Origin of the sequence: Dickeya sp. ws52, from assembly GCF_007210685.1 — a bacterium.
Lineage (GTDB): Bacteria > Pseudomonadota > Gammaproteobacteria > Enterobacterales > Enterobacteriaceae > Dickeya > Dickeya chrysanthemi.
Map to the genome: position 1 here is coordinate 57,672 of NZ_SZVX01000013.1, position 57,671 is coordinate 115,342.

The following is a 57,671-nucleotide window of genomic DNA, read 5'->3' on the forward strand; positions in this document are numbered from 1 at the left end:
ACTCATGCGGTTTCCTGATAGCGGTTGTCATCTGCCTGGCCCGAGTCAGCCGCCCTCTCCTGCGGTTTCTCTCGCCCGAACGGAATACACAATGGCGTGTGGAAAAACGGGTCGGGGATGATGCGGCAGTCCAGATTGAACACCGTTTTCACCAGCGCCTCATCCAGAATCTCGGCCGGTGCGCCCTGCGCGAACGCGGTGCGGTTATGCACCGCCACCATATGGTCGGCGTAACGGCAGGCCAGATTGAGGTCGTGCAACACCATGATGATGGTTTTGCCATGCTGACGATTGAGATCACGCAGTAAATCCAGCACCTCTATCTGGTGCGCCAGATCGAGGAAGGTGGTGGGTTCGTCCAGCAACACCACCTCGGTATCCTGCGCCAGCGTCATCGCTATCCACACCCGCTGGCGCTGACCGCCGGATAACGCATCCACCGGTCGTTCCGCCAGCATGTCGGTGCCGGTCTGTATCAGCGCAAGATTCACCATTCGCTCATCTTCTTGCGACCACTGCTGTAGCCAGTTCTGGTAAGGATAGCGGCCCAGACTGACCAGTTGCTTCACGGTAATGCCTTCCGGCGCGTCCGGCATCTGCGGCAAAATCGCCAGTGCACGCGCCACTTCGGCGGTGGACTGGCGGTGGATGTCCTCGCCATTGAGGATGACCGTACCGCTCAGCGGCTTGAGCAACCGGGCGAAAGACTTGAGCAAGGTGCTTTTGCCGCAGCCGTTGCTGCCGATCAGTACCGATACCTTGCCCTTCGGCAGTTGGATATCCAGATTGTCGATAATGGTCTGATGGGCATAGCCAAGGGTCAGTTCCCGGCTGGTAATCGCGGTCATTATCCGTTTCCTTAATGACGTTGTTTTATCAATAAATACAGAAAGAACGGCGCGCCCAGCGCCGAAACGAAAATCCCGGCGGGCAGATCCAGCGGCAAAAAGAGCGTTCGTCCGCACAGATCCGCCACCATCACCAACCCGGCGCCGCAGAGAAACGCCATCGCCGCCTGCCCGGCAAAGGCCGGTGCGACCAGCCGTTTGGCAATGTGCGGCGCGATTAGCCCGACGAACGCCATCGCGCCGCCCCAGGCAATCGCCGCGCCCGCCAGCGCCACGCTGAGCAGCAGCAGCGCCAGACGCAACCATTGCACCCGCACGCCAATGCCCTGCGCCAGCCCATCGTCCAACTGCTGTACCCGTACCTGACGCGCCAGCAGCACCAGCCAGGGCACAATCAGCAACAGCCAGCCTCCCAGCTCGCGGGTTTCGCGCCAGCTGGCACCGTAGACGCTACCGGTCAGCCAGACATAAGCCGACAACGTGGTGGTCAGTGGACTAAACACCAGCATGAAAGTGGTCGCCGCAGTCAATAGCGCCGACACGCCGACGCCGGTCAGCACCAGCCGTTGCGGCGAGACGCCCGACTGCCACGCCAGCCAGTACACCGCCAGCACCGCCACCGCCGCACCCACCATCGCCGCCAGCGGCAGATAGTGAGCCCCCAGCGTAGTGGCGAGAAACGACAGGTAAAATACCGCCGCCGCGCTGGCACCGCTGGTGATCCCCAGAATATCCGGCGAGGCCAGCGGATTGCGGATCATCGCTTGCAGAATCAGCCCGGATACCGCCAGCGCGCCCCCGACCAAAACGGCCAGCACGACTCGCGGCAGCCGTAACTGCTGGACGATTAACGTCGCCCCTTCCGGCTGCGACGACCACAGCGCCTGCAACACCTCCCACGGCGACAACATCAGTTTGCCGACGCCAAGCGACGCCACCATCACCGCCAGCGCCAGCAGCAGCGCCAGCAATACCCGGCCAACGGTGGTCAGATTAATTTGACGGGAAAAACGCCCTTGCCGCCACACCAGCACAGGATCCATTCTTTCGCGCTTATCCATGACGGCCTCCGCGACGCAGCAGGAACAGGAAGAACGGCGCGCCGAACAGCGCGGTCATCACGCCGACCGGCACTTCCTGCGGCACAATCACTACCCGCGCCAGAATATCCGCCAACAACAGCAGACAGGCCCCCAGCAGTGCGCAACCGGGCAGCAACCAGCGGTGGTCGGCGGGCAACAGTTTTCGGGCCATGTGCGGCACAATCAGCCCGACAAAACCAATGCTGCCCGCCATCGCCACCGCGCCGCCGGCCAACGCGACGACAAGCAGGCTCATCAACAACCGGATGCGCCCGGTGCGCTGCCCCAGCCCGCGGGCAATGGCCTCACCGGCGTTCAGCACGTTGACCTGCCCCGACAGCAGCAACGCACCGATCAGCGCCGTCAGGCAGTAGCCCATCAGCGGCAGCACCGTCGCCAGCTCACGGTCGGCCACCGAGCCCGCCAGCCAGAACAGCACCGTATCCAGCCCTTCCTGATTCACCACCAACATTGCCTGACTAAAAGCCGCGAACATGGCGGTGATGGCCGCGCCCGCCAGCACCATACGCAACGGGTTAAGGCTGCCCTTGCCCATAGTGCCGATCAGCCACACCAGACACCCGGCCACCGCCGCACCGGCAAATGCCGACCACAGCCACACCGACATCGCCACGTTGGGAAACAGCGACACACAGACGATCAAAAAAAACATCGCGCCGGCGTTGATGCCGAACAACCCCGGCGACGCCAGCGGGTTACGGGTCAACACCTGCATCAAGGCACCCGCCACCGCCAGACTCCCACCCACCACGACGGCTACCAACGTGCGCGACAGGCGGGTCGAGGTGACCAGAATATGGTTAACGTTAAGCGGGTCCGGGTGCCATAGCGCGCCCAGCACCTGCGACGGCGCAATCCCTATCGGCCCGACCATCAGGCTAAGAAAAGCCAGCGCCAGCAGACAGACGCCGCCGCCCGCCAGCACCTGGCCGGGCGCTATCCGCTTCCCAACCGGTATCACGGCGTGACTCATGACGCGCCTCCGGCGATGCCGGTGACCCGGGCGATATCGTCCAGCATCATGTTGGCGCCCAGAATACCGCCGGACAGACTCCAGGTGACGCCATTGACCACCCATACCTGATTGCGCTGCGGGGCGCGGAGTTGCTGCCACAACGGGTGACGAATCAGGGATTCATAGTTGCGTTGCACAGAAGGACTCTCGGATCGCAGAAAAATGAAAAAGATGTCGGCATCCACCACCGGGATGCTCTCTTTGTTGGTCAGTTTGAGAGACACGCCCGGCTGAGCGCGGCTGGCGTCGCTCCAGCCAAACCCCAGCTCGCTCAGCACCGAGCCGGGAAAGCTGCCGGGCAAATAGCTACGGATATGGTCTTCGCGGATATCCAGTATTGATACGCTGGGCGGCCAGCCGCCGCCAAAGCGGCGTTGCAGTTGCTCACGCAGCCCAGCCACCCGTTGCTGCCAGTGTTGCAGCAACGTGTCGGCCACCGCCTGACGCCCAAGCGCCTGCCCCATCACCTGCACCGTTTTTTTGAACTGGTAGATTTCATCCAGCATTACCACCGGCGCAATCTGCGACAACAGCGGCTCCAGCCGCTGGTGACGAAAACGTGAAGCGACGATGGTATCCGGTTTTAACAATACGATGTCTTCCAGACTAGGCTGGGTCTCCAGCCCCACATGCGGCACGCCGGCCAGCGCCGGGCGCAGGTAGCGGTACATCGGCTTCTCGCTCCACGAATCCACCACCCCGGCGGGGGTGACGCCCAGCGCTACCGCGGTATCCGTGGCGCCCTGAAACAGGGTAATAACCCGTTGCGGCATCAACAACGACTGGGCCAGCGCAGGCCGGCCCAGTCCCAGTGGCAACAGGCTTAGCGACCACCGCAGCAATCGGCGGCGCGAAAGTAAATACTCATTCACGATTCTATGTGATCTACCCTACAGGTTGTACTGTTGACAGACAGTTAGAGGCTGTTAATAAACAGCCGTGTTATTTTTGTTACCGGTAAACTTGCCGGGACCGTGCGAAATTTCGTGCTTGATAAACTGAGAGAGTTCTTTGCAACTTCATCGCACGCACGACAAGGAGAGGCTCAAACGCCGCCTCTCCTTGACCACTGGCTAAGGGCTAAACTGTGCCGCTGTCGCGGTTCCTTCGGCGTTCGCCTTCGCTGTTCGGGCCGCCCGTGACGTGCTCCCAGCACGGCACGGGCTTTCGCGGCGTCCATGCCGCTCACCCGGCGAAGTCGCCCACCTCAGCACAGTTTTTGACGCCAAAAAACCAGCGTATAGCCTGCAGGCTCGTCACTAAAAAGTTAATGACAACCTATTTATCAGTAATTGCCCGGAATGGATTAATCACTTCCCCCTTGCCGAACGGCATACTCCCCGGTCCGCCGGCGCGGGCGATCATCGGGGTGATCAGCAGTTTCTGCGGCCAGTTCGGCACGTCGAACAAGCGGGTTTTCAGCATCGTTTGCGTGTCGGCGGCGAAACCGGCGCGGTCAATCGCGTCGTTGATTTCACGGCGCATCGCGCCCCATAGCGTCGCGGCTTCCACCTCATAGGTCAACGACAGCGTTTCGATAATCGCCCGCATGTTGACCTGAATCCCCAACGTTTGCAGCCAGAACAGCAGATCGTCCAGACGCTCGTGGTAAAGCGTGTTGGCATGGCCCTGCTTGATGCGGTACACCGGGTCCTGCATCCCGTTCTGTTCCAGCGTCGGCACATGGATGCGCAGCGAATCGTGGTCACGCAGCAACACGCCGTGAGCCTGACCGGCTTTCCACACCAGCACCGCATTCTGACCGTGGATCTCGCCCAGCATCCCTAAGCGGAACATGCGGAAATTAATGTCGAAGAAACAATGACAAAGCTCAGCGAACAATGTCAAGACCGAATCGGCGTTCGTCGGCAAGCCGCGATATGCCAGCCAGTCGTCAAAGAAGTGACGACGGCTGCCCGGCAGCGGCGTGCCCAATGCGGCCATCGGCAACAGGCGGTAGTCCGGATCGTCGAACAACTCGCCCGGATAGCTGCGTACCATCGCCGACAGGTGGCGCGGCGCTTCGTCAAACAAGGTAGCCTGCGGCGGCATAAACGCCCACCATTTGCCTTCATCGCACAGATACAGCCGTTGCTGTAATACCGCGTCTTTGTCGCGCGCCTGGCGCAGCAGCGTTTCGCTCAGCCCGCCATTGATCATTTTGACCGCCGGCAAATAGCGTGACGCGCCCAGCGAATAGACCGCCATCGGCAGCTTGAGGTAGTCCGCACTGGCGAAACACGGCGTCATCGAGCGCAGTGACGAGGTCGGCAGATAACGGGCGGCGCTGAAATCCAACCGATGACAGTCGCCGTTACCAAAAGCATCGCCCAGTTGGGTTGCCAGAATATGGTCGAACTGCCACGGATGTACCGGCAACGCGATATGGGTGTCGGCGATACCGCGCGCGGCCAATTCTTGTTGCAATGTATCCTGTTCGGCCTGCGGCAGCAGATAGTGCGCCGGGTACTGAACAGTGGTATCACTGATACCGTCGCCGCATTGCAGGCGGTTTTTCGCTACCGCTACCCAGTTCAGCGCTACCGGCTCGGCGAACTCGGCCACGTAACGGCGGTATTCTTCAACATTCAGCCCCTGTTTGGCTTTCGCCGTCGGATGATACGGACGGTCGCGCAACGATGCCCACTGCTCCATCACATGGAAGAAATCGGCGTTGTCGCGCCCAAGCAGGTTATCGGTATTGATGCGGTGCTCACGCGACAGCGCGGTCTGCTCGACACTGGTGTTTAGCACATCCAGAAACATCGCCTGCCCTTTGGCATTATTTTCCTCAGCATTGTCTTCGTCACTGTGCTGCCCGGCGAACACCAGGTTCATGAAGCTTTCCGGCTCCAGTTCACGCCAGTCATTGCCGCCCTGCTGCCAGGCGTATACCACTGTGTTCGGCACTTTTTCCCAACGCTGGGTAATACCGGGGCGCAACGCCGCCACCAGATAGCGCTGTTCGCGTTCGTCGCAGCACCAGCGCCACAGGCGGGCCGCGCTCTCCAGCGCACCGAACGGCGCCGGTTGGCCGTATTGCTGCCGCCACTCATCGGGGGTATACAACGCCAACGGCTGGGCACCAAAAAACTCCTCGGCCAACAGGCAATCCACCAGATCCTGCATCACGCTGTGACCGGCATCCTTGTAGTGAGACGTCGTTTTCATCGCATTACTGTCCATCACATTACCTTCCATCGGATCACTTTCCTTCTGCTGAAATCGTTGCGGCCAGTCTGGCCTGTAAAGCACGAAACGCGATGCCGCGCTCGTCGCCCAATACAAATGCGCGCACGCCCTGTTCACGCCAGCGTGCATGATCATCGTGCTGGCGGGGGATGGCGCAATAGGTCACGCCATGCGTCTCGGCGGCTCGCCGCACCTCGGCCAGCGCCGCCTGCACCGGTGCCGCCGCGGTCTGCCAGGGCATACCCAGCGACTGAGAGAGATCGGCTGCGCCCTCCAGTATCATGTCCAACCCCGGCACGGTGGCGATCGCGTCGGCCTGACGCACGCCCTCGGCGCTTTCGATCATCGCCACCAGCATGATTTCCCGGTTCGCCAGCGCGACGTACTCCGCCAGACTGTGCTTGCCGAAAGCGCCGGGGCGACCGCTGTTGAGGCTGCGCTCGCCCTGCGGGTGGTAATGGCAGGCGCGCACCGCCGCACGCACCTGCTCAGCCTGTTCCACCATCGGCAGTACAATGCCTTGCGCGCCGCCGTCCAGCAGGCGCAGCATGGTTTTGGGGTTGCCATCCGCCACCCGCACCAGCGGCGTCAGCGCATAGCTTTCCGCCACCCGGATCATGTTCTCCACCGTTTCCGGGTTTATCAGCACATGTTCGGTGTCGATAATCACGAAATCGAACCCGGCTTCGGCAATCAACTCCACCGATACCGGCGAGGGAATCGAGGCAATCAAGCCGTAAACCGGCGCGCCTGCCGCCAGCTTGCGCTTGAGTTGGTTGTTTCTTAGCATGACGACGGCCTGAACGGATGCAGCGGGTTCGGCACCGATTTAAAACGGCGCTCGCCGTCGCCCAGCAACCGGCGCTTGGTCAGTTCCTCCACCTCATAAGTCGGTGCAAACACATCAAACAGCGCATAACGCGAGCGGTGTTGCGGGTGTTCGGCCTGATAACGCAGCACCACCTCCGCCGTCATTTCCCAGAACCGCGCTTCCGGCAGTGGGTAATGCCGGCGCAGGAAGATCGCCATTTCCGCCAGGCAGATGAAGAAGAACGAGTCGCAGGTGAAATCGCGCACCGCATCAACATCATCGGTGAGGATGAACGAGTTACGGTTGATTTTGGCGTGGCTGGCAGGCAGCGGCACCAGATCCGGACGCATGGCGGGGCGTGCCAGATGGTCCGGCGAATAGCGCACACCGTCGTGGAAATCTTTGAGTGCAATACGTTGCGGCCAGCCGTCGCGCACTATCAGTACGATATTCTGACCGTGTGATTCCATGCCGATGCCTTCGGCGTACAGCATGTGGATGATGGGTGAAACCGTGACGTCGAGCAGTTGACGGGTCCAGGCTTCCAGCCCGTACTGGCGAATCCAGGCATCGATAAACGGCGCCTGCTCGCCGCCGTCGTAACGGTGCTCGACATGGCTCAGCCCGTTAAACGGCACCGCCTGTTCGTCCGGTTGCAGGTACTGATGGATGCTTTCGCGCCAGATAGCCCCCATCACGCCGTAAGCCTGCGCCATACGGGTAGTGGGCAGCGGCCGGGTGTCGAAACTCACCCCGGCGACTTCGCCGAGAATCACGAATTTCAGGTTGCGGGCGGTCTGATCGGTGTCGATCAATTGTTGCAGCCAGTCGGTAATAATCGGTCCGTTCATTACCGTGTGCCGCGCCAGAATGCGGGTGCTGGAGGTGTTGGTCATGCTCATCGCCAGCTTGACGTAAGGGCGCGTTTTCTCCGTGACGTTCGCCAGTGTGCGAATCGACTGCTGCGCCTGCCAGCGGTCGTCGGAATCCCCGAGGTAAATCAACTCGCCGCTGGCCAGTTCCGCAAAAAACACCGGCGCAATCACGTTTTTCCACTGCCACGGGTGCACCGGTATCAGTTGATAGTCTTGCGCTTTGCGCCCCTGACGCGCCAGCTGTTCGCTAAACGCCTGCCAGCGCGCCGCGCCGAATTCGGTTTGCAGGAAGTCATCCAGATCCAGTTTGGTCGAGTGGTTGGCCGACGCCAAAGGCTTCGCCAGCGCCAGCCAGACGATGGCGAAAGGTTGGCCGAACTCCGGCCCCCACTGGGCGTTATCCTGCAGGCTGAAACCAATGCGCGACTTGTAACACGGGTGGTAGCTGTGCGCATCCATAAAGTGGCGCTCCAGCTCGTCGAAACCGAGTTGATGCGCCGGCTTGCCGGGTTGGTAATCCTGCGCCCGCGACTGCAAGTCTTTCAGTTGCGTCTGCTCCAGTTCCTGCACAAACCGCGTCAGGAACGGATTGTTCTCCTGCTCGCCCAGCAGTTCCTCCAGCAGTTGGTGCAGATTGGGCGACTGCGCGTCGCCATCCGGGCCGATGCGCTGCACACTGGCGTAATCGAGACGGATAAGACTGAAGCTGTCGCTAAACAGCCCGCTGCACCGGTACTCCACCGGAACTTGCTGCGCATCGCGGCCGGTTATCACAAACTGACTGTTGCCGTCGCCGACGGGTAGGCGACGATAAGGCAGCACATCCTCATACAGTAGCGTTTGCAACAGTTGCCCGACTACGCGCTGTTCCACCAGTTGATAACGCCGGGCATCCATGCGCAGCAACCAGTCGCAGGCGCTGTCCTGAAGTACGACGGGGGATAATGTTTCCATACGATCTCTTAACCTTGTCAGTAAAAATAACCTTGGGGGTAATCAACTCCGCGTCAACGCGGTTCCCGCGCACCAGCCTGCGACGCCGACGCGCCGGCCAACAGGGCGTTCGCCGCGATGTCATCGCTCTGCGTGGGAAAACGCAGGGCGCACGGCAGCGCCAGCATGATCAACACACCGGTGGCGATAAAGGTTTCGCTGATGGCGGCGGCACGCACGGCTTCATGCGCCAGCCCGCTGCCCGCCAACCGGAATTCGAGGTATAACGACGCCACCACAATCGCCAGCGACGACACCAGGCGGCGTGAAATGTTGTTCATGGCGGCGCCCTGTGTAACCAACGCTTCCGGCAGCACATTCAGCCCGGCGGTGGTGACCGGCATGTAGGACAAACCCAGCCCGACGCCGCGCAGTATCATCCAGCCGAACACGGCGACAATCGACGTCTGCGCGCCCGTCATACCTAATCCGATGGTCGCCAGCGCGGTCAGCGACACCCCGACGCCCACCACCCGTGCCGCGCCGTGCCGGTCAAGCAGGCTGCCGCCTACCTTGCCGAACAGGCTGGCGAACAGTGCGGTACACAACAGCGCCAGCCCGGTCCAAATCGCGCTGTAGCCCATCACCATCTGCACCAGCATCGGCAACAGCACCAGGCACTCAAACATCCCGACCGATTGCACCACCGCGATCACCACGCTCAGGCGATAGCCGTGCAGTTGGAAAATTCGCAGATTGAGCAGTGGTTCGCGCTTACGCAGTTCGATGCGGACAAACGCGGCCAGGCACACCGCGGCTGCCAGCAGCATCAGCAGATTGAACGGGTTTGCCAGCGCGGCGGCATGGTGTAATCGCCCGGCGCCGACCATCAGCAACCCGATACCGGCGGACACCAGCAGATAGCCGGTCATATCGAACGGTTTACGCTCGCCCGGCACGGTTTTCGGCAATACCGCCAGCCCCATCAACAGCGCCAGCGCGCCGATGGGAATGTTCATGGCGAACAACGCTCGCCAACTGAACCACTCCAGCAGCAACCCGCCGCACAACGGGCCTAGCGCCGGAGCCAGCATCACGATGGCGCCCCAGATGCCGGTAATACCGCCACGTTCCTGTTTGGGGTACACCGAGAAAATCAGCGTCAGCGACAGCGGGATCATCAATCCGCTGGCGATGCCCTGCACCGTGCGGGCGGCGATCACCAGCGAGATGGAATCCGCCAGCATCCCCAGCAGCGAACCGGTGATAAACAGCGCCACACCCAGCAGGTAAAGCGGTTTGTTACCCAGCCGGTGCCCGAGATAACCGGTCAACGGCATGGTCATGCCCATGCTGACCATGAACGCCGCCACGATCCAGGTGGCGAGCAACGGCCCGATGTGAAACACCTCGATAAACGCCGGCAGTGCCGGATTGAGCGAACTGTTATTCAGGCTGACCGTCGTGGTGCCGAGCAGTACATTGACCACCACCAGCCAGCGGGGAACGGCGCTACTCGACACGGCACACCGCTCCGGTTACGTCTACGTTCGTACCGTCCGCCGTGATAACCCCGTCGTCGATGAGGAAATACTGCTCAGGGCGAGGATGACACAGGAAATCGGCATGAGAAATGTTGTAGCCATAAGCGCCCGCCAGCGGTAACACCAGCAGATCGCCGATATTGACGTCGGTCAGGCGCTGGTCGCGGCTAAGCACGTCTTTCGGCGTGCAAAGCTGGCCGACTACCGTCCAGTCACGCGTCTCGCCGACCGTCGGTGCCGACGTCAGCGGCAGGTGGATCACCGGATGGTCGTGCCCTTGCGCCACCGGCAGGCGGAACTGATGGGTACCGCCGCGGCAGACCAGAAAATGCTTACCGTGGCTGCGTTTTTTATCCAGCACCTCGATGGCGTAATACCCACAGTAAGCGCTGATGAAACGCCCCGGTTCAAAACGGACAACCGGCACGTCCGGCTGTTGCGCCAGCCGCGTGCGCAGGTAATCGCACAGCGCCGGCCAGTCGAAACGCTCGGGCGTCAGATACGGCACGCCGATGCCGCCGCCCACGTTGAGGTGGGTGATAAGCTGCGGCTGCGCGGACAGCGCTTTCCATTGCGGCCAGCGCGTCAGGTACAAATCCAGCAGTTGTTGATGCCGCTCCACCACCATCTGGTGCGACATGGCATGTACGTGAAACCCTTTCAGTTGCAGATGACTGGCGTTATCCACGTCGCGCACCGCGTCCGGCAGGTCGGCTTCATCCATGCCGAACGGCGTCGGCGTGCCGGCCATCGCCAGCTTGCTGGTCAGCGACGACGCCAGTTCCGGGTTGATGCGGATGAACACCGGCTGGACCACACCATGCTGCTTCGCCCGCTGTTGCAGGCGGGCGATTTCATGGCGGCTCTCCACATGAATCGCTTCTACGCCTTGCTCCAGCGCCAGATCAAAGTCCGAATCCAGTTTGCCGGGCCCGGAGAACACAAATGGTTTCCGTGTCGCGCAACCGGCGACGCGGGCGATTTCGCCGCCCGACGAGATTTCAAACCCATGCACCAGCGGCGCGATCGCGTCCAGAATCGGTTTTTCACTGTTGGCTTTGATGGCGTAATAGAGTTCAACACCCTGCGGCAGCGCCGCCATCACCTCGCCGACATGCCGGCGCAGCGCGGTCAGGTCGTATACAAACGCCGCCAGCGGATCGACATGCTGCTGTTGCAGGCGAACAATGACGTCATGAACGGACTGGGGCAGCGTATTAGCCATGCTGCACCTCGCTGTGCCGTACTTCGACACGCTGAGCCTCACCGTGCGCTATCCCGTTGCCGTGTACTATTCCGCTGCCTATTATTCCGCTGCCGTGCTGTGCCTGCGCGGCATGGCTCCAGGGCGACGGCAGTTGGACATAGCTGGCCTGACGATCAGCCTCGGCCGCCAGTCGTACCTTGAGGTTGGTTTTGCACGCCACCGGCTGGCCGGCGATCAACGCGTCCAGCTCTGGTGCCGGTTGGCCCAGTTCCGCCCGAATAGCGCACAGTTGCTGGTGCACCCGCTGCCACATCAACGGCGCCAGGTGCGCCCGCCCGTGAGTCAGAGCTAAAATAGCTTCAGACAAGTGGTTAATAAACAGGCAATACATGATGCGATTCCAGCCCTGCTCACGCGAGTACAGCAGTGACTGGCGCACACGCGGATGGATATCATCGGGAATAGCACGGATGCCGAGATCGTCGGTCAGTTTCACCCCTTCGAAATCGCGCAGCAGCACCTGCTGCGGCCGCCCTTGTTGATGTACCAGCACACTGTTTTGCAGATGCGGCTCCATCACCACGCCGTGGTTGAAGAACAGCGACAACACCGGGCGCAGCAACTGCGTTTGGTAGTCGTCAAACCAGTACAGCAGCGCGTTGTCATCCAGCGCCTCGCCATACTGCGTGCGCAGGAAGGTTTGAATCATCGGCTGTAAATCCACGCCGCGGGCAAACAACGTACCGGCCATAATGCTGCGATCCGCACCGGTGCGGCGGCAGAAATTCTCACGCAGAATGCCGCCGGTCTGTTCGCGGAACCAGTGTTGGTCCGCCTCGCCGGCGGTAACCGGGCTCCAGCTCACCACGCCGGGTTCAGCGGCCGCCGCCAACCCGCCCAGCGTATCGGCGTGGTGCGCCAGCAACCGGCGGAACAGCCGGTCGATCAGCACCGTGCTTTCCAGCTCATACCAGGCGTTTTTGCGCACACAGTTAGTAATGCGCACGTTGAGCGAACCTTTGATGAAATAATCGTGATCGTCGATAAACCAGGTGCGAATGGACGCGGTAGGGCTGGCGACGCGTCCGCTTTGGCCCAGATCGCGGATGACGTTGTCACGCAGTAATTGCTGCACGCGCGCATCCTGCATAAACAGCTGCGCCTGCACCGGATGCATACAGATGATGGCGTGCCCCGGCGACGCGGGTTGCTGGTCGGCGAAGCCTTGCAGCACTTGCTGCGGCGTCAGGCCGTTGGCGCCGATGTGCAACCCGTCGATCGGCACTTCGAACTGGTGCAACGCCGCACGGGCCTGAAACTCAGGCGCCCACTGTTCCTGGCCGAGATGAGCCGGCCACAGGCGCGCCTTGGGCGCAGGATGGCTGGGGTGGCCGAACCACAATCCCTGCTCACTCTGCAAATAATGTTGCAACGGTGCGTCCGCACGCTGGCGGCTATTGTGACTGACGATGGCGCTGACCAGCCGCTGGCTCTGGAGAATCTGTTCGTACAGCTCCGGGTTTTTTCTCCCGGCGATATGCTCGCACGCCGCCAGCAGGCACGCGACCAGGCGCTCGAAACCGGGGCAATGCCAGTCGCCCTGCGCCTGACGCAAATAGACATCAGACAGGTAATGCTGGCTGCCGAAGGTGTCGCGGCGGTCCACCATAACAAACAGTTGCAGTGAATCGGGCAAACCGATCATCATCGGTATGCCCTTCCAGTCCGCGCCATCAAAATAGGCCCCCGGCGGGATCCCGTTCATTTCGTCTGGCCAGTCATATCGCACATACCCTTCCGGTATCGCGAACTCTTTGATAAGACAATTCAGTAACCCATGCAGGGCGGCTTTTTCGCTTATCATGGTGGACAAAACATCATGATTTCGGTTGTTCATCTCTACTCCGTAAGAATAACAATCGGCCGGCGGTTTATTTCGTGGCGAAGGTTAACTATCCTAATTAAATAACTGAAAGCAGCCCCGCCCTGCGGCGGGACTATTATCAAAAGTCAACGCTATAACCTAACGTCACGGTTCTTCCTCGACCGGTAAAGTAACGGTCATTATCTTCCACTGCACTTTGTGAATAATAAGTGACGTAATCCTTATTAAATAAATTCGCTACCGCCAGACTAACTTTTCCTTTATCTTGCGGCAATTTATACGCGACGGCAGCATCAAATAAGACATACCCATTAAAGTTTTTATCAGAATCATCCATTAGACGGTCAAATGCATAATTAGCCTGAATAAAGGAGGACCAATCCGGTGTCCAGTTAGCCGACCAACTGGCGGTCAGACGATCAGGAGGAATATTCAAACCATTCAGTTTCGTTTCCAGACTACCATCGCCATCCTCATCCGTCAGGCCGCGAATATGGGAATATCCAGTTTTAACACTATGGTGATCATTGACTTTATATTCCAGCGACGCTTCTATACCATCGATTCTGGTTTTCTGGCGTTTACTAATATAAACACCATTCACTCGATCAACAGACTCACCCAGTTTTGATGCAGAGCGATAATAACTGACTTCCAAATCAAATGGATCTTGCTGTAGGCGGAAACCGACTTCAACATTATTCGTGACAATCGGCTCCAGCAGCAGCATACCCACTGACTGATTTGCCCTGGTAATAGTTCGTAATGTCCGACCGAAGTCAGGCATACCAAATCCCTGAGAATAGCTGGTAAATAAACTTAACGGTTGGTATGGCGTCGTCCAGACTACACCTGCGTTATATAGCGTTTCATCAAAATCAACGACTCCACCTTGTACTGGGAAGCTCGTGTTATTCCTCGTTGCGACCGAACGATAACTATCGACATTTAATCTCGAGTATTCGTACCGAATACCGGTAGTAAATTTCAACGATTCAACCGGGTTGATATCCCACTGCATAAAAGGTGAAATATTGGTGTAATCAATCGATGGAACATAAGTCCGCCCGGTTCCCCAGAGATCTTGTTTACTACGATCTCGCATGGTATCGAAACCAACAGTGACTTTTAAATAGTCATCCCAAATATCGTCTTTAGTCAACGATACTTTGGTGCCATAACGATTGGAGAGTGAACGCGACTGGTCATATAACTGACCTAACGGTGCAATCGTTCTATCCTGAAACGTATCGGAATTCGTCGCCCCAAACAGGGCTTCATATTTCTGTACATAAGCCAGTGCATTCAGCTTCATGCCGGCAAGATTGTAATTATCGTACGTAAACGCTGTATTCCAGACACTATTAAATGGTGCATCACCATGAGGTCGGCCCGAAACAGACGCCGTGGGAATGCCCTGATTACGATTACCAGTCACGCTCAGGTAATCCATTTTCCCTTTGATATTATAACGATTAAGACTGAACTGAATGCGTTGGTCATTATCCAGCCAGTATCCCACCTTAGCTAATAAATCATAAGCGCGAGAATTCATCAGGTCGCCCTGAGTATTATCAACCCCAATCAGTCGGTTGTTACCATCCAGAAACATTCCCTGATCTTCATAGCTTAACGAAAACAGGTAATCCAGATAGTCCTCACGTCCACTAAAGCCATATGTCGTTTTATAGCTCAGAGTATCACTGTCCAGTTTGGATGTCGGCGAGGTAGTTTCCACGCTAAAATGCTGGTTGAACGAACCCGGTTCCGGTCGGCGGGTAATGATATTGATGACCCCGCCGGTCGCCCCCATACCATTACTGGCACTGGCGCCGTGGATCACTTCAATGCGTTCCACCATCGCGAAATCGATAGTCCTCATTTCACGCCCGGTGGGGCGCAACGGGTTAGACTGCGGAATACCATCCACTAAAACCAGTGGAGCACGGCCACGGAAGGTTTCACCGCTGCCGCTCATTTTCTGGCGCCCTGGCGCCATTGCCGGCAATAAGTTACTTAATATCTGGGAAGAGTCGCTGGTAATTTGGCGCTGTTGTTCGATCTGCTCTTTAGTAATGATCGTCACAACCTGGGGTGAATCTTTTTTCTCGGTATCCGTTCGGGATGCCGTCACCACCATTTCATTGTCATTCTTGTTTGTGCTATCTGCTGCGTTAGCCTGTGCAAATAAAAATAATGGCGTCAACGCATATAATGCCCGAACCTTCATTCCTGCAACCTCATTATTATTTTCCCAGTAAATAAATGCCGATGTTTCCACCAGCACATTGTGTTATTCATGTTTTCAGCCCTAAGCCGCACCGGAAATAAATCCGATAGCCTTTTATCGTTATTATTTCGCTATCAACATCACGGTGGGCGATATATCGCCTGATTACTGATGACGGATTTGCGCCACCGCTTCAATCAACGCCCGCTCGAATCGCGCCACGACACTGCGGCATTGATCTTCGGTAATAATCAGCGGCGGCAGCAACCTGACCACGTTGCCTTGTCGGCCGCCGCGCTCCAGCAATAGCCCCTGACGGAAACAGTGCTGTTGGATTGCCGCCGCCAGCTCAGCATCCAGCGGGTAGCCACCGCCGGCTTGTGCAGGCTGACGCTCATCAACGATTTCGATACCCAGCATCAGGCCGCGGCCGCGCACCTGCCCCAGGCAGGGGAAGCGCGTCTGCATCCGGGTAAATTGCTGTTTCAGCCACTCGCCGCGGGCGCTAGCCTGCGCCGCCAGCTTGTCGCGCAGCAAGATATCGATGGTGGCTTTCCCGGTCGCCATCGCCATCTGGTTGCCGCGGAACGTGCCGGTGTGAGTGCCCGGTTTCCAGACATCGAATTCGCGGCGAATACCCAGCACCGCCATCGGCAACCCGCCGCCTACCGCTTTCGACATCACGATGATGTCCGGCTCGATGCCGGCATGTTCGAAGGCAAACATGCTGCCGGTACGGGCAAATCCGGCTTGCACTTCATCCACAATCAACAGAATACCGTGACGACGCGTCACCTCGCGCAGCGTTCGCAGCCAACTGACCGGCGCCGGGTTGACGCCGCCCTCGCCCTGTACCGCTTCGACAATCACTGCGGCCGGCAGCGACATACCGCGCTCGACGTCTTCGATAAATGCGGTGAAATAGCGGCTGAGCGCCTCTACGCCGGCGTCGCCGCCAATCCCCAGCGGGCAGCGGTATTCATGGGGATAAGGCAGGAATTGAACGCCGGGCATCAGATTCTGCACCGCGTCTTTGGGGCCGACATTCCCGGTCACGGCCAGTGCGCCGTGCGTCATGCCGTGGTAACCGCCGGAGAAGCTGATGATACCGCCGCGGCCGGTATAGGTTTTCGCCAGTTTCAGCGCCGCTTCCACCGCATCCGCACCCGACGGGCCGCAAAATTGCAGGCAGTACTGGTTTTCACCACCGGGGAGCTGCGCCAGCAGCGTTTCACAGAAGGCGTCTTTTAACGGCGTGGTGAGATCCAGCGTATGCATCGGTAATCCGGATGCCAAAAACGCCTGAATACCGGCGACGATTTCAGGATGATTATGTCCCAGCGCCAGCGTACCCGCCCCGGCCAGGCAGTCCAGATATTGATTGCCATCCACATCCGTTACCCATACGCCTTGCGCTTGCTGGATGACCAGCGGCAGTTTGCGCGGATAACTGCGAACATTGGACTCAAACCATCCCTGTCGCTCCAGATAATCTGCATTGGTTCTGCCCTGCACACGCTCTGTCACCGCCAACTGTGTCTCTGACATCGTCCTCACCCCCTGTGATATTGATAATAACAACAATTATCATTAACAATAATGACGCTCAAGTGTTATTTAAATGACGATTTTAATAACCAAATCCTTACAAACATTGACAGAATGCTAACTAAACGCATATAGCCAGAGAACTTTTACTACGGAGTGACGTCAAAAAGCGGGAAAAAATCCGGCAGGATGAGAAATCATTTTTGTGATTAATCTCACAAAAAACCACTAAACAAAATTCATTTTTTGCCGCAGGGAGTTATCGCGCGAGAAAATAACGTGATTTGATGCGATAATGCGTTAAAAGTTGAGTATTTTGCGCCTTTTATCATAAAAGCATTACGTTATTCTGATGATAAAAAAGCCGATTTCCCCACAGGAAAACCGGCTTAACGGCAAACTGACCGACGTTCTTTCAACGCGACGGTGGTTCCGGTTCGAACAGCGGCAACGGTTTGCCGATGATATAACGGCGGCGTAAATGGGCGGATAACGCGTCCATCAGCATGACCACCACCACCAGAATCAGGGTAATGAACATCACCACATCCCAGTTCCATAACCGCATGTTCTCGGCATACACCAGCCCGATGCCGCCCGCGCCGACAAACCCCAGCACCGCGGCGGAACGCACGTTCGACTCCATTTGATACAGGCTGAGCGCCAGAAAGGTCGGGAATGATTGGGTGAAGATACCGAAACGGTGTTTTTGCAGGCTGTTGGCGCCGACGGCACTCAGCCCCCGGCTGGGGGAACGTTCCACCGCTTCGTGCCCTTCGGCGTATAGCTTGCCGAGCAGGCCGGCATCCTGCATTAGAATAGCCAGCGCGCCGGACAACGGCCCCATACCCACCGCCCGCACGAAGATTAACCCCCATATCGCCATGTCGATGCCGCGTAAAACATCCAACAACCGGCGTATCAGCAACGCCACCGGCCGCAGCACCGGCGCGTGCATCACGTTGCGGGCCGCCAGAAACGACAACGGCAGTGCAATCAGCGTTGCCGTTAACGTGCCGGCAAACACAATCGCGATGGTGATAAATACCTGCGACAGGTAATAACCGAATGGCCAATGGATAAAATCGTGCCACACGAACATGCGCAGGAAATAGCGTCCTAATTCACTGAAGCCGCGCAGCCACTGTTCGGTACTGATGCCGAAAAACACCAGAAACAGCAGATAGTAAAGCAGTGTGGCGGCGGCTATCAGCCCAATGCGCCAGAGATAGCGGCGTTGCTGGCTGAACAGCGCCGGGTGTTGTTGCTTGATGGCGGCGACAATGGCCGGCGCCGGTGGGGTCAGGTTCATTTGTCGCCCTCCACGACCTGCTGGCGTAACCATCCGGACAGCGCATCCAACATCGATACCACCACGATGATCAGCAACATGGTGATGCTGACCTGGTCGTAACGGTCCAGTTTAATATTGGTCATCAGTTCCTGACCGATGCCGCCGGCCCCCACCAGCCCAAGAATGGTGGACTGACGAAAGTTGATTTCCAGCCGCATAAAACTGTAGGACAACACTATCGGTTTGACCTGCGGCCACAACCCGAAGCGCATACGCTGTAATACGCCGGCACCGCAGGCGGCCAGCCCGCGTACCGGCCGTTCCGAGGCGGTTTCGATAGCCTCATAAAACAGTTTGGTCAGGCTGCCGATGGTGTGCAGCGCCAGCGCCAAAAAGCCCGGGATCACGCCGATGCCGAATGCCATCACAAACATCACCGCCCACGCCAGCTCCGGCATCGTGCGCAAGAACGCGACCAGCGCGCGAATGGTGAAACGCACGCCCGGCGGGCTGTGGGTATTGCCGGCGGCCAGAAAGCCCAAGACGACCGATGCCGCCACCGACAACACCGTAGCCGCCAGCGCCAGATTGAGCGTTTCCCAAATCAACGGTAATTGGATGGGCAGGCGGTATCCCCAATACGCCAGCGATCCTTCGGTATGGCCGTCGGCAAACAGCAGTCGCCAGTGCAATACCGGCAGCGTTTCGGCCAGGTAGTCGAAAAAGTGCGGGAATGAATCCCACAGGGTGTACAGGCTAAATTCAGACAGTTTGCCCGCACCGATATACAGCACCGCAAGCACCAACGCCCATATCAGCGATTCGCGCTTTTGCTGCGCTCGTACGCGCTGGTAATAGCGTTCAAAATCAGGGTTCAACATGCGTTTAGTCTGGATGAAGGAAAAGGATGATCGGTTGGCGTTTAGCGGGGCGAAAATTAGCAGGGCGAAAAAGAGGCATCCTGCCTGTGTTGCCGTCCGTCAAGATTGCGCCATTGTCACCGCCGGTTCAGCACGTCCGCCGCTGCGCCGTTAACCGTGCTTAAACCGTACTTAGCGGTTGCCTTTGGTCAGCTCACGCTTCATGGCGATAATGGTTTTGTAATCGTCTACCGTGGCCGGGCCTATATGCTGGTTGCCGCCGACGGCTTTCACAAAGCACGAGTGATCGTCTTTATCCAGCTTCTTCACCGCGGTAATCAGTTTGGCTTTAAATTCAGCGGGCAGCGCGTTGCTCACCAGAATCGGGCCGTTCGGGATCAACGGCGATTGCCAAATGATGCGAATTTGCTTCATCAGGTCCGGGTGGTCCATGCGGATCAGACGGCCGAACGCGCCGCTGGTATAGCCGGTGTTGTAGTCGCCAATCATCGATGCCCAGGTCACCGCGCCGTCGAACTGGCCGTTCAGCACGCCGAGGATGTCCTGCTCGTGGCCGCCGGAGAAGGTCACGCTGGAGAAAAAGTTGTTGTATTTGTTATCCGGGTTGCCGCCGAATTTTTCTTTAAACGCCTGATTCGGGATCAGGTAGCCGGAGGTGGAATCCGGATCGGCGAAACCGAACGCCTTGCCTTTCAGGTCTTCCAGCTTCTGGTAGGGGCTGTCGGCTTTGACGATCACCACCGAGTGATAGCCACGCGACTGGTCGGCGTCATCCACCACGATGCCGACCACATCCACCGCGTTGGGATCTTTGATATAGACCGACGCATAAGACGACGGCGACATGCTCAATACCAGATCAATCTTCTTCCCCAGCAGCCCCTGAATCACGCCGGCGTAATCGGATGAGTTACGCATTTGCGTATCCACATTCAGCTCTTTATCCAGAAACTGTTTGACGCACTGGTTATCGCCGATTTGCTGGGTAGCGTTCTGCCCGCCCAAAATGCCCAGATTCAGGGTTTGCGGTGTTTGTGCGGCGAATACGCTGGCGGGCACTACCGCACCGGCCAGCAAGGTGGTCAACGTAAAGGTTTTTTTCATCAGTTTGCCTATTTTGTCGTTATGCCAAGGTGATGTGATGGTCGAAAAAACGTCAATAATCGAAAAGTCGTCAATAACCGAAAAGCCGTGCGCCGACGTTGAGGAAATTAATGCACCGTCTGCAAATCATCGCCGTACAGGGTGCGCAACAGGCCGTCGGTCAGCGCCGACGGCGGGCCGTCAAACACAATGCGCCCCTGTGCGATGCCGATCGCCCGGGTGCAGTACGCTTTCACCAGTTCGACCGAGTGCAGGTTCACCACCACGGTGATGCCGTTGTCGCTCACCTGCCGCAACACGTCCATGATGCGACCGGTGTTTTTCGGGTCGAGCGAGGCGACGGGCTCGTCGGCCAGCAGGATTTTGGGGTTTTGCATCAACGCGCGGCAAATGGCGACGCGCTGCATCTGGCCGCCGGAGAGGTTTTCCGCCCGTTGCAGCGCCTGCGGCAGCAGGTTCATCCATTGCAGCAGCCCGATGGCGTGCGCCCGATCTTCATCGGAAAACAGCTTGAAGAAGGATTTCAGGGTGGAGGTTTGGCTCAGGCGGCCCAGCAGTACGTTGGTCAGCACATCCAGCCGCGGCACCAGGCAAAAATCCTGAAAGATCATGCCGCATTCGCTGCGCCACTGGCGCAACTGGCGACGGCTGAAACGCAGCACATCCAGCGCCTCGCCCTGCTCGCTATTATTTTGATCACGGTAACGCAGGATTTGCCCGTCGCTGGCCGGCACCGTGCCGTTCATCACGTGCAACAGGGTGGATTTCCCCGCCCCGGAGCGGCCAATCACCGCCACCATTTCACCGGCGTGCAAATCAAAATTAAGGTTATCCAGCACCCGCTTTTGCTGCCCGGCATAGGTTTTACACAGTTGCCGCACCGACAAAATCGGCGATGGCGATTGCGTCTGGGGTTGATAGGCGCGCAGTCGGGTAGCGCTTTCGGATGCCAACAGTGCCTGTGCCATGAATTTTCGTCATCGATTAGTCAACACTATGGATGTTATTAAGCGCAGCACAGATGAAAACTTGATGACAGCTTTGTGATTAAAAAATGAACTTGCCGGCGAGCCGCCGGCGGTAGAACGATGAGAAGCGCGCCGCCGCGCCCGGCCCGCGCTCAGATAACCGATGCCGGGATGGGTTACCGGTCGGCAGAGGCCGACGCCGTCGAGGCTTTGATAAAATCGATAAAAGCCCTGAGCGGCGTCGGGATCAGGCGATGACCCGGATAATACAGAAATGGCCCGGGGAAAACTTGCCACCAGGGCGCGAGTACCGGTTCCAGCTCGCCGTTTGCCAGATGTGGGCGCAGCCAGTCCTCAAACAGATAGATAATCCCGCCGCCCGCCACTGCGACATCGATAAGGAGGTCCGTCCCTCCGCCAATCTGCACCACCAGCGGCCCGGCCGGGTCAACGTGTATCACCTCGCCGTCGCGTTCAAACTCCCATAACGGCATCGTTCCGCTGGGGAAACGCCCGCGCAGACAAGCATGGGCGACCAGATCTCGCGGGTGCGCGGGGTGGCCATAACGAGCCAGATAAGCAGGAGACGCCGCTATCGCCAGGCGCTGTGAGCGCGGCCCAATCGGCACGGCGATCATATCCTGCTCCAGCCGTTCACCGTAACGAATACCGGCATCGCACCCTGCGGCCAGCACATCGACGAAGCTTTCTTCTACCACCACCTCAAGTTTGATATCCGGGTAAGCGGCAAGAAATGGAGCGACCAGGCCCGGCAACACCAGTCTGGCGGCGCTGACGGGGACATTCAGCTTCAGCGTTCCCGTCGGTCTGTCGCGAAAACCGTTCACCACATCAAGCGCATTCTCGACTTCCGTCAACGCCGGCACCAACCGCGCCAATAAACTTTGCCCGGCTTCCGTCGGCGCTACGCTACGCGTCGTACGATGCAGCAATCTAATCGCCAGTTGCGCTTCAAGACGCCGAACCGCCTCACTCAACCCTGACGCGCTGACGCCATTCGCCCGGGCGGCATCACGGAAACCGCCGGCACGCGCCACCGCCACGAACGCTTCCAGATCTTTTAAATCGACATGCATTTATTGTTCGCCATATTGCACAGCCCGTACTGATTGTACCGAATTATCGTTAATATCAACAATCGCTATAGTGTGGCCTCCCCACTCTGACGGAGAGAAAACATGTCAACCATCAATACATTCAATACCGTGACCCTTGGCAACTACACCCTCAATCGCCTGGGGTACGGGACAATGCAACTGGCCGGCCCCGGCGTCTTCGGCCCGCCGAAGGACAAAAACGCCGCACTGGCGGTGCTGCGCGAAGCGGTTGCATTAGGGGTGAACCACATCGATACCGCCGATTGCTACGGCCCTCATGTGACCAACGCATTGATCCGCGAAGCGCTGGCCCCTTATTCCGAGGACCTGGTGATTGCCACCAAGGTTGGCGTCGGGCGTGGTGAAGACGGTTCATGGTTCAACGCGTCGTCTCCCAAAGAGCTGACCCAGGCGGTGCACGATAACCTGCGTGATCTCGGGTTGGATGTGCTTGATGTAGTCAACTTCCGGGTGATGATCAACGCGCACTCGCCGGTGGAAGGGTCGATCGAAGCGCCGCTGACCACCCTGGCCGAGTTACAGCAGCAGGGGCTGATCCGCCATATTGGGCTGAGTAATGTCACGGCGTCGCAGGTGGCGCAGGGGCAAACCCTCTGCAACATCGTTTGCGTGCAAAACCACTACAATCTGGCGCACCGTAGCGATGATGAACTGATTGATACGCTGGCCGCGGCAGGTATCGCCTATGTGCCGTTTTTCCCGCTTGGCGGTTTCAATCCGTTACAGTCGTCTATTCTGTCCGATGAGGCCCAACGCCTTGGCATCACCCCCATGCAGTTAGCGCTGGCCTGGTTGCTGCGCCGTTCACCGAACATAGCGTTGATTCCCGGCACCTCATCCGTGAAGCACCTTCGGGAGAACCTCGAGGCGCTGACGCTCACGCTGCCGGAAGAGGTTATGACCACACTGAACCAGATAAGCCGGGCGTCGGCCGCGGTAGCCGACGACGAAACGGCAGGCAGCCGGTAATGCCCCACTCGCCATCGGCGTGATTTTTCATCAACAGACCTGGCCGCGCTAAAGCCGAATCCACATCCCATCGGCGGCGGCCTGCACGCCCTCCGGCAAGGTGTTTTGCATCAGCCAGGCATCGGTTTCATGGCTGAGGTGGGTCAGCCAGGTGTGTGCCGGCTGCAACCACTCACGCACGTGCAACACGGTATTCAAGTCGCTGTGGTTGAGCGGCGGTTTGTCGCGCGGCGGCTGGGTGCAGTCCATCACCATGTGGTCGAGCCGTTTGCCGCGCAGAAAATCCAGCGTGTCATCCGGCAGGCCGCAGGTGTCGGTCAGGTAAGCCACCGCGTGATTGTCCGCCTCCAGCAGGTAGCCAAAGGTCGGCCTGGAGTGCGTCAGCGGCAACGCCGTTACCTGCATTGCCCCCATCGTCATCGTTTGAAACGGCGTCATCGCCGGCTGAAAATCCAGCCGCCGCGGATGCTTGTACAGATCGTCGCAGCCTTGTTCATCCGGCGGGCCGAACACCGGAATACGGTCGCCGATGCCCCAGCGCAGCGAAAACAGCCCCTGCACATGGTCAACATGGTAGTGCGTCAGCAGAATGCGCCGAATCTCGTTGGCACCGAAGCGCTGCTCCAGTTGCGTCACACCGGCATCCAGCAAGGTCACCTCACCGCCGCACTGAATCAACAGGCTGCTCGGCCCGCGCCGAAAACGCGAGTCCCGCCGCGCGCGTTCGCAGGCGATACAGTCGCAACCGGTTAACGGCACCTGCTGCGCGTCGCCGGTGCCCATAAACATGAGTTTCATAGCATCAGTTCCATAGCATCACGTCCATTTTTCAGTCTCTCGTTTTTCCGCCGCCAGCAGGGCGTGAAACGCTTGTAGCGTCTGCGCCAGCGGCCCGTCGTTATCCAGCCGGCGGTATGCCGGCGGAACGGTCATCGCGGCAGCTCGCTGTAGCCGCTGCGCGATTTGCGTTTCATCTTCCCGCCCGCGCTGGCGTAACCGTTGCGCCAGCACCGCCGGCGACACTTGCAGGCACACCGGTAATAGACGATCGCCATAGCGCTGTTGTGCCTGCGAGTGCTGAGCGCGGGAACCGTTGACCACCACATCCAACCCGGCAGACAGCCACTGATCGATTTCGATACCGACGCCGTACCGATATTGGTGCGCCTGCCAGTGCAACGCGAACAGGCCGCACTCGCGGCGGTGGGTAAACTCCGCCTCACTCAGCGCCACATGATTTTCACCGCCGGCCTGCGCCGGGCGGGTAATGTAGCGGTGCGCCACCAGCAGGCGCGCCGGTTCCGCTTGCCGCAAGGCATTCAACAGCGCGTCTTTGCCGGAACCGGAAGCGCCGGTCAGCCAGATGAGCCGCGCCATCAGAACACCTGCCGCCCCTGCGCCCAGACATGCCGAATCCGCACCTGGTCGTGAGTGTGATGCGCCAGCACCAGATCGGCGCGTCGCCCAGCGGCAATCCGCCCGCGATCGCTTAACCCGACCGCCTGCGCCGGATTATCGCTGACCATCGCCACCGTCTGCGGCAGGGTAAACTCGTTACGCTGGTCGGCGGCAAGACGAAACGCCGCATCCAGCAAACTGGCGGGATAATAATCGGACGACAGAATATCCAGCAGACCATGCTCCGCCAGATAAGACGCCGCCACGTTGCCGGAGTGGGAGCCGCCGCGCACGATATTGGGTGCGCCCATCAGCACTTTCATGCCGCTGGCGTGCGACGCCTGCGCCGCCCTCTCGGTGGTGGGAAATTCGGCGATCACGCACCCTTGCGCCAGCGATTCCTGCACATGGGCGGCGGTAGCATCGTCATGGCTGGCCAGCGCGATGCCGCGTTCACGGCAGTGAGCGGCAATCACCAGCCGGTTCGGCGTTGACCAACGTTCAGACAACATGCGCTGTTCGGTTTCAAACGCGTCCATCTCCGCATCGTTCAGGTGGTATTTGCCCTGATAATACTCGCGGTATTTTTCCGGCGTGGCGAACTGCCGCTGCCCCGGCGAGTGGTCCATCAGCGACACCAACGCCACTTCCGGAATATCCATCAACGCTTCAAATAACGGCAGGGTGCTGTCGTGCGGTAATTCGCATCGCAGGTGCAGCAGATGCTGCGCCCGGTTCACCCCTTGCTGCTGGCTATACACTACGGCGTCAATCATGCGCCGCAGGTTATCGAGCCGGTGGCCGCCGTCGCGCACATCGCCTATCGCCACCGCATCCAACACCGTGGTGATACCACTGGAGACAATCAGCGCATCGTGGCTGCTCATCGCCGAATGGGCCGGCCAGTCGACTTTCGGGCGCGGCATAAAAAACTTGTCCAGATTGTCGGTGTGCAGTTCCACCAACCCCGGCAACAGCCAGCCGCCCTCGCCGTCCAGCGCCTGCGGCAATTGGCTGGGTGTGGAAGAAAACGCCTCGATCACGCCGTCTCGCCAGGCCAGCGACCCGCTGACCACTTCATCCGCCAGCACCAGTTGCACATTATTGATGATTCGGGTCGTCGCGCTCATAACGTGAGCTCCTGTGTAACGGGTGTCATGTGATGCAGCCGGCCTGCCACGCGGGCGCGTACCTCGGCATCGTGGAAAATACCGACTATCGCCGCGCCACGGGTACGCGCTTCTTCTATCAGCCCGACTACCGCTTCGCGGTTGGCGGCATCCAGCGAGGCGGTCGGCTCGTCCAGCAGCAGCAACGGATAATCGGCGATAAACCCACGAGCGATGTTGACCCGCTGTTGCTCGCCGCCGGAAAAAGTGGCGGGCGCCAGCGCCCATAACCGCCGAGGGACGTTGAGCCGAGTCAGCAGCTCGCCGGCGCGCGCTTCACATACCGCCCGGTCTTCACCGCGCTCCAGCAGCGGCTGCATCACCACCTCCAGCGTTGGAATACGCGGGATCACCCGCAGAAACTGGCTGACCCAGCCGATGGTGTCGCGCCGCACCGCCAGCACCTGCCGGGCCGGGGCCGTCGCCAGATCCACCCACGTATTACGATGACGCACCCACACCCGGCCGCTATCCGGCTGGTAATTGGCGTACAGCGAACGCAGCAGCGTGGACTTACCGCTGCCGGAATGGCCATGCAACACCACACACTCGCCCGCCGATACCGTCAGGCTGGCCTGATGCAACACCGGCAGCCGGGCGGCGTGCTGGTTATGCAGAACAAAGGTTTTACTCAGATTTTCCACCCGCAGAATGGTCATGGATGTGCCTTCGGTTGTCATAGTTCACCTCATCGCCGGTCGCGCTTATCCCAACACCGACGACACCAGCAGTTGGGTATAAGGATGATGGGGATCATCCAACACCCGGTCGGTCAGGCCGCTTTCCACCACCCGGCCTTCGCGCATCACCAGCAGCCGGTGCGCCAGCAAGCGCGCCACGCCGAGGTCATGGGTCACGATCACCACCGCCAGACCGAGGTCGCGCACCAGCGTGCGCAGCAGATCCAGCAACCGCGCCTGTACCGACACATCCAACCCGCCGGTCGGTTCATCCATGAACACCAGCTTCGGATGGGTGACCAGATTGCGGGCGATCTGCAACCGTTGCTGCATCCCGCCGGAAAAGGTGGTCGGCAGGTCGTCGAGCCGCGACAGCGGGATCTCCACATCCTGCAGCCACTGCCCGGCCTGACGGCGAATATCGCCGTAGTGACGCCCACCGACCGCCATCAGCCGTTCGCCGATGTTACCGCCCGCCGATACGCGGGGGCGTAGCCCGTCCAGCGGATGCTGGTGTACTACGCCCCATTCGGTGCGCAGCAGGCGGCGGCGATCGCTTTCGCTCATGGCGTACAGCGCGCACCCCTGATAATCAATCTGCCCGGCCTGCGGCGTCAGCCGGGCGGAAATCGCCTTCAGCAGTGTGGTTTTACCGGAGCCGGACTCGCCGACGATCCCCAGCACTTCACCGGGATAGAGATCGAACGACACCTCGCTGAAGCCCTTGCCGGGCGCGTACAGGTGGGTCAGATTGCGCACCTGCAATAGCGGTGTTTCATCGTCACCGCCGGTGGGGGTGCCCGGCACGATGCTCTGATCCACGTCGGCTTGATCAATGTGGTTCATGGTGCCCGGCCTCCTGACGCTCACGGCAATAATCGGTATCGGAACAGACGTACAGTCGGGTGCCCTGATCGTCCATCACCACCTCGTCGAGGTAGCTGTCGTGCGAACCGCACAGCGCGCAGGGCTGATCCCAGCGCTGAACGCTGAACGGGTGGTCGTCAAAATCGAGGCTTTCCACCTTGGTATAAGGCGGTAGCGCGTAAATGCGCTTCTCACGCCCGGCGCCGAACAGTTGCAGCGCCGGCATCTGGTGCATTTTCGGGTTGTCGAATTTCGGGATCGGCGACGGGTCCATAATGTAGCGACCGTTTACTTTCACCGGGTACGCGTAGGTGGTGGCGATATGGCCGAAGCGGGCGATGTCTTCATACAGTTTCACCTGCATGATGCCGTACTCCTCCAGCGCGTGCATTTTGCGTGTTTCGGTTTCACGTGGTTCGATAAAACGCAGCGGTTCGGGGATCGGCACCTGATAAATCAGGATCTGATCTTCACGCAGCGGCGTTTCCGGGATGCGGTGGCGGGTCTGAATCAGTGTCGCCTCCACCGTGCGTTCCGTGGTGGCCGCGCCGCTGACCCGCTGAAAGAAGCGGCGGATCGACACCGCGTTGGTGGTGTCGTCAGCCCCCTGATCGATGACTTTCAGCACATCGTCATCGCCGATCAGGCTGGCGGTGAGCTGGATGCCGCCGGTGCCCCAGCCGTAGGGCATCGGCATCTCCCGCCCGCCAAACGGCACCTGATAACCGGGGATCGCCACCGCTTTGAGGATGGCGCGCCGAATCGTGCGTTTACTCTGTTCGTCCAGATAACCGGGGTTATATCCGCTCAGCGTGTTCATCGCGCTCCTCCTGCGGTGACTGGCGTAACTGGCGCAGCAGCGCCAGCTCGGCCTGAAAGTCGACGTAATGCGGTAATTTAAGGTGAGAGACGAAACCGGCCGCCTCCACGTTGTCCGCGTGCGACAGCACAAACTCTTCGTCCTGCGCCGGGCTGTTGACCGGCTCCTGATAAGCCGGTGCTTGTAACGCCCGGTCTACCAGCGCCATCGCCATCGCCTTGCGCTCGGCACGGCCAAACACCAGCCCATAGCCGCGGGTAAAGTGCGGCGGCTCCGCCTCCGGTACGGTAAAACCGTTGACCATTTCGCATTCGGTCAACAGGATGTCGCCGATCTCCAGCGCAAACCCCAGCTCTTCCGGCTCGATTTCCACCGTGACGTAACCGGTACGGATCTCGCCGGCGAACGGATGGTTGCGGCCATAACCCCGCTGGGTGGAGTAGCCCAACGCCAGCAGAAAGCCTTCGTCGCCGCGCGCCAGCTGCTGCAACCGGGCGCTGCGCGGCATCGGATACGCCGGTGGATCGCGCGTGATATCCAGCGGTTCGTCGCCGTCATCCTGCTCGACCGCCGCCAGCCCCTCCGCCGTCATCATGGCGAACATATGCGGGCAGTGTTCCGCCAGCGGTTCCTCAGCCTTGGGCGCACGTGGTGTTTCACCTTCCGCCAGCAGCGTAAAATCCAGCAGCCGGTGGGTATAGTCATAGGTGGGCCCGAGCACCTGCCCGCCGGGTAAGTCTTTGTAGACCGCCGAGATACGCCGCTCCAGTTGCATCCGCCCGGTATCCAACGGCAGGCTGTCCGCCAGCCGGGGCAGCGTGGTGCGATAAGCGCGCAGCAAAAAGATCGCCTCGACCAGATCGCCGCTCGCCTGTTTGATCGCCAGCGCCGCCAGTTCCCGGTCGTAAATGCCGCCTTCGGTCATCACCCGGTCTACCGCCAGCCCCAATTGCTGTTCAATCTGCGCCGTCTGCACTTCGGCCAGTAGGGTATCGCCGCGCCGCAAATTCGCCTGTAACTGATGGGCGGCCTCAATGGCTTTCTCACCCCCTTTCACCGCGACATACATCAGCACACCTCCACATGCGTGGTACGCGGCAGCGCCATCAGCGCATTGCCGCAGGTAAACAGAAAATCCAACCCGGCGGGAAACGGGTGCGGGCGCTGTTCCAGATAATCCAGTACGCTGGCGGGCAACTGCGGCGCAATCATGCGCGCTTCGGCAATGCCCGGCCCCGTCAGGCGTAATGCGCGGCCGCCGCCCAGTGCGGGCAGTTCCAGTACCAGCGTGGTACTGTTTTCCGGCGCCATCTCATCGCCGGCGGCAAAACCATCCAGCGACAATTCCCGGCTGATCGGCAACAGCGCGAACGCCGCCGCTTCGCGCTCGACCAGTTTCACCCCGGTGTGAAAGCGCAGGTTGTCCAGCAACGCGGCTTGCGACAGCGCCGGGTCCAGCCACAGCGGTGTTTCGCGGTCCATCAGCGTCAAGACCACGGCGGTGGCGGAAGACGATAACCCCTCCCAGCCGTTGTCATGGTCCAGCGATACCACCACGCCCGGTTCGCTCATGGCTTTCAAAATGCGGCGAAAGGCGTACTGCGCATCGCGCCACGGATGGGAAAATCCGGCCAGTAACGTCATGCGTTATCTCCTCGCACCAACGTAAAGAAGTCGACTTTGCTGCTGGCTACTTCCCGCGCCCGTTGCTGACGCAACTCGTCATGGGTCGCGGCCAGCGGCACGATCAGCTGTTGATAGAGCGCGCTCTCCGTGCCCTGCTGTTGCAGTAACGCGTCGATCAATGCGCACAGTTCGGCATGGGGCTTGTTACGCCCGGTGACGTAGCTGTAACCGCACGTACCGTCATCCAGCCGGACAACGGCGCGGGTGACGGTGACATCCCCCAGCACGAAACGATTACCGGTCGCGCCCATCCGCGCCTGCAAGCGAGCCAGACCGATTTCCGGTGCGCGCAGCGACTGCCAGGCGGGCTGTAACCCCAGCGCCAGCCAGTGACGCCGCAGTTGCTCCGCATCGCTGTGCGCCAGTACCGACAGCCAACGCTGCCTTGTGGTTTGGGTGGTCATTCAGTGCTCCATGGTCAGTTCGATCATGTCGGCGCGCGCCAGGCTGACGGAGTACTCCGCCACCCGGCCGCTGCCGTCAGAAACATTGAGCGTGCGGATGCACATCAACGGGGTTTGCGGCGCCACTTCCAGCAACTGCGCTTCTTTCGCCTGCGATGCACGGGCACTGATGCGGGTTTGACGCCGCGTCAGCGATTGTTGTAATTCCTGAGCCAGAAAATCGTGCAACGACCCACTGGTGAATCGTTGCAGTGCGGGCCACCAGCCAAGCTCCGGCAGATAGTGGTCGATCAACGATACCGGCACGCCGTTGACGCGGCGCAATGTACGCAGGTGAATCACCTCATCACCCTCGTCCCGCCCCAGCGCCGCCGCCACTGACGCATTGGCCGGGCGCAACACCGCCAGCAGCCGCTCACTGGTGGGGTGGCTGCCCTGCTCCAGCAGGTTCTGGCTAAAACGAGTTTGCGCATGTAGCGGATAGTCATAAGGGCGCATCAGCACCAGAATGCCGACACCATGCCGACGCTGCACCAGCCCTTTATTGACCAGCTCGTCCACCGCCCGGCGCAGCGTATGGCGGTTGACGTCGTAACGCGCCGCCAGTTGCTGTTCGGACGGCAAATAATCGCCGCAGCGATAGACCGTACGCAGCTCCTCTTCCAGCCGGTCGGCAATAGCCTGATACACAGTGGTAGGATGTCTAGATAACCTATCCATAAAAAACTCCTGCTTGCAGGGTTCGACTCCGTATCCCGACTGGCATACGGATTTTGCTTAACCCCGACACCGAGCCGGAATGCAACCCACTATCGGCGTAGCTGACGTCTCAGTCAGGGAAATTGGGGGTTATGTTGACAACACTGTGTGACAGGCTGGCGAAGCGCGGATGACGATATGGTGAAGGAAAAAGGACAGGTGGTGCGGCAGGTTGATTTATTAATAGAAAGACGAGTGGTGAATGAGGAACGTTTATTCGCTCAGATTTGAGCTGATATGTTGTGGTTTAGGACTGTGTTTAATCTGGTGGGTGGCTTTGTGGCAGGAGCGGACATTTTTATCAAATTACGGGCTTAGTTTTAAAATAGGATTTTTACTCAATTATCAAGATTGCTTACCTTCTGCATATCAATAATTTTTATTAAATACTTAATTGGTAGAAGATGTGAAATGTAGATACCTTCTACCAAGTAGCATTAACTGATAAAAATTCACATTAGCCAGATAAGTATTCCAGCACAGCAGCAATTGCTGCATTACGCATCCGACGTGCTCTAACATCCCCTACATAATTAGCTTCCTTAAGTTTTTCCTCCGACGCATCTAGCACTTCACGTACAGTTTTTAGACCAAGCCCTGTCAATTTTTCTAATTGCCAAGGAGTTAGATCTAACACTGATGAAGGTTTACTTAGCTGTGTATTGAGCGCTAAAGTCATGCTTTCATCAGTTATAAGTTGTTCTTGGTCAGTTAATAATTTGAATGATGGATGATTTGAACCAAACTCAGTCATTCTTTTTGGTGTGAGCCCCTTAGTTATTTCGAATGCCGAATTAGTCGGGGACGATTCAAGAGCAAAAATGCACCCAAGATTAACGATATAACGCGTCCCTATCTCTGCACGAGTGGCCTTAATTCCTGTTGCATTTTCAATCACAATCCCCGTATAAGCAAGAACTCTCAACGCCTCTTTAATCTGCTCCGGAGCATCTCTGTGAATCCAAAAAAAAGCAGAAGTGGATTTTTCAGAGGATAGATATTGATCGTTTTTAGATTTAATGTCTGGTATAACTCTACTTTCTATAAACTCTCGCCCCCAATCTATTATTGGTCTGTGCCCCAAATATTTATCAGAAAGCATCGAATGTTCAGCCCATATGTCGGTTCTATAAAACTCACGAATGGTTTCATTTACCTGTGAAGCACTAATTTTGGGGCATTTTGCAATTGTTTTTAATAATAGTCTTGGATTGCCTGTGGAAGCATATGCTAACGTGGCAAAATTTTTCCCATGTTGAGCTATGTTAGCTAAAATACTGCTATCGGATTGTTTTTGTACAATTTCCCTCATGTTTTCTACATAGCCATCAGACAAAATGTCCCGATCAATGGTTAGCATAGTTGCATCATGTACTGGTTGAAACGTTTCACCATATGTTGTAACTCCGGGATAGACTGCGGCATTGCACGTCAAGCAATGCGATCGCAAATCTCTAAACATCGTAAAAAACTGTCGTTGTTGTTCGGGTAAGAATATATGTGCCGCTTCATCAAAAAGAAGGGCAAAGCGGTGGATATTTAATTCTTCGCTTAAATCTACTAAAGCATCTTTGAAATCATCGATACTAGGAAGTCCTTTTGTGCTTACCGGTGTTTGAGGTGATTTCCAGGAAGTTTCATAAGAATTAGCAATCTCTTCTACTTTTGTGTGTTTTATGTTGGTTGTAACTGTACCTCCTGCAAGTAAACCAATACTTTTAGGAACACAACCCAGTAATCCACTTTTCGTAAGGCTTCTTATAATTGCAGCGCAGATTCTTGCTAACATCCAATTTTTAAATTGTTCTGGATCAGATGAGTGAAGTAGCGAGCTTCTAACAAAACTTATATAAACGGGGAAAACACGATTTGTTTCAAAACTGTCCATCAATTCTTTTTGGGCAACGCGTAATAAAAAAGACTTACCAACACCCCTACTTCCTACCAGCACAACAGGGTTTCTATTTTTTAATGCATCAACAACTTGCCGATCTTTCGATGTTTCGACGAAATAGTCAAGGACTTCATCGGGTCTAATGTCTTCAGTGCGAAAGAAAAAATCAGTCATAATTATTCAGCCTTTAGAGGTTTAGAAAAAATTTCTTGGACAGACTTTAAATTCCCGAGTGTATCTATTACAACTGGCTCTATCGTATTCATTCCCTCTACACCAATATAGTTTAAATATCTAGCTGATAATGCGAAAATTATTACTAAGCGCATGGTAGTGGATTTTTCATGCCATAAATTAAATATTTCTTTGTGAAATTTTAAATCTAAGGGGAGTGTTTTATGTGTAGTAGCGTTTCCGTGAACAAATTCAGAGCACTCTCTATATACTTTTTCCGCTATTGCTAAATATTGCCTACCATTTTCTAAAAAATCGGGGTTAAAAGCACGAATGAAACTTTTAGAAAACACACCATTTTCAGAGCTTATTATTGAACTCCAATTAATATCTTTCTCATCTTTACTCCACATCCGAAAATCTATTTCATGAGCTGAAAACTGCACAGTAGAGAGCATAAGCTCAAAGAAAAGTCTGAGACCACCAAAAGCATGTCTATATTGACCAGCGGCTAAGGCAAAGAGAGAAAATTGATATTCTTTTACAGCTAAATCTAGGACAGCGACTTCAGGGCGATTAGAGATAGCCATTTTGAATTTATCATAATCAAGCAAATAATTATGTGAAGAAATTAGATATTCAGATCCGCTTTCTGCTATCATAGCATCGAAAACAATTTTTGAACTATCTAAAAGCTTACGGTAATTATTAATAACATCCATTTGAATCTCACTTTGTCGAAATTTGCATGAGAGTGTTTTCGTATAATTCTCTTATCAGTTATGACGCTCAATCAGCTTTATAGTTATTGAGGAAAATGACATAAATCATCATATTCACGCTTACATCATCAACAAACCTATATATGTACGATATAAAAAAAACGTATTATTATCAATACTTTTTCAATAAAATATTTAGAGTGCAGAAAATGTTAAAGCTTAAAGTCCTTAAAGCTAGCTTCCTGTTAATTGATGTAACATTATTTTTATACATTCCATTGTCTGTAAGCCCGTTTTTCGCTCTTAGCCGACTATCAGATTTAATCGTGTTCTAACACAGAACACAGTAGATCAGGTCTGGGACAATACACCTCGCGAATCCGGCTTATTCCTCAAGGAAAGCCGTAAATGTTTTTTTACCCTCTAATCCTGTTAGCAAGTCATGTTTAAAAAATTACGCAACATCATGATTACTCTTTGAAATATGAATCAATTGCATAATCACATAAAAAAGTGATCATTCCGCACATAATTTGTGAGATGAAAATTCTTATTAAAAAAACCAGTAGCATAACGATACCACTGTTATTTCTATACCAAATGCAGACCAAAACTACTGCTGTGAACCCTAACGTTAATCTCCCCCAAATATCTGGAAAAAACTCCAGTGTGATAACAGAGCACATTACAATCAGGATAACCGGGACCACTCTCCATAAGATATCACGGGCGAACTCCATCAGAAATTTAGCAAAAAAACTAATCACATCAATCCCCAGTTCAAAGAACATCACCCTACTACTTTATGATGAAACCTTGTTCATGGTAAATACCATGTGATTGCCACGCTTATGATTACACCATTGCGGCAGTGGTTGATACCATAGAATCGCGTTTGGCATTTCGGTTTGCAACAGTTCTATTTAATTGACCCAATTCAGGCGAATAAAATGCAAAGCATCAACAAAACAAAACCAACAATTATCCTCCTATTTTTCCTGTTACCGTGGCAGGTTACGTTAGCGAATACCGTTCATTTTCCTGATGACGTAAAACTTCCCGACGACGTACAACGCTTTTTAGATAACGCGGAGGAATGCCAGTATTTCTCCGGAGAGTGGGACGGCACACTACCTAAATCACGCCAGCGTGAAATTGAGCGAGAAGTGGATAAATATTGTAAACCGGCGAAAAAGCAACAAAAGGAACTCAGAAATAAGTACAAAGGAAATCAGGTAATAGAAGACAAACTTAGCGAATATGATTTTTAATTTCTCTTCGATACCGACTGTTTACCCAAAAAAAAGCCAGTCGACGAAACAGACTGGCTTTATGTATCGGCTCAGCACCGGGCTGAACGCTGCTGGGTGGGTGTTCACTGAAGTGCAAGTTCCTTATTAACAGGTTTAGGTTTGGTGTCATCCACCCCGATTGCCCGTAGCCTCGCCAGCGCCCGTTCCGCTTCTTGCAGCACGTGCTGACATTGCTCCTGGGTAATGGTCAACGGTGGTTCGATGCGAATGGACTTAGCGTTGTTCAACGTGCCTGCCACCAGCACGCGGCGCTGGAACAGCTCGCTGGCAAAGGCATAGCCAATCGCGTTTTCCCTGAATTCAATCGCCTGCAACAGCCCTTTGCCGCGTGCTTCCATGATTAGGTCCGGATACGCAGCCGCCAGCCGTTTCAGCCCGTCCAGCAAGAATGCGCCCTGACACGCCGCCTGCTCCGCCAGATTATCGCGCAGCAGTACGTTGATGGTGGCCAGCGCCGCCGCACAGGCCAGCGGGTTGCCGCCAAAGGTGGTGGTATGCAGGAACGGGTTGTCGAACAGCACCGAGAACACCTCTTCTGTCGCGACCGTCGCGCCAATCGGCATTACGCCGCCGCCAAGCGCCTTGGCCAGACACAAGATATCCGGCTGCACGCCATAGTGCTCGCAGGCAAACATCTTGCCGGTGCGGCCCATGCCGGTCTGAACCTCATCCAGAATCAGCAACGCGCCTATCTCATCACACAACGCGCGCACCGCAGGCAGATAGGATTCCGGCGGCACAATGACGCCACCTTCGCCCTGAATCGGCTCCAGAATCACCGCCGCGATGCCTTCGCCGTTGCGCCGACACTGCTCGACTTTCTGCCGCATGGCCTGAATATCGCCGAAGGCCACGTGGTGAAAATCCGGCAATAATGGCATGAACGGGCGACGGAACACCGGCTTGGCGGTGGCGGACAACGCCCCCAACGACTTACCGTGGAATGCGCCGTGAGTCGCGATGAAACTAAACTTACCACGCGGCGACTGATACGCTTTCGCCAGCTTGATTGCCGCTTCCACCGACTCGGTGCCGCTGTTGCTAAAGAAGCTGTACTTCAGCGTACCAGGCGTGATAGCCGCCAGCGTTTTCGCCAGCATGGCACGCAGCGGGTCCAGCAACTCCTGGCTGTGCAATGGCTGTTTGGACAACTGTTTCTCTACCGCCGCCACCACCGTAGGATTACGGTGACCGACGTTGAAAATACCGTAACCGCCAAGACAGTCGAGGTACTCATTGCCCTGTGTATCGAGCAACGTATTCGGGCCGCTGGCGCGCCACTCTACCGCGCCGTAGCTGCCACCGGAGGTGACGGATTTTCTGTACTCCAGAAAACCGGGATTGACGTATTCACGAAAGGCATTAAGGGTTTCACGATTGAGCGTTGCCATCGCATCGGCGGACAGGTCATCGCTCATAATCCAGTTAAGGGCCTGCTGAGAACACTCTAGCGGGTTGAAAGGTGGCAGTGGACTGGACAAAATGTGCTCCTTGGGAGTGAGGTATCACGTGATACCAATTTAAGTAATGCATATAACGCACCACTCCGCCTACCCTATCGAAAAATCACGATTTTCGTCTGTCACTGTTTATTTTTGAAACAATCTATAAACAATTTTGTTTATCTTCCGCGATATAGTGCTATTGAAACCCCAATAAAGAGTAAAAAACACCCAAAAAACAAGGCGAACGCACCGTTACTGTGCAGCTCGCCCTACTATCGGGCAGTTTTTCACCACCCTGGCTTATCTTTACGACTCAGTGACGGATCATGATATGCCGTACTACGGTGTAGTCTTCCAGACCGTAGACCGACATGTCTTTGCCGTAGCCAGACAATTTTTGGCCGCCGTGCGGCATCTCGCTGACCAACATAAAGTGAGTGTTGACCCAGGTGCAGCCGTATTCCAGACAGGCGGCGACGCGATGCGCACGGCCGATATCTCGCGTCCATACCGAAGAGGCCAGCCCGTAGCGTGAGTCGTTGGCCCACGCCACCACCTGCGCCTCATCATCAAACGGTGTGATAGAGATGACCGGTCCAAACACCTCCCGCTGGACGATTTCATCTTCCTGCCGGGCATCCGCCAGCACGGTGGGTTGAAAATAGTAGCCGCCGCCGGGCATCCGCTCCCCACCGGTAATCAACCGGATATGCGATTGTGCGCAGGCCCGTTCGACAAAACCGGCCACCCGTTCCAGTTGCTCCGCCGTGATCAACGGCCCCAGCTCCGTAGTCGGGTCGTCGGGCGTGCCGATTTTGAGCGAAGCAACCGCCTTACCGAGCTTTTCCACCAGTTGGTCATAAACCGGGCGTTGTACGTACAAACGGCAGGCTGCGGTGCAATCCTGCCCGGCGTTGTAGAAACCGAAACTGCGGATACCATCCACCACTTGCTCCAGGTCGGCGTCATCAAACACGATCACCGGCGCCTTGCCGCCCAGCTCCATGTGAGTGCGTTTCACGCTGGCCGCCGCATTGCCGATGATGTGCGAACCGGTGGCAATCGAGCCGGTCAGCGACACCATCCGCACCCGTTCGTGGCCGGTCAGTGCGTCGCCGATTTCCCGTCCCTGCCCGAACAGGATATTAACCACGCCCGGCGGGAATAAATCAGCCAGCAGGCTGGCCAGATACAGCGTTGTCAGCGGTGTCTGCTCCGCCGGTTTTAACACCACGCAGTTACCCGCCGCCAGCGCCGGAGCCAGCTTCCATGCCGCCATCATCAGCGGGTAATTCCAGGGGGCTATCGAGGCGACGACGCCCACCGGATCACGCCGGATCATCGAGGTATGGCCTTCCAGATACTCGCCTGCCGCTGAACCGTTCAGGCAGCGGGCTGCGCCGGCAAAGAAGCGAAAGACGTCCGCCACCGCCGGGATCTCGTCATTCAACGCCGCATGATAGGGTTTACCGCAGTTCAACGACTCCAGAGACGCCAAGGTTTCACTGTGCTGCTCAATCAGGTCCGCCAGCTTCAACAGTAGCGTGGCACGTGTTTTCGGTGTGGTCTGCCCCCAGTGAGCAAACGCCGCATCCGCCGCCATGACGGCGGCATCCACCTGCGTCAGGTCCGCCTGCGCTATCATGGTGATGACGTCCCCCGTCGCCGGGTTATACACCCGGTAAGGCGCGCCGTTACCCGGCACCCGCTTTCCATCAATCAACATGTCAATCAACAAATTGTCGTGCATACCCTGCTCCCCTGAAGCGATAGCTGTGGACGTCCCCTATAACGCTCATCTAGCAAAATGCCTGCCATCTTCTGTAACCGCTCACCGATAAAAACGGTATTCGCTGTCTCTCAAGCGTAGCCGAGCCATGCGTAAAGGAGAGCCGGCGGGGAATGATGCCGCTCACATAATGCAGAGATAACCAGAGTCTACGGGCGTTATATCGGGCGCCCATAAGTACATGAGTTTTCCAGACAGGGAGTTTTAGCGCTTACCTCAATAGGTTTTTATTGCCGTTTTATACCCGTCATACTTCAAGTTGCCGGTGCGTTGGCTGCGTGACTCGGCCCATCAATGGGCCTCGCCCTTCGGGCCGCTGCAAGCAGCGTTCAAATCTGCTCCCGGCAGATTTGTCGTTCACCCGAATCACTTACCTGAGTAAGCTCATCGGGATGAAATGAGAGACATCCTGTCTCTCACCAGAGGCCGGCCTTTGGCTGGTCAAATTCGTTCCCGACGAATTTGTCTCTCTCTTGCCGCGTGACAAGGCTCTAATGAGCCTTGCCCTGACGGGCCAACGCGTTGCGTTGTTCAACACGCAATGCGTGTTGTCCTGCAACTCGAATTATTTTGGGTATATTTTAATAACCAGAAAGCCCGTAATCATAACGCGCTATATTTATTTTCTCACAAGCAAAATAATGTGACATCACCGATAGATTTATAAAATAGCGCACGCAGGAAACCTGTAAATTATTATCATTTATTCCCGACATCACCAAACACAATTGACATTAAATAAATATAATGAATTCGCGCACATGAAAACAAAAAAAACGTTAAAAATCAATGCAGTAATAAATCAAATAAAATGTATATAAAATATTAATTTTCAATACTCACCAAAATAAGGCGAAAAACAAACTTTTAAAAAACAACACCACAACAAAATAAAAACACTTACCCAAACAAAAAAAAGCAACAACCAAAGGAATTAAACAAATTCCCGGAAACTCATCTTTCTTAATTGTTATAAAATTAATCTTATGATTAATAAACTAAAAAAACCAGACGTTTTTCACCCTCATTTTGACGTCATTTAATTCACTCCAAAAAAGAGAAACAATTGAAATAATAGACTTAGATCAAGAAAAAATAGATGGAATAATCCCTATAGTACCGGTGACGACAGTAATCCAATCTCAATTAATTAACTCGTCATGCTGAGTAATGGGGAATCTATGGACTTTATCATTCAACTTGTCATAGTCCTGATCTGCCTGTTTTACGGTGCGCGAAAAGGCGGTATCGCGCTCGGATTATTAGGGGGTATCGGGCTCGTCATTCTGGTTTTCATTTTCAAGCTGGAACCTGGGAAACCACCGGTGGATGTGATGCTGGTCATCATCTCCGTGGTGGCTGCGTCTGCTACGTTGCAAGCCTCCGGCGGCCTTGATGTCATGCTGCAGGTCGCGGAAAAAATGCTGCGGCGTAACCCGAAATATGTGTCGATTATTGCGCCCTTCGTCACCTGCATATTGACCATGCTGTGCGGCACCGGCCATGTGGTGTATACCATCCTGCCGATTATTTATGACGTCGCCATCAAGAATAACATCCGCCCGGAACGGCCGATGGCCGCCAGCTCGATCGGCGCGCAGATGGGGATTATCGCCAGCCCGGTATCGGTAGCGGTGGTGTCGTTGGTCGCCATGCTCGGCAAGTTTACCTTCCACGGTAAGCACCTCGAGTTTCTGGACTTACTGGCCATCACGATTCCTTCTACCCTGCTGGGTATTCTGGCCATCGGGATTTTCAGTTGGTTCAGGGGTAAAGATCTGGATAAAGACCCGGATTTCCAGAAATTCATTTCCGTACCGGAGAACCGTGAGTACGTCTACGGCGACACCGCCACCCTGCTGGACCGCAAACTGCCGCGCAGCAACTGGGTCGCTATGTGGATCTTCCTGGCCACCATCGCCGCGGTAGCGCTGCTGGGGGCGGTAGAAAGCCTGCGCCCAACCTTCGGCGGCAAACCGCTGTCGATGGTGTTGGTGATTCAGATGTTCATGCTGTTATCCGGCGCCATCATCATTATCGCCACCAAAACCAATCCAGGGTCGATTTCGAAAAACGAAGTGTTCCGGTCTGGGATGATCGCAATTGTCGCGGTGTACGGTATCGCCTGGATGGCGGAAACCATGTTCGGCGCACACCTGGCGGAAATCAAGGAAACGCTGGGCACGCTGGTGAAAGATTACCCGTGGGCGTATGCGCTGGTCCTGCTGCTGGTGTCCAAGTTCGTCAACTCACAGGCCGCCGCACTGGCTGCTATCGTACCGGTCGCCCTGGCGATTGGCGTTGACCCGGCGTACATCGTGGCGTCGGCGCCGGCCTGCTACGGTTACTACATTTTGCCGACTTACCCCAGCGATCTGGCTGCCATCCAGTTTGACCGCTCCGGTACTACCCACATCGGCCGGTTTGTGATTAACCACAGTTTCATCCTGCCGGGCCTGATTGGCGTCAGCACCTCCTGCGTATTCGGCTGGGTGTTCGCCGCCATGTACGGGTATTACTGAGTTATCCCGCTGCGCTGGAGTACGTCGGCGCAGCACACGTTTCTCCCTTCAACCGCTCGTTCGGCCCCAGCCGTCGGGCGGTTTTTCGCTACCAATCCGCATACTGACGTCATCATGCAACACTGCGCCGGGCCGGCACGTCGGCACTGTCGATAGCGACTGCGCGGTTGCTAAGCCAGCCGGTGGGGTTATTGCGGTATCAGAGGAAACTCAATGCCGCAACAGGCTCTGGCTTGTTCGAGAACATCGGCGACGACCAAGGCGGTATCCAGTAATTCATAACACCGGGCGCTATCCTGAGCGTTAAAAATATCTCTGAAAACCTCAAATTCATACACCATATGGCTGCTATTCGCCGAGTCGTCAAATCGAGCAAGAGCCCCTTGTTGCGAACATTCGATATGCTTACACACCCCCGGCAAGTCATTAATTTTTACGTAACCGGCGGTTCCCTGAATAGTAAAATAGCTCGGGCTGGCCGAGTCCTTAGCCCCTATACAGACGGCAATAAACGCCCCATAATTCATTACCAGCACGCCGGAGGTATCAATCCCGTTGGGCCCTTTATTGCAGCTATAATGCAGACTCTGTGGCGCGCCGAATAACGCACAGACATGATAAATGTTATATAAATTGATGTCGTATAGCGCACCGCCCGACATGGACGGGTCAAATGCCGGGTGCACGATGCCATTGACGTAATCATCATAGCGGCTGGAATACTGCGAGTAATTCGCCTGTATCATTTTAATATCGCCAATCTCAGCCGCTTTGCCTTTCAGATACTGAAACCCCGGAGTATGGATGGCAGTAATCGCCTCAAAAAGATAACGATTATTGGATTTTGCCAGCGAGACCAGTTCCCGCAATTGCGCCAGATTGGAGGTAAACGGCTTTTCACAGATAACATGTTTACCGGCGCAAAGGGCTTTATGCGCATAGGAAAAGTGCAGATGATTAGGTATGCCGAGGTAGACAAAATCGATGTTGTCATCCTGTAACAAGGCGTCGTAATCAGTATAAAGCGACTGGATATGATATTTATTTTTTAATTCTTCACCTTTTTGCCGGCTTCCCTGACGAACACATAACGCTGAAAGCTCAATCCCGGCTATCGTGACCAGCGCTTCAAGACAAGACAAAACAATTTTACCCGACCCTACCAGTGCTATTTTCATGGGACAACTCCTGAACGAATTACCGAATCAGGGATGACTATACACCAAATAATTCGAGTTGCAGGAAGGCGGCAAGAGAGAGAATCCCGATGAACTTACTCAGGTAAGTGATTCGGGTGAACGAACGCAGCCAACACACCTGCAACTTGAAGTATGACGGGTATATACCCTAAATCATTCAAATTGCAGGATAAACTGAGGGGATAAAAAAACCGGGCCGAAGCCCGGTTGCTTGAAGTCACAGTGCAGAAATTACTCCTGACTGGCGGGGCGAACCGCCAACGTCGCACGTTCCAGTTCGTAGGCGCGTGCTTTTTCTTCGTCGAACTGCCCTTCCCACTTGGCGATCACCAGTACCGCCAGCGCATTGCCGACCACATTAAGTGCGGTGCGCGCCATATCCATAATACGATCGACCCCGGCGATAAATGCCAGTCCTTCCAGCGGAATACCGACGCTGCCCAGCGTCGCCAGCAGCACCACAAAGGAGACGCCCGGCACACCGGCAATCCCTTTGGACGTGATCATCAGCGTCAACACCAGCATCAGTTCCTGCCACAGGCTCAGGTCGATACCGTACAACTGAGCGATGAAAATGGCGGCGATACTTTGATACAGCGTAGAACCGTCAAGATTGAACGAATAACCGGTCGGCACCACAAAACTGGTGATTGCTTTCGGTGCGCCATACGCTTCCATCTTTTGGATAATGCGTGGCAACACCGTTTCGGAACTGGCCGTGGAATAGGCCAGAATCAGCTCATCTTTCAGAATGCGGATCAGCGTCATAATCCGTAACCGGCACAGACGCGCTACCGCCCCCAGCACCACCAGTGCAAAGAACAGAATCGCGGCATACACCAGGATCACCAGTTTGGCGAGCGGCCATAACGAAGCGAAACCGAAATTGGCGACGGTCACGGAAATCAGCGCAAAAACCCCGACCGGCGCATAACGCATGATCATGTTGGTCACGCGGAACATAGTTTCGGACGCACTGCGGAACACATTCAGCAGCGGATCACGCTGTTCGCGCGGCAGCGATGACAAACCAAGGCCAAACAATACCGAGAAGAAGATCACCGGCAGCATTTCGCCTTTTGCCAGCGCGGCAAAAATATTAGGCGGAATCAACGACAATATGGTACTGACCAAACTGTGCGAACCGCTTTGTACCTGTTCGGTGGTTTTCTCATACTGGGAAATGTCGACCCGGGTCAACATCGACATATCGATGCCGTGCCCCGGCTGAAACACATTGGCCAGCGTAATCCCGATGACGATCGCCAGCGTGGTGATGATTTCAAAATAAACGATGGTTTTGAAACCGATACGCCCGAGCTTTTTGGCGTCGCCGATACCGGCGATGCCAACCACCAGCGTGGTGATGACGATCGGCACCACAATCATCTTGATCAACCGGATAAAAATATCCCCGGCCGGGCTCAGCACATTAACGATCATCCACTGTTTATTGGCTGGGTTTTCATGCAGCCAGGCGCCGACGGCAATACCGATGATCAACGCGATGAGAATTTGCCAGGCAAGGCTAACTTTCTGTTTTTTCATGATACGAATCCATTGTCTGTGCTCCCTGCGACTACTTGCCGATGGCTAAACCACTGCCACCGGACATTCCAGCGAATGCTGAACTGCTACAGATGAAGGGGGAGGTTAGAAGGTTATTTTTTGCACAAATCGTGACTCACAGGCAAACACGTGACTCACCAAAACAGAATGCGTAATCAAATAGTTATTCACTTTAAATGCGCAACTATTTGTATCGCAAAAGAAAATTGTATCGCAAAAGAAAATAAAAAAGGCATAACTTGTTGTTATGCCGCGGCATCCTACTATCCCCCACCCCTGAGATCAAGCGCTACGTTCGGGGTACTTTTCATAATTATGCGTTTCATCACCGTATTCCGGCCATCGACGACCTGCTGAATACGCGAAATCCAGTCAATACCGACAACGGCAAAATACTGCCGATTCCCCGGCTTCAGACTGTAAAATCAACGCTTAAATCTGATAATCGATCACCGGTTCATTTTCATCGGCGAACACCCGGCTCTTGATGTCGTCCTGACTGAGTTCCGGGTTGCACAATTGAATAAACTTCCAGATATAGTTGCGCTGTAACTGCCCGCGTTTGAGGCCCAGCCAGACCGTGTTGTCGTCAAACAGGTGGCCGGCATCCAGCCGAACCAGACCGGGGTCGCGCACGGCGTCAAACGACATATCAGCAACGATACCGACCCCGAGCCCCAGCTCAACGTAGGTTTTGATCACATCCGAGTCTTGCGCGCTGATGGAAATATGCGGCGTCAGACCGGCGGCGGCAAACGCCCGATCGATGCGTGAGCGGCCGGTAATGCCCTGCCGATAGGTAATCAGCGGAACCTCACTGAGTTTGTCGAGCGTTATCGGCGACGCCAGCGCCAGCGTGTGGCCTTCCGGCACCAACACGGCATGATGCCATCGATACCAGGGAAATGCCGCCAGCGAATTGACGTTCATCAGTTGCTCGGTCGCGATGCCGATATCCGCTTCGCCGGATTCCAGCATCGCGACGATTTCATCCGGCGTACCCTGATTCAGCACCAGTTGCACCTGCGGATAAAGCGAGCGAAACGCCTTGATGATTTCCGGCAAACTATAACGCGCCTGAGTATGGGTAGTTGCGATAACCAATTGCCCGACATCATTGTCGCTGAACAGGTTCGCCAGCCGACGGATGTGGTTGGCATCGTTAAGAATACGCTCGGCCATCACCAGCAGCTCTTTGCCCGGCTCCGTCATACCCAGCAGACGTTTACCACGGCGAATAAAAATCTCAATCCCCAGTTCTTCTTCCAGTTCACGGATATGACGGCTTACGCCAGACTGGGAGGTGAACAGCGTATTGGCGACCTCGGTCAGGTTATAGTTGCACCGCGCCGATTCACGAATAATCTTCAGTTGTTGAAAGTTCACGCCCTTGTCCCTTGTCTGTCGTTTCATTATCACTATTGATACGAAGTATTTTTATTCCACACAAATAAGAAAAACCTACTATTTATAACTTTTTGAGATATGCGAGTCATATTGATTCCTCACCTTGCCCATACTGCCTATTGATACAAAAAATTATTTTTTTATTAGACGATAGCGCGAAAAATGAAGTTGCATACCACAATGGATAGTGCTGTAACACGATATCGTTGACCTCAGGCTGCTTGCTGCCCGTTATCACGGCGAGCTATCGCTCACTCTACTCTTCTGCAATTAAGGCGATTCTATGTTACCGAGGGTTCATTTAATTAATGCATCGCAAGGAAGCTTCTTAATGCTGGGTCAGGACCTGATAACGCAACATCTCACCACTCGGGATGAATGGGAAAAATGGTTATATTTAATCACCAATGAATTTACGTCAGAATTTGACTCCCCGGTCGTTTTTGATATTGGTGCTAACCTGGGCGCCTATACCGTGCCGGTTGCAAGCGAAATAGAGAAACAAGGCGGTGTTGTTTATTCGTTCGAACCGCAAAAAATTGTGTATTACCAGTTATGCGGCAATATCTTCTTAAACAGACTGGAGAATGTTACCGCACTCAATAAAGCTGTTGGCAGTGAAGACGGCGTCATTGAAATACCGATTCCTGACTACCAAAAAATGACCAATGCCGGCGCATTTTCCATGGTTGATGAATATCGAACGATGACGGGCACCAGTAATTGCATGTCGGAAGAGACACATTTTGTGCAGGTCATTAAACTCGATGATCTTCTGTTTAAAGAGAAAACCCGTTTCGTGAAAATAGACGTGGAAGGACTGGAAACCGAGGTACTAACGGGCGCCATTGGCTTTCTGGAGCACAATGATTTTCCGCCGTTCGCATTTGAAGCCTGGAATACAAGCTGGTTTGCGGATAAAAGACAGGAACTGCTATCCCTGGTCAAGCAGTTGGGATACACCATAGAACATATTTATAATGATGATTACATTGCCCACCACCCTAAAAACGAAGCAAAGGTAGACTTTAATCGGGACAGTAACGGAACGTTGCTATCGGTATGTCGGGCAAGTTAATCAACATCATGTCGGAGCCATAATTGTCTTATGGCTCTTTTTTGCCTTTCAAATCGACTTCGTCAGAAAAGCACCGACGTCTGACTCCACTTCCTCCATCTGCCGCAACGCATCCAGCGTATCGCGCGCTTCCTCTTCGTTCAGCCGGCTCATGGCAAAACCGACGTGTACCAATACCCACTGTCCTATCAACAATTCAGGTCGCCCTTCTTCCAGCACCAGCGCCACATTGACTTCACGCCGCACGCCGCACACATCCACCCACGCCAGTTGATGATCCGTTGATGCCCATTCCACCACCTGCCCCGGAATTCCCAGACACATAACACCCACCTTGTTCGTTAACGTCACTGTTTCTACCCGCAGCTTAAGCAAGTTTAATGCCAGCCGACATGATCCTGCGCAGTCTGTGCTTTTAGCGGTAACAATCAATCAGTATGTTGTAACTAAAAAAAGAGTCAGCACACGAAAAACCGCGTTGTTCGTCAAAAGTGTCGAGAAATCCCCGTAGGCGATAATGCGTTCCCTCTCTGTCGAGGGTGACGATATCGGCGTAATTATCCGTCGAAAAACATCGACACTAATGTCGAGCGACGATGTTCCCCAGGGCATCCTCTCATCTCACAAAAACAATAACATACTGATTTTAAATACCATTAATCCCATATTTTTCTTATGGCATGGAATATGCTTCCGGCGCAGGAAACATTTCTATCACCCTGGAGGGTATGGCTATGAACCGCTTCGTCATTGCGGAGCCAACACGTTGTATCGGATGCAACACCTGTATGGCGGCTTGTACGCAGGTACACCGACAAGCCGGGTTGCAATCTCATCCGAGACTGACCGTTGAGCGCGACGCCGGTGGTACTGCCCCGGTGCTATGCCGTCACTGTGAAGACGCCCCCTGCGCCAAGGTCTGTCCGGTCAATGCCATCAGGCATCAGGACAACGCCGTGTTGCTGGATGAAAACACCTGTATCGGCTGCAAACTCTGCGCCATCGCCTGTCCATTTGGCGCGATTACGCCATCCGGCAGTACACCGCTGGCCACACCGACGGCGTTTGATCAACACATTCCGTTGACACTGCTGTCCGATGTTCCCGTCAGTCTGCCGTCGGTACATCCGATGCTGGCATGGAATGCCGGGGTGCGCAGCATTGCGGTGAAATGCGATCTGTGCGATTTCCACGAACAGGGGCCGGAGTGCGTGCGCGTTTGCCCGACCCGCGCGCTGTATCTGGTAGATGACACCACGCTGGACGATGCGATCGCGGCTAAACGCCGCCAGGCGGCGGAATGGCCGGAAGGCAACGTCCCTTTTCCCCCTGCCGGGGCTGACAGGGAGCAAAACCTATGATCACACCATTACAATTGATCACGCCATTACAGTGGTTGGGCCTGTCGCTGGCGCTGTATCTGGCGGGTGCTTTGCTCTCATTACTGTGCTGCCGCCGGGAATCGCTGGCGATCCGTCTCAGTGGACTGTGCGCGCTGGCGGGCGGTTGCGCCGGAGTGTTGGCCGCGGCACCGGTACTGCTGGGCGGCGGCGCGCTGACCGCCGTATTCGACGGCCCGTTTGACGCCTTTGCCCACCTCACGCTGCGTTTCGATACCCTCGCCGCCTTTATGACGCTGGTGATTTCGCTGCTGGTAACGGTATCCGCGTTGTATTCGTTGGCGTATCTGGAGGAGTACCGTGGCCGTGGTGCCTGGGCGATGGGGTTCTTCATGAACCTGTTTGTCGCCTCCATGGTGGCGCTGGTGGTGGTGGATAACGCCTTCTACTTCATTGTGCTGTTCGAAGTGATGTCGCTCAGTTCTTACTTCCTGGTCATCGCCGATCAGGATGACGAAGCCGTCAGCGCAGGGTTGCTCTATTTCCTGATTGCCCATGCCGGTTCCGTACTGATTATGGCGGCGTTCTTCCTGCTCTACCGCCACAGCGCCAGCCTCGACTTCGCCGATTTCCGCCATGCTTCGCTGTCGGCACCGCAGGCTTCGGTGGTGTTCCTGCTGGCGTTTTTCGGTTTCGGCGCCAAAGCCGGGATGCTGCCGTTGCACGGCTGGCTACCGCGCGCTCACCCGGCCGCACCGTCGCACGCCTCTGCGTTGATGTCGGGCGTCATGGTGAAGATCGGGGTATTCGGCATCATCAAAGTCGGTATTGATTTACTGGGTGCCACGGAAACCTGGTGGGGTGTGGTGGTGCTGGCATTCGGCGCGGTATCGTCGGTACTGGGCGTGCTGTACGCGCTGGCTGAGCACGACATCAAGCGCCTGCTGGCGTACCACACGGTAGAAAACATCGGCATCATTTTGATGGGCGTCGGCGTCGGCATGATCGGCATCGCCACCCACCATCCGCTGCTGGCGTTGCTTGGCCTGCTGGGCGGGTTGTATCACCTGCTCAACCATGCGGTGTTCAAAGGGTTGCTGTTCCTCGGCGCCGGCGCGGTGATTTACCGCGTCCACACCAAAGACATGGAAAAAATGGGCGGGCTGGCACGGCTGATGCCGCGTACCGCGCTGGCGTTTCTGGTGGGTTGTATGGCGATATCCGCCCTGCCGCCACTCAATGGTTTTGTCAGCGAATGGTTTACCTATCAGTCGCTGTTCACCCTCAGCCATGACGGCGGCATCGGTTTACGCCTGGCGGCACCGATCGCCATCGTGATGCTGGCGATCACCGGTGCGCTGGCGGCGATGTGTTTCGTCAAGGTGTATGGCATCAGTTTCTGCGGCGCGCCGCGTAGCGAGAAAGCCACCCACGCCCGTGAAGTGCCCTGGCCGATGACGGTCGCCATGTTATTGCTGGCGCTGCTGTGCGTGCTGCTCGGTATCGGTGCCAGCGTGGTTTCGCCGATTATTACCCGCATCGCGGCCGATCTGGCACAGACCCCGGCGGTCGCCATGGCGCAAGGGCTGGGGGTTTTCCCCGGTGACAGCCAGCAGACCCGCCTCAATACCCCGCTGATCTTCATCCTGTTGCTGGCGTTGCCGCTGCTGCCGCTGATGCTCTACAGCCTGCTGCGCGGCCCGCGCCTCGGTTTCCGTCAGAAAGGCACGCCCTGGGCCTGTGGTTACGGCTATGAGCAAGCCATGTCGGCCTCCGCTGGCAGCTTTACCCAGCCGCTGCGGGTGATGTTCGCGCCGCTCTATCGGGTACGGAAAACCCTCGATCCGGCTCCGGCAATGCAACAGGCACTGGAAAAGACTACGCAGGCGGCGGCGCGCGCCGAACCGGTATGGGACGACCGTGTGGTGATGCCGCTAGTCAGCGGCGTGCAGCGCATCAGCCGTGCCGTGCAATGGATTCAGCACGGCGATTTCCGGGTGTACTGCCTGTATGTAGTGGCGGCGTTGGTGGCCCTGCTATTGGTCACTCTGGTTTAAGGAGACCGGAATATGACTTACGTTTCACTCATTTTCCCGCTGTTGTGCGCGCTGTTGCAGGCCGTACTGCTGATGGCGGCGGCACCGCTGCTGTCCGGCCTGTCGCGCGTGCTCCGCGCCAAAATGCACTCCCGACAAGGGCCGGGGGTGCTGCAGGACTATCGTGACATCGTCAAACTGTTGCGACGCCAGGAAGTGGCGCCCGAGCACAGCGGCGGCGTGTTTCGCCTGATGCCGTTCATTCTGCTCGGCACCATGCTGCTGGTGGCGATGACGTTGCCGGCGATGACCGACGCCTCGCCGTTCGGCTCCGCCGGAGATGTCATCACCCTGCTGTACCTGTTCGCGGTATTTCGCTTTTTCTTTTCGCTGTCCGGCCTGGACTCCGGCAGTACCTTCGCCGGTATCGGCGCCAGCCGCGAACTGACGCTCGGCATTCTGGTGGAACCGATCCTGATGCTCTCGCTGCTGGTGGTGGCGCTGGTCGCCGGCTCCACCAACATCGGCAACATCAGCGTCAAGCTGGCGAGCGGCCATTGGGTATCGCCGACCGCAACCGTGCTGGCGCTGCTGGCCTGCGCCTTCGCTACCTTTATCGAAATGGGCAAAATCCCGTTCGATGTGGCGGAAGCGGAACAGGAACTGCAGGAAGGGCCGTTGACCGAATACGCCGGTGCCGGGCTGGCGCTGGTGAAATGGGGTATCAGCCTTAAGCAGGTGGTGGTCGCCACCCTGTTCCTGTCGATTTTCGTACCGTTCGGCAAAGCGGAAACGCTGACCGCCGTCAGTCTGTTGTGGGGCGCGCTGGCGCTGTTCATCAAGCTGGTGGTGGTGTTCGTCATCGCCGCGATTATCGAAAACAGCCTGGCGCGCGGGCGCTTCCTACTGACCGGCCGGGTGACCTGGCTCGGCTTCGGTGTGGCGGCGCTGGCATTCGTTTTCTACCTGACTGGATTATAAGGAGTCGGCATCCATCATGGAGAATATTGCTCTTGCCACCCTGCTGCTGCCGTTTCTCGGCGCGCTGCTGATAGCTTTTGCGCCGCAACGCCTTGCCAAAGGGTTGTGTACGCTGTTCGCTTTGCTGGCGACGCTTGGTATGGCGCTGTTGGCCTGGCGTTACTTCGACGGCGGCAAAACCGATCTGGTCGTTCCGCTTTATCGTTACGGCCAGGCGGATTTATTCGGTTTCGTGTTCGATCGCATCAGCCTGTTGATCGGCTTTGCGGTGGTCTCGCTCGGTTTTCTGGTTAGCCTCTATTCCTGCGGCTACCTGACGCTGGGCAACCGCGAACACCCGCACGACGGCAGTAATCGCTACTACGCGTTTTTGCTGGTGTTCATCGGTGCGATGGCCGGGTTGACGCTGTCATCGACCATCCTTGGACAACTGCTGTTCTTTGAAATCACCGGCGGTTGTTCCTGGGCACTGATCGGCTACTACCAGAAACCGAAGTCACTGCGCTCGGCACTTAAAGCGCTGCTGGTGACGCATGTCGCCTCCGTCGGCTTGTATCTGGCGGCGGCCTGGCTGTTCGCCTCGACCGGCACCTTCGCGCTCAGCGCCATCGCACAACTGGACGACAGCAGCAAAATCATCGTTTTCAGCGGCATTCTGTTCGCGGCCTGGGGCAAATCGGCTCAGTTGCCGTTGCATGTCTGGCTGCCGGACGCGATGGAAGCACCGACGCCGGTAAGTGCGTATCTGCACGCCGCGTCGATGGTGAAAGTCGGCGTGTATATTTTTGCCCGCGCCATTCTGTCTGCCGTTGAGGTGCCGCATGTTATCGGCGTGGTCGGCGTCGTCATGGCCACCATCACGCTGGTGTACGGCTTCCTGATGTACCTGCCGCAGAAAGACATGAAGCGCTTGCTGGCGTACTCCACCATCACCCAGCTTGCTTATATTTTTCTGGCGCTGTCGTTGTCCATCTTCGGTTCGCGCATGGCTTTTGACGCCGGTATGGCCTACATCTTCAACCACGCTTACGCCAAGAGCCTGTTCTTTCTGGTGGCCGGGGCGCTCAGCTACAGCTGCGGCACCCGCATGTTGCCGCAGTTGCGCGGCATGATGGCGCGCCTGCCGCTGCTGGGCATCGGTTTCTGCGTGGCGGCGTTGGCTATCACCGGTGTGCCGCCGTTCAACGGATTTTTCAGCAAATTCCCGCTGTTCGCCGCCGGATTTGCGCTCTCCAACGACATCTGGTGGTTATTGCCGCTGCTGGTCATCGTGCTGGTGGAATCGGTCGCCAGCTTTGCCTGGTTCCTCTTCTGGTTTGGCCGCACAGTACCGGGCGAGCCGTCCGAGGAGGTGGCGTCAGCGACGCCGGTGCCGATGTCGATGAATCTGGTGCTGCTGGTGCTGATAGTGATGTCGCTGTGCTCCAGCGTTATCGCCGCACTCTGGCTGAAATAAGGAACTCCCATGACTGGATCGCTTCTCGTCAATAATCTGGCTGGTTTGCTGATCATCACCTCGTTGCTGGTGATCGCCGCCAGAAAACCCACGGTATCCGCCGCGCTGTATGCATTGCAGTCACTGGTGCTGGTGCTGATCTTTATCGCCCTGGGCGGCTTGCTTGGCTCTCACGAACTGTATCTGTGGTCACTGACCGCCTTCATCACCAAAGTGGTGATGGTGCCGGCCATCATGGGCTTCGCATTCCGTCGGCTGGCGGACCCGAAAGCCGACGGCGGCGTGATCAGCACCGCCACGCTGATCCTGATCGCCACGCTTATCGTATTGCTGAGCTACTTTGCCGTTTCGCCGGTAAAACTGCCGATGGTGAATGATCTGAAACCGGTGCTGGCGGTGTCGCTCGGCCACTTCCTGATCGGCCTGCTGTGCATCGTCAGCCAGCGCAACATCCTCAAACAGGTGTTCGGCTACTGCCTGATGGAGAACGGCGCTCACCTGACGCTGGCGCTGCTGGCTTACCGCGCACCGGAACTGGTGGAAATAGGCATCGCTACCGACGCCATTTTCGCCGTTATCGTGATGGCGCTGATGGCGCGCAAAATCCACCGCACGCTGCACACGCTGGATGTTCAGCAATTGACCGCGCTGAAAGGATAATCACCATGACGACTTTGGATCTTTTTTCCCTGCTGCTGGGCGTGCCGCTTGCCGCCGCGTTGCTGGCGTTTGTCTGCCGTTTTACCGGCACGGCGGCGCGCGCACTGGTGAGCCTGATTCATCTGGCAGGCATTGGCGCCCTGCTGTGGGTGGCGTTGCTGGCAGTCTGGACCGTCTACCAGCAAGGTGAGTTGCTGGCCGCCAACCGCTGGCTACACCTCGACAGCCTGAGCGCGCTGTTTCTGGCGATTCTCGGGGTGATCGGTTTCCTCACCGGCCTCTACTCCATGGGGTATATGCGTCATGAAGTCGACAGCGGCGAAGTCAGCGTCACCACGCTGTGCCACTACTACGGCTTCTTCCACCTGTTCCTGTTCACCATGTTGTTGGTGATCACCAGCAATAACCTGATCCTGATGTGGGCGGCGATCGAAGCCACCACGCTAAGCTCGGCGTTTCTGGTGGGGCTGTACGGCCAGCGCTCTTCGCTGGAAGCGGCATGGAAATACATCATCATTTGTACCGTCGGCGTGGCATTCGGCCTGTACGGCACGGTTCTGGTGTACGCCAACGCCGCCAACGTGATGGCGGAACCGGGTAATGCCATCTTCTGGACCGAGGTGCTGCAACACGCCGGCGAGCTGGACAGCACGCTGATGCATCTGGCGTTCATCTTTATCTTGATCGGCTTCGGCACCAAAACCGGCCTGTTCCCGATGCACGCCTGGCTGCCGGACGCCCACAGTGAAGCGCCCAGCCCGACCAGCGCCCTGCTCTCCGCCGTGCTGCTCAATTGCGCGCTGCTGGTGATCGTGCGTTATACCATCCTGATCACCGCCGCTATCGGCCCGGAATTTCCGCAACGGCTGTTACTGGTGTTCGGCCTGTTGTCGGTAGCCGTCGCCGCATTCCTGATCCTGGTTCAGCGCGACATGAAACGCCTGCTGGCGTATTCCAGCGTGGAAAACATGGGGCTGATCGCCGTGGCGCTCGGCATCGGCGGCCCGCTCGGCATTCTGGCGGCGCTGCTGCATACCCTGAACCACAGCCTGGCGAAAACCCTGCTGTTCTGCGGCTCCGGTAATGTGCTGCTGAAATACGGCACCCGTGATATGGACGCAGTGAAAGGCATCCTGCGCGTCGCGCCGGTGACGGGCGCGCTGCTGGCCGGCGGCGCGCTGGCACTCGGCGGTATGCCGCCGTTCAACGTGTTCCTGAGCGAATTCATGACCGTCACCGCCGGCATCCATGCGGGCCATTTACCGCTGGTGCTGGTGTTACTGGTGCTGTTGACCGTGGTGCTGGCCGGGCTGATCCGCATGATCGCCACCAGCGTGCTGGGCAGCCAGCCGGAAGCGGTCAGTAAAGGCGAACTGGGTTGGCTAACCACCGCGCCGATGCTGATCCTGCTGGTATTAATGCTGGTGATGGGCACCCGTATCCCACAGCCGGTCACCCATTTGCTTGAGCGCGCTACCGCAATTGTGTTGAACGGCAATATGTTGAACGGTAAGCCGGCCGGCGAGTCGGCCCAGCCGAGCCTGGGCTGGCCGTCGCTGAGCGCACGCACGACCGCGCTGGAAGCTCCCCCAGCGCATACCGCACCTGCTTCATCGTTAACCCCTTCCCGTCAGGAGATGTACCGTGATTAATTCATCCACCGCGACCAGCGCTGAAAATTTAGGCGCTAATTACGTCGCCCATGTCAGACAGCAGTTCCCGACGGCGATTCTGGAGGAAGAGCGGCAAACCGCCAATCAGTTGACCATCACCGTCAAACTGAATCAGTTGCCGGAGGTCGTCGAATACCTTTACTACCAGCACGGCGGCTGGTTGTCCGTACTGTTCGGCAACGACGAACGCACCCTCAACGGCCATTTCGCCGTCTACTATGTGCTGTCGATGGAACAGGGCGAGAAATGCTGGGTCGTCGTCAAGGCGCTGGTTAACCCGACGGTGCCGGAGTTTCCGTCAGTCACGCCGCGCGTACCTGCGGCAGTCTGGGGCGAGCGCGAAGTGCGTGATATGTACGGGCTGATCCCGGTCGGCTTGCCGGATGAGCGGCGGCTGGTACTGCCGGACGACTGGCCGGACGAACTCTACCCGTTGCGTAAGGATGCCATGGATTACCGTCAACGCCCGGCCCCTACCCGCGATGACGAATCCTACACCTTCATTAATGAAGCCACCGGCGATACCCGCGTCGTGCCTATCGGCCCGATGCATATCACTTCCGACGAACCGGGGCATTTCCGCTTGTTCGTCGACGGCGAACAGATTATCGACGCCGATTACCGCTTGTTCTACGTGCATCGCGGCATGGAGAAACTGGCGGAAACCCGCATGGGCTACAACGAAGTGACGTTTCTGTCCGACCGGGTGTGCGGCATCTGTGGTTTCACCCACAGCGTGGCTTACACCTCGTCCATCGAGAACGCGTTGGGCGTGGTGGTGCCGGCGCGCGCGCATACTATCCGCAGTATTCTGCTGGAGGTGGAACGCCTGCACAGCCACCTGCTGAACATTGGGCTGTCCAGCCACTTCGTCGGTTTCGACACCGGCTTTATGCAGTTCTTCCGGGTGCGTGAAAAATCGATGCAGATTGCCGAAATACTGACCGGTGCGCGTAAAACCTACGGGCTGAACCTGATCGGCGGTATTCGCCGCGATATCCTGAAAGAGGATCGGCTGAAAACCATCAAACTGATTCGTGAAATGCGCGAAGAGGTCACGCAGTTGACCGACATGTTGCTGGGCACCGCCAACATGATGCAACGGACTCAAGGCATCGGCGTACTGGACCGCCAGGTAGCTCGCGATTACAGCCCGGTCGGTCCGATGATTCGCGCCAGCGGCTTCCAGCGAGACGTGCGCGTCGACCACCCATTCTCAGGCTATCTGGACCTGCCGATGGAGCTGCATCACCTTGACGCCGGCGACGTTTACTCCCGCGTGCTGGTGCGAGTGCGCGAAGTATTCACTTCGCTGGCGATGATTGAATTCGGGCTGGACAACATGCCGGAAGGACCGATCCTCAACGAGCACATCCACTATCAGCCGCACAAGTTTGCGCTGGGCTTTACCGAAGCGCCGCGCGGCGAAGATATCCACTGGAGCATGACCGGCGACAACCAGAAGCTGTTCCGCTGGCGCTGCCGCGCCGCCACCTACGCCAACTGGCCGGTGCTGCGCTTTATGCTGCGCGGCAACACCATATCGGACGCACCACTGATCATCGGTAGCCTTGACCCCTGCTACTCCTGTACCGACCGCGTCACGCTGGTGGATGTCCGTAAAAAGAAAATCACCACCGTGCCGTATAAAGAGATCGAACGCTACGGGCTGGAACGCACCCGTTCGCCGCTGAAATGAGGGAGGCCCCATGATTAAACTGTTTAAAACCATCCTCAAAGCGGGCAACAGTACGGTGAAATACCCGTTCGCGCCGCTGGCGGTGCCTGCCGGATTTCGCGGCAAGCCGGAATACGACCCGGAGCAGTGCATCGGTTGCGCCGCCTGTACTATGGCCTGCCCGGCGAATGCCCTGACCATGGCCAACGACCTGGACAACGGCACCCGCACCTGGCAACTGTTCCTCGGCCGTTGCATTTTTTGCGGCCGCTGCGAAGAAGTATGCCCGACTCGCGCCATCGTGCTGTCGCAAGAGTTTGAAATGGCGGTTGCCAACAAAGCCGACCTGTATCAGCGCGCGACTTTCCAACTGCTGAACTGCCACGTCTGCCAACAGCCGTTCGCCCCGCAAAAAGAGGTGGAGTACGCCATGGCGCTGCTGGCACACGCCGGCGTGCCGGAAAACGAGGTGGAGGCACGCCGCCATCAGTTCGAAACCTGCCCGGACTGCAAACGCAAACAGAACATGAACCATCAGGGCAACGTGCAGATAAGTCAGCACCTGTCCGCCCCGTCCACTCACCAGGGGAATGCACAATGAGTATGCTGCCCAATGGGGTCGACCATTACCAGACCACCCCGATTACACTGGACGAACACGCTCAGCAGTTGAAAAAAACGCTGCTGAAAGATATCCAGCGCTCCGCTTACGTTTATCGCGTGGATTGCGGCGGTTGCAACGGCTGCGAGATAGAGATCTTCTCCGCCATTACACCGCTGTTCGACGCCGAACGTTTCGGCATCAAGGTGGTGGCGTCGCCGCGCCACGCCGATATTCTGCTGTTTACCGGTGCGGTTACCCGCGCCATGCGCACGCCGGCGTTACGCGCCTATGAGTCCGCGCCGGACCCGAAAATCTGTATTTCGTACGGTGCCTGCGGTTGCGGCGGCGGCATCTTCCACGACCTGTACTGCGTATGGGGCGGCAGCGACAAAATTGTGCCGATCGATGTCTATATCCCCGGCTGTCCGCCTACGCCGGCGGCCACGATTTACGGTTTCGCGGTCGCATTGGGGCTGTTGGAACAAAAACTGCACGGCAGCAACCATCAACAGGGCGACAACGAGAAAGCCGCGCTGATTCATCCGGCGCTGCCGCTGGATTTACGCGTGCAGGTAGAACGGGAAGCCCGCCTGATGGCCGGGTATCGTCAGGGCCGTGAAATCAGCGATCGTTTCCTCGGGCTGCTGGAAAACCAGCCGCTGGATGGGTTTGAGCAGCGCGTTACCGGCTGGCTCGATCAGCACAACGACCCAAGGCTGAACGAAATCGTCGCCCGGTTGCTGCGCATTTATCATGCCATGCTGAGCGGGAAGATCCTGTCATGAGCAGCGTGCGTTTTTAT

50 protein-coding genes (2 of these 50 cut by a window edge) are annotated in these 57,671 nt (G+C 56.5%); 14 read left to right on the forward strand and 36 right to left on the reverse strand.

Annotated features, from left to right (window positions below; genetic code table 11):
* The 18 genes from FDP13_RS13850 to FDP13_RS13940 form a co-directional block, all read right to left on the reverse strand.
* On the reverse strand, positions 1-6 hold the 5' end (the start) of the coding sequence (locus tag FDP13_RS13850) for an RraA family protein (protein ID WP_143839672.1). 618 nt of this gene lie to the left of the window's left edge; the window shows 6 of its 624 coding nt (coding positions 1-6); it begins with the start codon at positions 4-6; the stop codon falls past the left edge of the window.
* Complete coding sequence (locus FDP13_RS13855; RefSeq protein WP_033577238.1) at positions 3-848, reverse strand: ABC transporter ATP-binding protein; 846 nt, start codon at positions 846-848, stop codon at positions 3-5. The genes FDP13_RS13850 and FDP13_RS13855 overlap by 4 nt, the downstream gene beginning before the upstream one ends.
* Before the next feature lie 11 nt (positions 849-859).
* On the reverse strand, positions 860-1,909 hold the full coding sequence (locus FDP13_RS13860; protein ID WP_143839673.1) for an iron chelate uptake ABC transporter family permease subunit: 1,050 nt from the start codon (positions 1,907-1,909) through the stop codon (positions 860-862).
* Positions 1,902-2,924, reverse strand: a complete 1,023-nt coding sequence (locus FDP13_RS13865) for an iron ABC transporter permease (RefSeq protein ID WP_143839674.1) — start codon at positions 2,922-2,924, stop codon at positions 1,902-1,904. The genes FDP13_RS13860 and FDP13_RS13865 overlap by 8 nt, the downstream gene beginning before the upstream one ends.
* On the reverse strand, positions 2,921-3,838 hold the full coding sequence (locus tag FDP13_RS13870; protein WP_143839675.1) for an ABC transporter substrate-binding protein: 918 nt from the start codon (positions 3,836-3,838) through the stop codon (positions 2,921-2,923). The genes FDP13_RS13865 and FDP13_RS13870 overlap by 4 nt, the downstream gene beginning before the upstream one ends.
* Positions 3,839-4,244: 406 nt before the next feature.
* The gene (locus FDP13_RS13880; RefSeq protein WP_234424410.1) at positions 4,245-6,167 is read right to left on the reverse strand and encodes an IucA/IucC family siderophore biosynthesis protein; all 1,923 of its coding nucleotides are present in this window, start codon (positions 6,165-6,167) and stop codon (positions 4,245-4,247) included.
* A 4-nt stretch (positions 6,168-6,171) separates the two neighbouring features.
* Positions 6,172-6,948 carry an HpcH/HpaI aldolase/citrate lyase family protein gene (locus FDP13_RS13885; protein ID WP_143839676.1) on the reverse strand — a complete coding sequence of 259 codons (777 nt, stop codon included), beginning with the start codon at positions 6,946-6,948 and terminating at the stop codon, positions 6,172-6,174.
* Positions 6,942-8,798: an IucA/IucC family siderophore biosynthesis protein gene (locus FDP13_RS13890; RefSeq protein ID WP_143839677.1), complete on the reverse strand. Its 1,857-nt coding sequence runs from the start codon at positions 8,796-8,798 to the stop codon at positions 6,942-6,944. The genes FDP13_RS13885 and FDP13_RS13890 overlap by 7 nt, the downstream gene beginning before the upstream one ends.
* Positions 8,799-8,851: 53 nt before the next feature.
* Positions 8,852-10,300 (reverse strand): DHA2 family efflux MFS transporter permease subunit, encoded by a 1,449-nt coding sequence (locus FDP13_RS13895; RefSeq protein WP_143839678.1) that lies wholly within the window; start codon positions 10,298-10,300, stop codon positions 8,852-8,854.
* Complete coding sequence (locus FDP13_RS13900) at positions 10,290-11,546, reverse strand: type III PLP-dependent enzyme (protein WP_143839679.1); 1,257 nt, start codon at positions 11,544-11,546, stop codon at positions 10,290-10,292. The genes FDP13_RS13895 and FDP13_RS13900 overlap by 11 nt, the downstream gene beginning before the upstream one ends.
* Positions 11,539-13,425 (reverse strand): IucA/IucC family siderophore biosynthesis protein, encoded by a 1,887-nt coding sequence (locus FDP13_RS13905; protein WP_143839680.1) that lies wholly within the window; start codon positions 13,423-13,425, stop codon positions 11,539-11,541. The genes FDP13_RS13900 and FDP13_RS13905 overlap by 8 nt, the downstream gene beginning before the upstream one ends.
* A gap of 106 nt (positions 13,426-13,531) precedes the next feature.
* Positions 13,532-15,643: a TonB-dependent receptor gene (locus FDP13_RS13910; protein WP_143839709.1), complete on the reverse strand. Its 2,112-nt coding sequence runs from the start codon at positions 15,641-15,643 to the stop codon at positions 13,532-13,534.
* A 165-nt stretch (positions 15,644-15,808) separates the two neighbouring features.
* Complete coding sequence (locus FDP13_RS13915; RefSeq protein WP_143839681.1) at positions 15,809-17,191, reverse strand: diaminobutyrate--2-oxoglutarate transaminase; 1,383 nt, start codon at positions 17,189-17,191, stop codon at positions 15,809-15,811.
* A 415-nt stretch (positions 17,192-17,606) separates the two neighbouring features.
* Complete coding sequence (phnE, locus tag FDP13_RS13920; RefSeq protein ID WP_033577245.1) at positions 17,607-18,503, reverse strand: phosphonate ABC transporter, permease protein PhnE; 897 nt, start codon at positions 18,501-18,503, stop codon at positions 17,607-17,609.
* The gene (gene phnE / locus FDP13_RS13925; protein ID WP_199886336.1) at positions 18,500-19,366 is read right to left on the reverse strand and encodes a phosphonate ABC transporter, permease protein PhnE; all 867 of its coding nucleotides are present in this window, start codon (positions 19,364-19,366) and stop codon (positions 18,500-18,502) included. Before phnE (FDP13_RS13925) ends, phnE (FDP13_RS13920) begins: the two co-directional genes overlap by 4 nt.
* A gap of 171 nt (positions 19,367-19,537) precedes the next feature.
* A complete protein-coding gene (gene phnD / locus FDP13_RS13930; RefSeq protein WP_143839682.1) occupies positions 19,538-20,470 on the reverse strand; it encodes a phosphonate ABC transporter substrate-binding protein in 933 nt (310 codons plus the stop codon).
* Positions 20,471-20,577: 107 nt separating this feature from the next.
* A complete protein-coding gene (gene phnC / locus FDP13_RS13935; RefSeq protein ID WP_143839683.1) occupies positions 20,578-21,438 on the reverse strand; it encodes a phosphonate ABC transporter ATP-binding protein in 861 nt (286 codons plus the stop codon).
* Between the two features lie 176 nt (positions 21,439-21,614).
* Entirely contained in the window at positions 21,615-22,535 is a 921-nt protein-coding gene (locus FDP13_RS13940) for a LysR family transcriptional regulator (protein ID WP_143839684.1), read from the reverse strand.
* Between the two features lie 102 nt (positions 22,536-22,637).
* On the opposite strand from FDP13_RS13940, the gene FDP13_RS13945 reads away from it, so the two are divergent.
* The gene (locus FDP13_RS13945) at positions 22,638-23,546 is read left to right on the forward strand and encodes an aldo/keto reductase family oxidoreductase (protein ID WP_143839685.1); all 909 of its coding nucleotides are present in this window, start codon (positions 22,638-22,640) and stop codon (positions 23,544-23,546) included.
* Positions 23,547-23,594: 48 nt separating this feature from the next.
* On the opposite strand, the gene phnP is transcribed toward FDP13_RS13945, so the two are convergent.
* The 12 genes from phnP to FDP13_RS14005 form a co-directional block, all read right to left on the reverse strand.
* On the reverse strand, positions 23,595-24,344 hold the full coding sequence (gene phnP, locus FDP13_RS13950) for a phosphonate metabolism protein PhnP (RefSeq protein WP_143839686.1): 750 nt from the start codon (positions 24,342-24,344) through the stop codon (positions 23,595-23,597).
* An 18-nt stretch (positions 24,345-24,362) separates the two neighbouring features.
* The gene (phnN, locus tag FDP13_RS13955) at positions 24,363-24,923 is read right to left on the reverse strand and encodes a ribose 1,5-bisphosphokinase (protein ID WP_143839687.1); all 561 of its coding nucleotides are present in this window, start codon (positions 24,921-24,923) and stop codon (positions 24,363-24,365) included.
* Positions 24,923-26,074 (reverse strand): alpha-D-ribose 1-methylphosphonate 5-triphosphate diphosphatase, encoded by a 1,152-nt coding sequence (gene phnM, locus FDP13_RS13960; RefSeq protein ID WP_143839688.1) that lies wholly within the window; start codon positions 26,072-26,074, stop codon positions 24,923-24,925. The genes phnN and phnM overlap by 1 nt, the downstream gene beginning before the upstream one ends.
* Positions 26,071-26,793, reverse strand: coding sequence for a phosphonate C-P lyase system protein PhnL (gene phnL, locus FDP13_RS13965; RefSeq protein WP_027712499.1), 723 nt, complete (start codon positions 26,791-26,793; stop codon positions 26,071-26,073). Before phnL ends, phnM begins: the two co-directional genes overlap by 4 nt.
* 24 nt (positions 26,794-26,817) lie before the next feature.
* Entirely contained in the window at positions 26,818-27,639 is an 822-nt protein-coding gene (gene phnK / locus FDP13_RS13970; protein WP_234424411.1) for a phosphonate C-P lyase system protein PhnK, read from the reverse strand.
* Complete coding sequence (locus FDP13_RS13975; RefSeq protein WP_033577252.1) at positions 27,626-28,480, reverse strand: alpha-D-ribose 1-methylphosphonate 5-phosphate C-P-lyase PhnJ; 855 nt, start codon at positions 28,478-28,480, stop codon at positions 27,626-27,628. Before FDP13_RS13975 ends, phnK begins: the two co-directional genes overlap by 14 nt.
* Positions 28,458-29,549, reverse strand: a complete 1,092-nt coding sequence (locus FDP13_RS13980; RefSeq protein WP_033577253.1) for a carbon-phosphorus lyase complex subunit PhnI — start codon at positions 29,547-29,549, stop codon at positions 28,458-28,460. Before FDP13_RS13980 ends, FDP13_RS13975 begins: the two co-directional genes overlap by 23 nt.
* The gene (phnH, locus tag FDP13_RS13985; protein WP_027712503.1) at positions 29,549-30,124 is read right to left on the reverse strand and encodes a phosphonate C-P lyase system protein PhnH; all 576 of its coding nucleotides are present in this window, start codon (positions 30,122-30,124) and stop codon (positions 29,549-29,551) included. Before phnH ends, FDP13_RS13980 begins: the two co-directional genes overlap by 1 nt.
* The gene (gene phnG / locus FDP13_RS13990) at positions 30,121-30,570 is read right to left on the reverse strand and encodes a phosphonate C-P lyase system protein PhnG (protein WP_012770377.1); all 450 of its coding nucleotides are present in this window, start codon (positions 30,568-30,570) and stop codon (positions 30,121-30,123) included. Before phnG ends, phnH begins: the two co-directional genes overlap by 4 nt.
* Positions 30,571-31,290 (reverse strand): phosphonate metabolism transcriptional regulator PhnF, encoded by a 720-nt coding sequence (phnF, locus tag FDP13_RS13995; protein WP_012770378.1) that lies wholly within the window; start codon positions 31,288-31,290, stop codon positions 30,571-30,573.
* A 496-nt stretch (positions 31,291-31,786) separates the two neighbouring features.
* Positions 31,787-33,397, reverse strand: a complete 1,611-nt coding sequence (locus FDP13_RS14000) for a hypothetical protein (RefSeq protein ID WP_143839689.1) — start codon at positions 33,395-33,397, stop codon at positions 31,787-31,789.
* A gap of 2 nt (positions 33,398-33,399) precedes the next feature.
* On the reverse strand, positions 33,400-34,119 hold the full coding sequence (locus tag FDP13_RS14005) for a hypothetical protein (protein ID WP_143839690.1): 720 nt from the start codon (positions 34,117-34,119) through the stop codon (positions 33,400-33,402).
* A gap of 950 nt (positions 34,120-35,069) precedes the next feature.
* Here FDP13_RS14005 and FDP13_RS14010 point away from each other — a divergent pair.
* Positions 35,070-35,390 (forward strand): hypothetical protein, encoded by a 321-nt coding sequence (locus FDP13_RS14010; RefSeq protein ID WP_143839691.1) that lies wholly within the window; start codon positions 35,070-35,072, stop codon positions 35,388-35,390.
* 104 nt (positions 35,391-35,494) lie between these two features.
* On the opposite strand, the gene ygjG is transcribed toward FDP13_RS14010, so the two are convergent.
* Both ygjG and patD read right to left on the reverse strand, forming a co-directional pair.
* On the reverse strand, positions 35,495-36,913 hold the full coding sequence (gene ygjG, locus FDP13_RS14015) for a putrescine aminotransferase (RefSeq protein ID WP_143839692.1): 1,419 nt from the start codon (positions 36,911-36,913) through the stop codon (positions 35,495-35,497).
* A 277-nt stretch (positions 36,914-37,190) separates the two neighbouring features.
* Positions 37,191-38,627, reverse strand: coding sequence for an aminobutyraldehyde dehydrogenase (gene patD / locus FDP13_RS14020; protein WP_033577260.1), 1,437 nt, complete (start codon positions 38,625-38,627; stop codon positions 37,191-37,193).
* Positions 38,628-39,847: 1,220 nt separating this feature from the next.
* Here patD and FDP13_RS14025 point away from each other — a divergent pair.
* Positions 39,848-41,188: an anaerobic C4-dicarboxylate transporter gene (locus FDP13_RS14025; RefSeq protein ID WP_027712512.1), complete on the forward strand. Its 1,341-nt coding sequence runs from the start codon at positions 39,848-39,850 to the stop codon at positions 41,186-41,188.
* Positions 41,189-41,376: 188 nt separating this feature from the next.
* Here FDP13_RS14025 and FDP13_RS14030 read toward each other — a convergent pair whose 3' ends face one another.
* From FDP13_RS14030 to cbl, 3 genes are all read right to left on the reverse strand, one after another.
* Entirely contained in the window at positions 41,377-42,366 is a 990-nt protein-coding gene (locus FDP13_RS14030; RefSeq protein WP_143839693.1) for a Gfo/Idh/MocA family protein, read from the reverse strand.
* Positions 42,367-42,618: 252 nt separating this feature from the next.
* Positions 42,619-43,935 carry a glutamate/aspartate:proton symporter GltP gene (gene gltP / locus FDP13_RS14035; RefSeq protein WP_033577724.1) on the reverse strand — a complete coding sequence of 439 codons (1,317 nt, stop codon included), beginning with the start codon at positions 43,933-43,935 and terminating at the stop codon, positions 42,619-42,621.
* A gap of 453 nt (positions 43,936-44,388) precedes the next feature.
* The gene (gene cbl, locus FDP13_RS14040; RefSeq protein WP_143839694.1) at positions 44,389-45,342 is read right to left on the reverse strand and encodes an HTH-type transcriptional regulator Cbl; all 954 of its coding nucleotides are present in this window, start codon (positions 45,340-45,342) and stop codon (positions 44,389-44,391) included.
* Positions 45,343-45,694: 352 nt separating this feature from the next.
* Between cbl and FDP13_RS14045 the strand changes: the two genes are divergently transcribed.
* Positions 45,695-46,441, forward strand: a complete 747-nt coding sequence (locus tag FDP13_RS14045; protein WP_234424412.1) for an FkbM family methyltransferase — start codon at positions 45,695-45,697, stop codon at positions 46,439-46,441.
* 48 nt (positions 46,442-46,489) lie between these two features.
* On the opposite strand, the gene hybG is transcribed toward FDP13_RS14045, so the two are convergent.
* Positions 46,490-46,765 carry a hydrogenase maturation factor HybG gene (gene hybG / locus FDP13_RS14050; protein WP_012770388.1) on the reverse strand — a complete coding sequence of 92 codons (276 nt, stop codon included), beginning with the start codon at positions 46,763-46,765 and terminating at the stop codon, positions 46,490-46,492.
* A gap of 410 nt (positions 46,766-47,175) precedes the next feature.
* On the opposite strand from hybG, the gene FDP13_RS14055 reads away from it, so the two are divergent.
* The 10 genes in view from FDP13_RS14055 to FDP13_RS14100 are tightly spaced (at most 16 nt apart) and all read left to right on the forward strand, a layout consistent with a single transcriptional unit that may run on beyond the window.
* Positions 47,176-47,802, forward strand: a complete 627-nt coding sequence (locus FDP13_RS14055; RefSeq protein WP_033577728.1) for a 4Fe-4S dicluster domain-containing protein — start codon at positions 47,176-47,178, stop codon at positions 47,800-47,802.
* Positions 47,799-49,838, forward strand: a complete 2,040-nt coding sequence (gene hyfB, locus FDP13_RS14060; RefSeq protein ID WP_033577721.1) for a hydrogenase 4 subunit B — start codon at positions 47,799-47,801, stop codon at positions 49,836-49,838. The genes FDP13_RS14055 and hyfB overlap by 4 nt, the downstream gene beginning before the upstream one ends.
* A gap of 12 nt (positions 49,839-49,850) precedes the next feature.
* Positions 49,851-50,798 carry a respiratory chain complex I subunit 1 family protein gene (locus FDP13_RS14065; RefSeq protein WP_033581003.1) on the forward strand — a complete coding sequence of 316 codons (948 nt, stop codon included), beginning with the start codon at positions 49,851-49,853 and terminating at the stop codon, positions 50,796-50,798.
* A gap of 16 nt (positions 50,799-50,814) precedes the next feature.
* Entirely contained in the window at positions 50,815-52,254 is a 1,440-nt protein-coding gene (locus FDP13_RS14070) for a hydrogenase 4 subunit D (protein ID WP_012770392.1), read from the forward strand.
* A gap of 9 nt (positions 52,255-52,263) precedes the next feature.
* Positions 52,264-52,914 (forward strand): hydrogenase 4 membrane subunit, encoded by a 651-nt coding sequence (gene hyfE, locus FDP13_RS14075; protein ID WP_012770393.1) that lies wholly within the window; start codon positions 52,264-52,266, stop codon positions 52,912-52,914.
* Between the two features lie 5 nt (positions 52,915-52,919).
* Positions 52,920-54,566 carry a hydrogenase 4 subunit F gene (locus FDP13_RS14080; RefSeq protein WP_143839696.1) on the forward strand — a complete coding sequence of 549 codons (1,647 nt, stop codon included), beginning with the start codon at positions 52,920-52,922 and terminating at the stop codon, positions 54,564-54,566.
* Complete coding sequence (locus FDP13_RS14085; protein WP_027712521.1) at positions 54,559-56,286, forward strand: NADH-quinone oxidoreductase subunit C; 1,728 nt, start codon at positions 54,559-54,561, stop codon at positions 56,284-56,286. The genes FDP13_RS14080 and FDP13_RS14085 overlap by 8 nt, the downstream gene beginning before the upstream one ends.
* Before the next feature lie 10 nt (positions 56,287-56,296).
* Positions 56,297-56,866 carry a hydrogenase 4 subunit H gene (gene hyfH / locus FDP13_RS14090; protein ID WP_027712522.1) on the forward strand — a complete coding sequence of 190 codons (570 nt, stop codon included), beginning with the start codon at positions 56,297-56,299 and terminating at the stop codon, positions 56,864-56,866.
* Positions 56,863-57,654 (forward strand): NADH-quinone oxidoreductase subunit B family protein, encoded by a 792-nt coding sequence (locus FDP13_RS14095; protein WP_143839697.1) that lies wholly within the window; start codon positions 56,863-56,865, stop codon positions 57,652-57,654. Before hyfH ends, FDP13_RS14095 begins: the two co-directional genes overlap by 4 nt.
* A protein-coding gene (locus tag FDP13_RS14100; protein ID WP_143839698.1) for a formate hydrogenlyase maturation HycH family protein crosses the window boundary here: on the forward strand, positions 57,651-57,671 show its beginning. It continues 378 nt past the right edge of the window; 21 of the gene's 399 nt are visible here — the first part of the coding sequence; it begins with the start codon at positions 57,651-57,653; its stop codon lies beyond the right edge, outside the window. The genes FDP13_RS14095 and FDP13_RS14100 overlap by 4 nt, the downstream gene beginning before the upstream one ends.

What these genes read in the sequence shown, in the direction of transcription:
- FDP13_RS13855 (WP_033577238.1), bottom strand. Translation starts at nt 848, where the DNA reads ATGACCGCGATTACCAGCCGGGAACTGACCCTTGGCTATGCCCATCAG.
- FDP13_RS13860 (WP_143839673.1), bottom strand. Translation starts at nt 1,909, where the DNA reads ATGGATAAGCGCGAAAGAATGGATCCTGTGCTGGTGTGGCGGCAAGGG.
- FDP13_RS13865 (WP_143839674.1), bottom strand. Translation starts at nt 2,924, where the DNA reads ATGAGTCACGCCGTGATACCGGTTGGGAAGCGGATAGCGCCCGGCCAG.
- FDP13_RS13880 (WP_234424410.1), bottom strand. Translation starts at nt 6,167, where the DNA reads ATGGAAGGTAATGTGATGGACAGTAATGCGATGAAAACGACGTCTCAC.
- FDP13_RS13885 (WP_143839676.1), bottom strand. Translation starts at nt 6,948, where the DNA reads ATGCTAAGAAACAACCAACTCAAGCGCAAGCTGGCGGCAGGCGCGCCG.
- FDP13_RS13890 (WP_143839677.1), bottom strand. Translation starts at nt 8,798, where the DNA reads ATGGAAACATTATCCCCCGTCGTACTTCAGGACAGCGCCTGCGACTGG.
- FDP13_RS13900 (WP_143839679.1), bottom strand. Translation starts at nt 11,546, where the DNA reads ATGGCTAATACGCTGCCCCAGTCCGTTCATGACGTCATTGTTCGCCTG.
- FDP13_RS13905 (WP_143839680.1), bottom strand. Translation starts at nt 13,425, where the DNA reads ATGAACAACCGAAATCATGATGTTTTGTCCACCATGATAAGCGAAAAA.
- FDP13_RS13910 (WP_143839709.1), bottom strand. Translation starts at nt 15,643, where the DNA reads ATGAAGGTTCGGGCATTATATGCGTTGACGCCATTATTTTTATTTGCA.
- FDP13_RS13915 (WP_143839681.1), bottom strand. Translation starts at nt 17,191, where the DNA reads ATGTCAGAGACACAGTTGGCGGTGACAGAGCGTGTGCAGGGCAGAACC.
- phnE (WP_033577245.1), bottom strand. Translation starts at nt 18,503, where the DNA reads ATGAACCTGACCCCACCGGCGCCGGCCATTGTCGCCGCCATCAAGCAA.
- phnE (WP_199886336.1), bottom strand. Translation starts at nt 19,366, where the DNA reads ATGTTGAACCCTGATTTTGAACGCTATTACCAGCGCGTACGAGCGCAG.
- phnD (WP_143839682.1), bottom strand. Translation starts at nt 20,470, where the DNA reads ATGAAAAAAACCTTTACGTTGACCACCTTGCTGGCCGGTGCGGTAGTG.
- phnC (WP_143839683.1), bottom strand. Translation starts at nt 21,438, where the DNA reads ATGGCACAGGCACTGTTGGCATCCGAAAGCGCTACCCGACTGCGCGCC.
- FDP13_RS13940 (WP_143839684.1), bottom strand. Translation starts at nt 22,535, where the DNA reads ATGCATGTCGATTTAAAAGATCTGGAAGCGTTCGTGGCGGTGGCGCGT.
- FDP13_RS13945 (WP_143839685.1), top strand. Translation starts at nt 22,638, where the DNA reads ATGTCAACCATCAATACATTCAATACCGTGACCCTTGGCAACTACACC.
- phnP (WP_143839686.1), bottom strand. Translation starts at nt 24,344, where the DNA reads ATGAAACTCATGTTTATGGGCACCGGCGACGCGCAGCAGGTGCCGTTA.
- phnN (WP_143839687.1), bottom strand. Translation starts at nt 24,923, where the DNA reads ATGGCGCGGCTCATCTGGCTGACCGGCGCTTCCGGTTCCGGCAAAGAC.
- phnM (WP_143839688.1), bottom strand. Translation starts at nt 26,074, where the DNA reads ATGAGCGCGACGACCCGAATCATCAATAATGTGCAACTGGTGCTGGCG.
- phnL (WP_027712499.1), bottom strand. Translation starts at nt 26,793, where the DNA reads ATGACAACCGAAGGCACATCCATGACCATTCTGCGGGTGGAAAATCTG.
- phnK (WP_234424411.1), bottom strand. Translation starts at nt 27,639, where the DNA reads ATGAACCACATTGATCAAGCCGACGTGGATCAGAGCATCGTGCCGGGC.
- FDP13_RS13975 (WP_033577252.1), bottom strand. Translation starts at nt 28,480, where the DNA reads ATGAACACGCTGAGCGGATATAACCCCGGTTATCTGGACGAACAGAGT.
- FDP13_RS13980 (WP_033577253.1), bottom strand. Translation starts at nt 29,549, where the DNA reads ATGTATGTCGCGGTGAAAGGGGGTGAGAAAGCCATTGAGGCCGCCCAT.
- phnH (WP_027712503.1), bottom strand. Translation starts at nt 30,124, where the DNA reads ATGACGTTACTGGCCGGATTTTCCCATCCGTGGCGCGATGCGCAGTAC.
- phnG (WP_012770377.1), bottom strand. Translation starts at nt 30,570, where the DNA reads ATGACCACCCAAACCACAAGGCAGCGTTGGCTGTCGGTACTGGCGCAC.
- phnF (WP_012770378.1), bottom strand. Translation starts at nt 31,290, where the DNA reads ATGGATAGGTTATCTAGACATCCTACCACTGTGTATCAGGCTATTGCC.
- FDP13_RS14000 (WP_143839689.1), bottom strand. Translation starts at nt 33,397, where the DNA reads ATGACTGATTTTTTCTTTCGCACTGAAGACATTAGACCCGATGAAGTC.
- FDP13_RS14005 (WP_143839690.1), bottom strand. Translation starts at nt 34,119, where the DNA reads ATGGATGTTATTAATAATTACCGTAAGCTTTTAGATAGTTCAAAAATT.
- FDP13_RS14010 (WP_143839691.1), top strand. Translation starts at nt 35,070, where the DNA reads ATGCAAAGCATCAACAAAACAAAACCAACAATTATCCTCCTATTTTTC.
- patD (WP_033577260.1), bottom strand. Translation starts at nt 38,627, where the DNA reads ATGCACGACAATTTGTTGATTGACATGTTGATTGATGGAAAGCGGGTG.
- FDP13_RS14025 (WP_027712512.1), top strand. Translation starts at nt 39,848, where the DNA reads ATGGACTTTATCATTCAACTTGTCATAGTCCTGATCTGCCTGTTTTAC.
- FDP13_RS14030 (WP_143839693.1), bottom strand. Translation starts at nt 42,366, where the DNA reads ATGAAAATAGCACTGGTAGGGTCGGGTAAAATTGTTTTGTCTTGTCTT.
- gltP (WP_033577724.1), bottom strand. Translation starts at nt 43,935, where the DNA reads ATGAAAAAACAGAAAGTTAGCCTTGCCTGGCAAATTCTCATCGCGTTG.
- FDP13_RS14045 (WP_234424412.1), top strand. Translation starts at nt 45,695, where the DNA reads ATGCTGGGTCAGGACCTGATAACGCAACATCTCACCACTCGGGATGAA.
- hybG (WP_012770388.1), bottom strand. Translation starts at nt 46,765, where the DNA reads ATGTGTCTGGGAATTCCGGGGCAGGTGGTGGAATGGGCATCAACGGAT.
- FDP13_RS14055 (WP_033577728.1), top strand. Translation starts at nt 47,176, where the DNA reads ATGAACCGCTTCGTCATTGCGGAGCCAACACGTTGTATCGGATGCAAC.
- hyfB (WP_033577721.1), top strand. Translation starts at nt 47,799, where the DNA reads ATGATCACACCATTACAATTGATCACGCCATTACAGTGGTTGGGCCTG.
- FDP13_RS14065 (WP_033581003.1), top strand. Translation starts at nt 49,851, where the DNA reads ATGACTTACGTTTCACTCATTTTCCCGCTGTTGTGCGCGCTGTTGCAG.
- FDP13_RS14070 (WP_012770392.1), top strand. Translation starts at nt 50,815, where the DNA reads ATGGAGAATATTGCTCTTGCCACCCTGCTGCTGCCGTTTCTCGGCGCG.
- hyfE (WP_012770393.1), top strand. Translation starts at nt 52,264, where the DNA reads ATGACTGGATCGCTTCTCGTCAATAATCTGGCTGGTTTGCTGATCATC.
- FDP13_RS14080 (WP_143839696.1), top strand. Translation starts at nt 52,920, where the DNA reads ATGACGACTTTGGATCTTTTTTCCCTGCTGCTGGGCGTGCCGCTTGCC.
- hyfH (WP_027712522.1), top strand. Translation starts at nt 56,297, where the DNA reads ATGATTAAACTGTTTAAAACCATCCTCAAAGCGGGCAACAGTACGGTG.
- FDP13_RS14095 (WP_143839697.1), top strand. Translation starts at nt 56,863, where the DNA reads ATGAGTATGCTGCCCAATGGGGTCGACCATTACCAGACCACCCCGATT.